Annotated in this window: 44 protein-coding genes and 11 pseudogenes (2 of these 55 only partly in view); 28 read left to right on the top strand and 27 right to left on the bottom strand. The window is 59.8% G+C overall.

What is annotated here, in order from left to right; genetic code table 11:
* Together METLW4_RS26000 and METLW4_RS26005 are read left to right on the top strand one after the other, a co-directional pair.
* Positions 1–584: the end of an efflux RND transporter permease subunit gene (locus METLW4_RS26000; RefSeq protein WP_043333342.1), read on the top strand. 2,536 nt of this gene lie to the left of the window's left edge; the window shows 584 of its 3,120 coding nt (coding positions 2,537–3,120); its start codon lies beyond the left edge, outside the window; the stop codon is at positions 582–584.
* A gap of 128 nt (positions 585–712) precedes the next feature.
* The gene (locus METLW4_RS26005) at positions 713–1,711 is read left to right on the top strand and encodes a YncE family protein (protein ID WP_018268618.1); all 999 of its coding nucleotides are present in this window, start codon (positions 713–715) and stop codon (positions 1,709–1,711) included.
* A 612-nt stretch (positions 1,712–2,323) separates the two neighbouring features.
* On the opposite strand, the gene METLW4_RS0123145 is transcribed toward METLW4_RS26005, so the two are convergent.
* The 6 genes from METLW4_RS0123145 to METLW4_RS0123165 form a co-directional block, all read right to left on the bottom strand.
* Positions 2,324–3,838, bottom strand: a complete 1,515-nt coding sequence (locus METLW4_RS0123145; protein ID WP_157235614.1) for a metallophosphoesterase — start codon at positions 3,836–3,838, stop codon at positions 2,324–2,326.
* Between the two features lie 512 nt (positions 3,839–4,350).
* On the bottom strand, positions 4,351–4,728 hold the full coding sequence (locus METLW4_RS27440) for a phosphatase PAP2 family protein (protein WP_018268622.1): 378 nt from the start codon (positions 4,726–4,728) through the stop codon (positions 4,351–4,353).
* A complete protein-coding gene (locus tag METLW4_RS27445) occupies positions 4,725–5,066 on the bottom strand; it encodes a hypothetical protein (protein ID WP_018268623.1) in 342 nt (113 codons plus the stop codon). Before METLW4_RS27445 ends, METLW4_RS27440 begins: the two co-directional genes overlap by 4 nt.
* 466 nt (positions 5,067–5,532) lie before the next feature.
* Positions 5,533–6,315, bottom strand: coding sequence for an IS21-like element helper ATPase IstB (istB, locus tag METLW4_RS0123155; RefSeq protein WP_018264842.1), 783 nt, complete (start codon positions 6,313–6,315; stop codon positions 5,533–5,535).
* On the bottom strand, positions 6,305–7,834 hold the full coding sequence (gene istA / locus METLW4_RS0123160; RefSeq protein ID WP_157234838.1) for an IS21 family transposase: 1,530 nt from the start codon (positions 7,832–7,834) through the stop codon (positions 6,305–6,307). Before istA (METLW4_RS0123160) ends, istB begins: the two co-directional genes overlap by 11 nt.
* 106 nt (positions 7,835–7,940) lie before the next feature.
* Complete coding sequence (locus tag METLW4_RS0123165) at positions 7,941–8,369, bottom strand: hypothetical protein (protein WP_157235615.1); 429 nt, start codon at positions 8,367–8,369, stop codon at positions 7,941–7,943.
* A 95-nt stretch (positions 8,370–8,464) separates the two neighbouring features.
* Between METLW4_RS0123165 and METLW4_RS28155 the strand changes: the two genes are divergently transcribed.
* Positions 8,465–9,172 (top strand): hypothetical protein, encoded by a 708-nt coding sequence (locus tag METLW4_RS28155; protein ID WP_157235616.1) that lies wholly within the window; start codon positions 8,465–8,467, stop codon positions 9,170–9,172.
* 87 nt (positions 9,173–9,259) lie between these two features.
* Entirely contained in the window at positions 9,260–9,493 is a 234-nt protein-coding gene (locus METLW4_RS28160; RefSeq protein WP_157235617.1) for a hypothetical protein, read from the top strand.
* Between the two features lie 27 nt (positions 9,494–9,520).
* Here the strand turns inward: METLW4_RS28160 and METLW4_RS0123180 are convergent, their stop codons facing one another.
* The gene (locus tag METLW4_RS0123180) at positions 9,521–10,573 is read right to left on the bottom strand and encodes a phosphoadenosine phosphosulfate reductase domain-containing protein (protein ID WP_083919402.1); all 1,053 of its coding nucleotides are present in this window, start codon (positions 10,571–10,573) and stop codon (positions 9,521–9,523) included.
* A gap of 5 nt (positions 10,574–10,578) precedes the next feature.
* Positions 10,579–11,556 (bottom strand): ArdC family protein, encoded by a 978-nt coding sequence (locus tag METLW4_RS0123185; RefSeq protein WP_043333662.1) that lies wholly within the window; start codon positions 11,554–11,556, stop codon positions 10,579–10,581.
* A 343-nt stretch (positions 11,557–11,899) separates the two neighbouring features.
* On the opposite strand from METLW4_RS0123185, the gene METLW4_RS0123190 reads away from it, so the two are divergent.
* Entirely contained in the window at positions 11,900–12,388 is a 489-nt protein-coding gene (locus METLW4_RS0123190; protein WP_018268630.1) for a MucR family transcriptional regulator, read from the top strand.
* Positions 12,389–12,790: 402 nt separating this feature from the next.
* On the opposite strand, the gene METLW4_RS26015 is transcribed toward METLW4_RS0123190, so the two are convergent.
* Together METLW4_RS26015 and METLW4_RS0123205 are read right to left on the bottom strand one after the other, a co-directional pair.
* Positions 12,791–14,242, bottom strand: a complete 1,452-nt coding sequence (locus tag METLW4_RS26015) for a sensor histidine kinase (RefSeq protein ID WP_018268632.1) — start codon at positions 14,240–14,242, stop codon at positions 12,791–12,793.
* Positions 14,239–14,916, bottom strand: coding sequence for a response regulator transcription factor (locus METLW4_RS0123205; protein ID WP_018268633.1), 678 nt, complete (start codon positions 14,914–14,916; stop codon positions 14,239–14,241). The genes METLW4_RS26015 and METLW4_RS0123205 overlap by 4 nt, the downstream gene beginning before the upstream one ends.
* A gap of 224 nt (positions 14,917–15,140) precedes the next feature.
* Between METLW4_RS0123205 and METLW4_RS0123210 the strand changes: the two genes are divergently transcribed.
* From METLW4_RS0123210 to METLW4_RS28975, 7 genes and pseudogenes are all read left to right on the top strand, one after another.
* Complete coding sequence (locus tag METLW4_RS0123210) at positions 15,141–15,530, top strand: hypothetical protein (protein WP_018268634.1); 390 nt, start codon at positions 15,141–15,143, stop codon at positions 15,528–15,530.
* A 78-nt stretch (positions 15,531–15,608) separates the two neighbouring features.
* Positions 15,609–17,879: a TonB-dependent siderophore receptor gene (locus METLW4_RS26020; protein WP_018268635.1), complete on the top strand. Its 2,271-nt coding sequence runs from the start codon at positions 15,609–15,611 to the stop codon at positions 17,877–17,879.
* Between the two features lie 3 nt (positions 17,880–17,882).
* Positions 17,883–19,085 (top strand): PepSY-associated TM helix domain-containing protein, encoded by a 1,203-nt coding sequence (locus METLW4_RS26025; protein ID WP_018268636.1) that lies wholly within the window; start codon positions 17,883–17,885, stop codon positions 19,083–19,085.
* Between the two features lie 43 nt (positions 19,086–19,128).
* Positions 19,129–20,325 carry an efflux RND transporter periplasmic adaptor subunit gene (locus METLW4_RS0123225; RefSeq protein WP_018268637.1) on the top strand — a complete coding sequence of 399 codons (1,197 nt, stop codon included), beginning with the start codon at positions 19,129–19,131 and terminating at the stop codon, positions 20,323–20,325.
* A 116-nt stretch (positions 20,326–20,441) separates the two neighbouring features.
* Positions 20,442–20,780 (top strand): annotated as a pseudogene (locus METLW4_RS28705) (ABC transporter ATP-binding protein); the annotation flags it as partial.
* 21 nt (positions 20,781–20,801) lie between these two features.
* Positions 20,802–22,304, top strand: coding sequence for an ABC transporter permease (locus tag METLW4_RS0123230; protein ID WP_245258551.1), 1,503 nt, complete (start codon positions 20,802–20,804; stop codon positions 22,302–22,304).
* 193 nt (positions 22,305–22,497) lie between these two features.
* Positions 22,498–23,153: pseudogene (locus METLW4_RS28975) on the top strand (IS6 family transposase).
* Between the two features lie 497 nt (positions 23,154–23,650).
* Here the strand turns inward: METLW4_RS28975 and METLW4_RS0123240 are convergent.
* Entirely contained in the window at positions 23,651–25,288 is a 1,638-nt protein-coding gene (locus METLW4_RS0123240; protein ID WP_157235618.1) for a thioesterase domain-containing protein, read from the bottom strand.
* A gap of 253 nt (positions 25,289–25,541) precedes the next feature.
* On the opposite strand from METLW4_RS0123240, the gene METLW4_RS0123245 reads away from it, so the two are divergent.
* Positions 25,542–26,927, top strand: a complete 1,386-nt coding sequence (locus METLW4_RS0123245) for a TAXI family TRAP transporter solute-binding subunit (protein WP_026191778.1) — start codon at positions 25,542–25,544, stop codon at positions 26,925–26,927.
* A gap of 496 nt (positions 26,928–27,423) precedes the next feature.
* On the opposite strand, the pseudogene METLW4_RS26030 reads toward METLW4_RS0123245, so the two are convergent.
* Positions 27,424–28,666: pseudogene (locus tag METLW4_RS26030) on the bottom strand (recombinase family protein); the annotation flags it as partial.
* On the bottom strand, positions 28,653–28,832 hold the full coding sequence (locus METLW4_RS0123255; RefSeq protein WP_018268642.1) for a hypothetical protein: 180 nt from the start codon (positions 28,830–28,832) through the stop codon (positions 28,653–28,655). The gene METLW4_RS0123255 and the pseudogene METLW4_RS26030, both read right to left, overlap by 14 nt.
* 306 nt (positions 28,833–29,138) lie before the next feature.
* On the opposite strand from METLW4_RS0123255, the pseudogene METLW4_RS27270 reads away from it, so the two are divergent.
* A pseudogene (locus METLW4_RS27270) lies at positions 29,139–29,353 on the top strand (transposase domain-containing protein); the annotation flags it as partial.
* 113 nt (positions 29,354–29,466) lie between these two features.
* Here METLW4_RS27270 and METLW4_RS28840 read toward each other — a convergent pair.
* Both METLW4_RS28840 and METLW4_RS28165 read right to left on the bottom strand, forming a co-directional pair.
* Positions 29,467–30,105, bottom strand: coding sequence for a CatB-related O-acetyltransferase (locus METLW4_RS28840; RefSeq protein WP_083919386.1), 639 nt, complete (start codon positions 30,103–30,105; stop codon positions 29,467–29,469).
* Positions 30,106–30,108: 3 nt separating this feature from the next.
* Positions 30,109–30,744 carry a glycosyltransferase family 2 protein gene (locus METLW4_RS28165; protein WP_157235619.1) on the bottom strand — a complete coding sequence of 212 codons (636 nt, stop codon included), beginning with the start codon at positions 30,742–30,744 and terminating at the stop codon, positions 30,109–30,111.
* Between the two features lie 593 nt (positions 30,745–31,337).
* Between METLW4_RS28165 and METLW4_RS0123260 the strand changes: the two genes are divergently transcribed.
* The 6 genes and pseudogenes from METLW4_RS0123260 (at position 31,338) to METLW4_RS28175 (ending at position 37,578) form a co-directional block, all read left to right on the top strand.
* Positions 31,338–32,555, top strand: a complete 1,218-nt coding sequence (locus METLW4_RS0123260; RefSeq protein WP_026191779.1) for an IS256 family transposase — start codon at positions 31,338–31,340, stop codon at positions 32,553–32,555.
* Between the two features lie 52 nt (positions 32,556–32,607).
* Positions 32,608–32,784: pseudogene (locus METLW4_RS0123265) on the top strand (phage integrase N-terminal SAM-like domain-containing protein); the annotation flags it as partial.
* Positions 32,785–33,393: 609 nt separating this feature from the next.
* Positions 33,394–33,585, top strand: a pseudogene (locus METLW4_RS28980) (helix-turn-helix domain-containing protein); the annotation flags it as partial.
* Between the two features lie 12 nt (positions 33,586–33,597).
* Positions 33,598–33,744 carry a winged helix-turn-helix domain-containing protein gene (locus METLW4_RS27285; RefSeq protein WP_256377850.1) on the top strand — a complete coding sequence of 49 codons (147 nt, stop codon included), beginning with the start codon at positions 33,598–33,600 and terminating at the stop codon, positions 33,742–33,744.
* 282 nt (positions 33,745–34,026) lie between these two features.
* Complete coding sequence (locus METLW4_RS28170; RefSeq protein WP_157235621.1) at positions 34,027–35,604, top strand: hypothetical protein; 1,578 nt, start codon at positions 34,027–34,029, stop codon at positions 35,602–35,604.
* A gap of 243 nt (positions 35,605–35,847) precedes the next feature.
* Positions 35,848–37,578, top strand: a complete 1,731-nt coding sequence (locus METLW4_RS28175; protein ID WP_157235622.1) for a hypothetical protein — start codon at positions 35,848–35,850, stop codon at positions 37,576–37,578.
* Positions 37,579–37,853: 275 nt separating this feature from the next.
* On the opposite strand, the gene METLW4_RS28715 is transcribed toward METLW4_RS28175, so the two are convergent.
* The 5 genes and pseudogenes from METLW4_RS28715 to METLW4_RS28985 form a co-directional block, all read right to left on the bottom strand.
* On the bottom strand, positions 37,854–38,006 hold the full coding sequence (locus METLW4_RS28715; RefSeq protein ID WP_245258554.1) for a hypothetical protein: 153 nt from the start codon (positions 38,004–38,006) through the stop codon (positions 37,854–37,856).
* A gap of 76 nt (positions 38,007–38,082) precedes the next feature.
* Positions 38,083–38,211: pseudogene (locus tag METLW4_RS28720) on the bottom strand (transposase); the annotation flags it as partial.
* 290 nt (positions 38,212–38,501) lie between these two features.
* Positions 38,502–39,773, bottom strand: coding sequence for a hypothetical protein (locus METLW4_RS28180; protein WP_157235623.1), 1,272 nt, complete (start codon positions 39,771–39,773; stop codon positions 38,502–38,504).
* 49 nt (positions 39,774–39,822) lie between these two features.
* A complete protein-coding gene (locus tag METLW4_RS27295) occupies positions 39,823–43,512 on the bottom strand; it encodes a glycosyltransferase (protein WP_198290255.1) in 3,690 nt (1,229 codons plus the stop codon).
* A 107-nt stretch (positions 43,513–43,619) separates the two neighbouring features.
* A complete protein-coding gene (locus METLW4_RS28985; protein ID WP_083919391.1) occupies positions 43,620–44,165 on the bottom strand; it encodes a transposase in 546 nt (181 codons plus the stop codon).
* Between the two features lie 72 nt (positions 44,166–44,237).
* On the opposite strand from METLW4_RS28985, the gene METLW4_RS29025 reads away from it, so the two are divergent.
* The 5 genes and pseudogenes from METLW4_RS29025 (at position 44,238) to METLW4_RS28990 (ending at position 45,947) form a co-directional block, all read left to right on the top strand.
* The gene (locus METLW4_RS29025; protein ID WP_444849024.1) at positions 44,238–44,681 is read left to right on the top strand and encodes a transposase; all 444 of its coding nucleotides are present in this window, start codon (positions 44,238–44,240) and stop codon (positions 44,679–44,681) included.
* Positions 44,609–45,058 (top strand): annotated as a pseudogene (locus tag METLW4_RS29030) (IS256 family transposase); the annotation flags it as partial. The gene METLW4_RS29025 and the pseudogene METLW4_RS29030, both read left to right, overlap by 73 nt.
* A 92-nt stretch (positions 45,059–45,150) precedes the next feature.
* Positions 45,151–45,246, top strand: a pseudogene (locus METLW4_RS29035) (transposase); the annotation flags it as partial.
* Between the two features lie 82 nt (positions 45,247–45,328).
* Entirely contained in the window at positions 45,329–45,622 is a 294-nt protein-coding gene (locus METLW4_RS29040; protein ID WP_444849025.1) for a transposase, read from the top strand.
* 46 nt (positions 45,623–45,668) lie between these two features.
* Positions 45,669–45,947 (top strand): transposase, encoded by a 279-nt coding sequence (locus tag METLW4_RS28990; protein ID WP_371212343.1) that lies wholly within the window; start codon positions 45,669–45,671, stop codon positions 45,945–45,947.
* Here the strand turns inward: METLW4_RS28990 and gmd are convergent.
* The 4 genes and pseudogenes from gmd to istA (METLW4_RS26060) form a co-directional block, all read right to left on the bottom strand.
* Positions 45,886–46,875: a GDP-mannose 4,6-dehydratase gene (gene gmd / locus METLW4_RS0123340; protein ID WP_018268660.1), complete on the bottom strand. Its 990-nt coding sequence runs from the start codon at positions 46,873–46,875 to the stop codon at positions 45,886–45,888. The genes METLW4_RS28990 and gmd overlap by 62 nt on opposite strands.
* A gap of 320 nt (positions 46,876–47,195) precedes the next feature.
* Positions 47,196–48,458 (bottom strand): discoidin domain-containing protein, encoded by a 1,263-nt coding sequence (locus METLW4_RS27305; RefSeq protein WP_157235624.1) that lies wholly within the window; start codon positions 48,456–48,458, stop codon positions 47,196–47,198.
* Between the two features lie 158 nt (positions 48,459–48,616).
* Positions 48,617–48,880 (bottom strand): annotated as a pseudogene (locus METLW4_RS26055) (ATP-binding protein); the annotation flags it as partial.
* Entirely contained in the window at positions 48,793–49,788 is a 996-nt protein-coding gene (istA, locus tag METLW4_RS26060) for an IS21 family transposase (RefSeq protein WP_245258538.1), read from the bottom strand. The pseudogene METLW4_RS26055 and the gene istA (METLW4_RS26060), both read right to left, overlap by 88 nt.
* Positions 49,789–50,506: 718 nt before the next feature.
* On the opposite strand from istA (METLW4_RS26060), the gene METLW4_RS27310 reads away from it, so the two are divergent.
* Positions 50,507–51,595 (top strand): Hint domain-containing protein, encoded by a 1,089-nt coding sequence (locus METLW4_RS27310; protein ID WP_157235625.1) that lies wholly within the window; start codon positions 50,507–50,509, stop codon positions 51,593–51,595.
* Between the two features lie 371 nt (positions 51,596–51,966).
* Here METLW4_RS27310 and METLW4_RS0123375 read toward each other — a convergent pair whose 3' ends face one another.
* The 3 genes from METLW4_RS0123375 to METLW4_RS0123385 are packed head-to-tail and all read right to left on the bottom strand — an operon-like array spanning position 51,967 to position 55,890.
* Positions 51,967–54,036: an ATP-dependent helicase gene (locus tag METLW4_RS0123375; RefSeq protein WP_245258539.1), complete on the bottom strand. Its 2,070-nt coding sequence runs from the start codon at positions 54,034–54,036 to the stop codon at positions 51,967–51,969.
* The gene (locus tag METLW4_RS28440; protein ID WP_198290256.1) at positions 54,020–54,949 is read right to left on the bottom strand and encodes a hypothetical protein; all 930 of its coding nucleotides are present in this window, start codon (positions 54,947–54,949) and stop codon (positions 54,020–54,022) included. Before METLW4_RS28440 ends, METLW4_RS0123375 begins: the two co-directional genes overlap by 17 nt.
* Positions 54,946–55,890, bottom strand: a complete 945-nt coding sequence (locus tag METLW4_RS0123385) for a DUF3991 and TOPRIM domain-containing protein (protein ID WP_043333683.1) — start codon at positions 55,888–55,890, stop codon at positions 54,946–54,948. The genes METLW4_RS28440 and METLW4_RS0123385 overlap by 4 nt, the downstream gene beginning before the upstream one ends.
* Positions 55,891–56,143: 253 nt before the next feature.
* Between METLW4_RS0123385 and METLW4_RS28190 the strand changes: the two genes are divergently transcribed.
* A complete protein-coding gene (locus METLW4_RS28190; RefSeq protein ID WP_018268669.1) occupies positions 56,144–56,500 on the top strand; it encodes a WGR domain-containing protein in 357 nt (118 codons plus the stop codon).
* Positions 56,490–57,671 (top strand): annotated as a pseudogene (recD2, locus tag METLW4_RS26075) (SF1B family DNA helicase RecD2) (it continues 983 nt past the right edge of the window). Before METLW4_RS28190 ends, recD2 begins: the two are co-directional and overlap by 11 nt.

A 57,671-nucleotide genomic window follows, 5' to 3' on the forward strand; every position in this document is an offset into this window, starting at 1 on the left:
TGTTCCAGTCGTCGCTCGCGAGCCAGCCCTATCTGATCGCAGCCGCGATCATTTGCGTTTATCTCATTCTCGGGATGCTCTACGAGAGCTTTGTTCATCCGATTACGATCATTTCCACTCTTCCCTCGGCGGGAGCCGGCGCATTGGCGGCGCTGCTCATGCTCGGCTACGACTTTTCCCTGATCGCGTTGATCGGGGTCATTCTGCTGGTCGGGATCGTCAAGAAAAATGCGATCATGATGATCGATTTCGCGCTTCACGCCCAACGCATCGAGCATATGGCGCCGCGCGAGGCGATTTATGAAGCGAGCGTGAGACGCTTTCGGCCGATCATGATGACCACGCTGGCGGCTCTGCTTGGCGCTCTGCCATTGGCGCTCGGCTCGGGCGCCGGTTCGGAACTGCGTCGTCCTCTCGGCATCGCCATCGTGGGCGGATTGCTCATCTCCCAATTCTTGACTCTATACACGACGCCGATCATCTACCTCTATCTCGGCAACCTCTCGGAGCGGCTGTCTCCGCTTGTTGCACGCCTCCGTAACGTCGCTCGAACAGCTGCAGCCGAAAGGCCGGCGGCGGAATAGGTCGGTCGCTCTATGTGTTTCATAATAGTGTTATTCTGTAGTCACGTTCGCGCTGTTAGAGATTTTCCGTCGAAGTTCGTAACGAGCCGTAATGAGGCGCGCATCGGGCTCTTCGCGGAGGACAGCACTTGCGTCGCCTTTATGCATTCGCTCTGATATCGCTTCTCGGCACGGGCGCCATCGCCGAGGAGTCGAAATTTTTCGTTTCGGCGCATATCCCTGCCGGCGATGGCGGGTGGGACTTTGCTTCGGTCGATCAGCAGACGAATCGACTTTTCGTTGCGCGCTCCAACGGAGTGACTGCGATCGACCTCGCTACGAGAAACGTCACGGACCATCTGGTGGACGGCGCACGCGTGCATGGCGTTTTGCCTCTCGAAAGCTCCTCCTTCGCAATCAGCACGAACGGCAATAGCGCCAATGCGTTTCTGTTCGACAAGGCGAGCGGGAAGATCGAGTCCGTCTTTGCTACGGGACAAAATCCTGACGCACTTCTCCTCGAACCAAAGACGGGCTTTGCCGTGATCTTCAACGGGAAGAGCCATGACGCGACACTCATCGACGTCGATAAGAAGGCGGTTGTCGGGACGATCGTGCTGGATGGCAAGCCTGAAGTGGCTGCGGCGGACGGAACAGGTCGCGTCTTTGTCAATCTCGAGGACAAGAGCGTGATCGAGGTCGTCGATATCGTCGAACGCAAAGTGGTGGCGAGCTATGCGTTGCCGAACTGCGAAGCGCCGACAGGACTGGCCTTCGACGCGCCGATGGGCGCACTGATTTCTGCCTGCGATAACAATGTCGCGAAAGTCCTCGACGCCAAAACTGGGCGGGATCTCGCAACATTGAAAATCGGCAAGGGACCGGACGGCGTTCTCCTCGACACCAAACGACGTCGCGCATTCATTCCGGCAGGCGACGGAACTCTGACTGTTCTCTCGCTCGCTCCAACGATAACAGTCGTCGAAACCGTCCTGACGGCGAAGGGTGCGAAGACAGGCGCCGTGGATCCGGCGACCGGCGATGTCTATCTGCCGACCGCAAGTTTCGCGCCGCCGGAGAAGGAAGGGGCGCGTCCGCAGCCCGTTCCAGGAACCTTCAACATAGTAGTCGTCTCTTCCAGAAACTGAGGATCGCTTTCATGAAGCGCTCGTGCGAGCGATCAAGACGAGGGTAGAAGCCGGGGGCGCTACGACGCTCGGCTCGCGCAGCCAGGGTCGATTGTCGCAGCCCAACGTGCTTTGCTTCCGCCATTCGAAGAAGCGGCGAGCCAAACGAAGAATGCACTCGCCGTTTTGCTTGGCCGGTTGCCCGAGAGTCTGTCTCTGAAAAGGACGACTCTGAATGAGTTGAAGCAATCCAAATCGAGGGCTTTCGTAGCTTCTCGCATACGGGGTGCGACGCGACAGGAACTATGTCTATAGGCTCGCGTGGGCATGCCTCCGCCGAGAGCCGCCTGGCATTGATCCCGGTTTATGAGATGGCTGTCTCGGGCGTGGCGCGATGATAGCGTCTTTTTCAGATGCAAGCGGACGCTATCGCTGATCGCTGGCAACAATGAATATCTGGCGGCTCTCCGCACGAGCGTCAATCATAGGCTCTGGAAGCGAAGCGCCGGATCATCGGCGAGAGCCTCGAAGAGGGGTTTCGACGGCCAGATTGAGGTCGTGCTCGTCGAGGGTGGCCGAGGCGGCCGCCAGCAAAGGCGGCCGCCCATGCGCGATTCAGGCGCCTGTCGGTGGTTATTTGGTGATCGTGAACGCGTCGAGTTCGCGGCCCTCGGCGGTAACCTGTTGCAAATGCAGCGACTGCGCCTTCACGTCCACGATGGTCAGCGAGTGGACGTTGGAGACAAAAGTCTTGGTGAAAGGCTGCCAGGAATCGGGCGCGTCGTTCTGGTCGACGTCGTAGAGTTCCTTGCCACCCGCGCCGGTGACGACGTAGATCACGCCCTGAGGCTTCGTCTGCGTCTCTCCGTCAAAGTTCTTGTCGAGCGTCCAGCGGCCGTTGACGACTCGGCCGCGCACGCGCGTGCCGTCCTTGCCGCCCATCAGCAGTGTGCCGGCGCCGTTCTTCTGCACCTTGAAGGTCATCGGGAAGGTGCGCTGGTAGTTGTGCAGGTGCCCGCTCAGGACTAGGTCGACCTTGCCGGCTTCGAAGATAGGCGCCAGCAGTCGCATGTGCTGCTGTTCCAGGTGCTCGTTGGACGAATTGAAGCCCGGGTGATGGAAGGTGACGATGCGCCACGTCGCCTGCGTGGCGCTGGCCAGGTCGTGCGCTACCCAGGCCTGAAGTTCCTTGTTCGTCCAGTCGACGTAAGGGTTGGAATCAAGCACCGTCCAGTGTGTGTTGCCGTAGTCGAACGAATAGTTCGCCATGCGCGGGTAGGCGTCACCCGCCGCGGCCAGGAACTGGCGGCGGTTGGTCTCGTTGGCTGTCAGTTTGGGCACGATGGGGCCGCCTTCGGTGCCCGTCGGACCGTTCAGCGGTTGGTCCCAGAAAAAGTAGTAGGCCAGGCCGTCGGGGAAACGGTCGAGGTCGCGGTTGTCGATGTCGTGGTTGCCGGGCACCGTGAACATCGGCACCCGGCGCATCAGCGGCACGCCGCTGCCGCTTGGCTCGTCGGCGTTGTAAGTGGGCCAGAAGTTCTTGTCGTATTCCGAGACTAGGCCGTATTCGTAGACTATGTCGCCCGGCACCACCACCAGGTCGGGCTTGGACAGCCAGGCGCGCAGCGCCATCGCCTTCTGCTCGGCCGTGCCCGCGCCAACGTCACCAAAGGCGACGAAACGGTAGGTCTGCTCGGCGGCCTTGGGCGCCAGCGCTTTTGCGCTGAACACGGGGTGATCATTGCGCAGCAGGCGGTATTCGAACTCGCCGCCGGCCGGCAGGCCCGTGAGCGCGGCATTCAGCACCCAGCGCGGCGTCACGCCAGCCACGGCCACGCGCGTGCGCTGCGGTGCGCCGGCTCGCGTCCAAGCGGCGCTGGACGTGGGGCGCGTCTCCACGGCCCAGTCGGCGCTTTCGTCCGGCGTGTGCCAAAGCAGGTGCAGGGTGGTGGGACTGAGGTTGCGGCCGATCTGCAGATACGGCTTCACGACGAAGGCACTGGGCGCGAGAGGCTCGGCCTGTGCCCCGAGCGGCGGGGCGACGGCGGCGGCCAGCAGCAGCGGTAGTGCACGCAAGGACAGGTGCGCTTGTGCCGTAGCCGCGCACAGAGAAAGCGCGGCTAAGCGGCCGCGGACGAAGGGGGACATGCAAGGGATCCTGGCCATGGGGGGACGGACATCGGCCCCCGGGAGGTGTGCGGCCTTAGCAGGCGCGGGCGAAACTCTAGGACTTGACCGTGAAACCCGCGTGAACTTCGCGTGACGAGTTCGGTGGCATCCTGCCGAACTCCCGGACTCGTTGGCGTCGCTCACAAGCTAAGCGGCGCTTCGTCCAACGGCCGAGGCCTGAGCGAAACCAGGATCACGCTACGCGGCTCCAAGGACAGCGAGTGCAACGTCACCTTCGGCTGCATCCTCCGGGCGACACCAACGGCCGCTCGCCCCACTTCGCCTCCTTCTTCCCCCGGCCATCATCGGCGGCGCGGTCTTCGAGCCGAATACCGGGTGCGGCGCGAAGCGGACCGCGGTCAAAGGCTCGTGTGGCTCGGCTCGGGCCGAAAGGGACAAGTGCCTAGAGGATCGTGGCGATTTGTTCGGGTTGAATTATGTGAAAAAGGACCGGAGCCGATGATGCCTCGCTCCGGTCCCCGCCACCGGACTTATTTCGGCAAGTTTGAAAGGCCGAGCAAAGTGCGCGTTTCGGTTTTGGCTGCGGAGAGCTCTTTCAAATATTCCGGGTTCTGCTTCATGATCGCATGGACAGTATAAGCAATGAGTTTGCTCGCTTGCAGGTCGCTTTTGTAATGAAGGCCACATACCATTCGACTATGTCCGTAATCTTCGGCGCGGGCAATGATTTCGTCGCGCTTCTCGGGAACCATTTCCACGAGAGTCAGCCCAAGAAGCCAGCCCAGCAGTGTATGCCCACTGGGATAGGAGTCGGCCTTCGTCTTGGTTTTACAAATGGTCTTCAGCGTTTTGTCGACGTTGTAAGGATGCTCGCGATGAAAGTGCGCCTTCGCTACGCTGCCGTTCACCGCTTCATCGTTTCATCGTTTTCGATTTTCTTGCTCAACGCAGCGGTCAGAGGGAGATTTTCTGCCGAAAAGTTCTCTCCCAGAACTGTTTTGAACAGAAAAATGTGTTCATTTTCGTCATCCCATTGGGCGTGCGCCGCTTCCGCGGCAGTACGTGCGGCTTCGATTTTGTGGAGTTCCGCAAGTTCCTTCTGCTGCTTTTCTGAACCGTCGGCCGCTGGTGTCGAGAGAACCTCGACCGGCCGGGACTGTTCCGGCGAAACGAAAATCGGATCTTTTGCGAACGCCGGAGTCATGTATAGCGTCGAGAGGAGAAAAGCGATGAGAGTTTTGTTCAACTGAAGACCCCTGTCGGTCGAGATGGATAGTGCGTTTTGAACGCCTCGAACCGTTGGCTCTTCGGTATGACGAGCTTATGAATTCGCTACTTAAAACTAGCGTTAGGCCGAGGCACTCGACGAGGGCGAGACGCCTTTCTGAGACGGCGATGCATGTAGTGATCGTCGACAGACGATCTTCAATGTCCATTCCCTCGAAGGCCTGATCGCAGGCGCACCCAGAGGGCGAATGTCCACTGACGGCGTAACCGGTCGTTGGCCAATCTGGAGGACCGGGTCTTCGTTGGGTCATAGTTCCTCCTTCGCCGTCCCGAAAAGCTAAGTAGCGCCGGAAAATGGAACTTCGGCGCACGGGACCGTAGGTCCGGTTCCTGGACGCGCGGGTGTCGATTTCCGTCGAGATTTGACCCAGGATTTCCATTGAGAATTGACCCGGGTTGAAGATGGCTTGCGGGTCAGTCGGTCGTCAAGTTTTGGTCTTCTCCTTTGCAGGTTTGTCCGCCGTCGCCGAGCTGTCCTTGAACCGGAAGCTGTCGTTCCCGGTTTCGAGGATGTGGCAGCGGTGAGTGAGGCGATCGAGCAGAGCCGTCGTCATCTTGGCGTCCCCGAAGACGGCGGCCCATTCGCCGAAGCTCAGATTCGTCGTGATGATGACGCTGGTCCGCTCGTAGAGCTTGCTCAGCAGATGGAACAGCAGCGCCCCGCCGGAGCCGCTGAACGGCAGGTAGCCGAGCTCATCGAGGATGACGAGATCGGAATGAACGAGCCGCGCCGCGACTTGGCCCGACTTGCCTTGGTGCTTTTCAGTTTCGAGCGCGTTGACGAGCTCGACGGTGGAGAAGAACCGCACGCGCTTTCTGTGATGCTGGATCGCCTGGACGCCGATTGCTGTCGCCAGATGCGTCTTGCCCGTGCCAGGTCCCCCGACCAGGACGGCGTTATGCGCATCTTCGAGGAACTCGCAGCGATGAAGCTGGCGCGCGAGCGCCTCGTTGACCTCACTGCTGGCGAAGTCGAAGCCGGCGAGATCGCGATAGTTCGGGAACCGCGCGGATTTGAGCTGGTAGGCGATCGATCTCACCTCCCGGTCGGCGGTTTCCGCCTTCAAGAGTTGCGACAGGATCGGCAGCGCCGCCTCGAAGGCCGGGGAGCCTTGCTCGGTCAGCTCGCTGACGGCTTGCGCCATGCCGTGCATTTTGAGACTGCGCAGCATGATGACGATGGCGCCGGCGGCAGGATTATGACGCATGGCGCGCCTCCCGACCTTTGCGCAGCGCGTCGTANCGCTCGACATTGGCCTGCGGCTCGGTGGTGAGCGTCAGCGCATTGGGCGGCTTCACGGGCGGCGCGTCGACCGGCTTGCCGTCCACCAGGCGATGCAACAGGTTCAAGATGTGCGTCTTGGTCGGCGCGCCGGCCGCCAACGCCAGTTCGACGGCGGTCAGCACGGCCTGCTCGTCGTGCTGTAGGACCAGAGCCAAAATCTCGACCATCTCACGGTCGCCGCCCGGCTTCTCGAGCATGCGCTGTTGCAGCGTCCGTAAGGCGACCGGCAGTTCGGCGAAGGGCGCGCCGTTGCGCAGCGCGCCCGGCTTGCGCTGGATGACGGAGAGATAATGCCGCCAGTCGTAGACCGTCACGCTCTTGTCGTTATGCGAACGGGCGAAGACGCGGGCGTGCTCGCACACGATCTGCCCCTCGGCGGCGACGACGACGCGCTCGGGGTAGACCCGCACGCTGACGGGGCGATTGGCGAACGAGGCCGGCACGCTGTAGCGATTGCGCTCCAGATGGATCAGGCACGTCGGCGTGACCCGCTTGGTGTGTTCGACGAAGCCGTCGAATGGCCGCGGAGGCTGCATCAGCTGCGGAACCTCCTCGCGCCAAGCGTCCGCGATCGTCCCCGGCTGCGCGCTGTGCGGAATCTCGGCCCACAGCTCGCGGCATCGCGCCTCCAGCCAGTCGTTGAGCGCCGCCAGCGACGGAAAGCTCGGGATCGGCTGCCAGAGGCGGTGACGAGCGTCCTGAACGTTCTTCTCGATTTGCCCCTTTTCCCAGCCGGAGGCCGGATTGCAGAATGCGGCCTCGAACAGGAAATGGCTGACCATGGCGGCGAAGCGGGCGTTGACCTGGCGCTCTTTGCCGCGCCCGACCTTGTCGATCGCCGTGCTCATATTGTCGTAAATGCCTCGCCGGGGCACGCCGCCCAGCACGCGGAAGGCGTGATTGTGAGCGTCGAACAGCATCTCATGCGTCTGTTGCGGGTAGGCGCGGAGGAAGAACGCGCGGCTGTAGGAGAGCTTGAACTGGGCGACCTGCAACTTCGTCCGCTCGCCCGCGATGATCGCCCAATCCTCCGACCAGTCGAACTGGAACGCCTCGCCGGGTAGAAACGTCAGCGGCACGAACGCGCCGCGCCCGCAGGTCTGCTGCTCCCGATGCCGCGCCGCCCTCCACTCCCGCGCGAAGGCCGCCACGCGATTGTAGGAGCCGTCGTAGCCGAGGGCGACCAGATCCGCGTGCAACTGTTTGACCGTCCGCTTCTGCTTGCGCGACTTTGCGGCCTCGTGACGCAGCATGTGCGCCAGCTTGTCGGCGAACGGGTCGAGCCGGCTCGGTCGATCGGGCGTGGCGAACCGCGGCTCGACGCTGTCCGAGCGCAGGTATTTGCGCACGGTATTGCGCGACAGCCCCGTGCGTCGCGCGATCTCTCGGATCGAGAACTCCTGCCGATATCGCCAGCGTCGGATGACGCTCAATAACTCCATGTCGATCACTCCCAGGTCCCCCGCGACGGTCGAGGGGGAAAGGTTCGAACATGGGTCAGTTCTCGGTGGAAAAACCCGTGCTGCCTGGGTCAGCTCTCAGTGGAAATCAACACTCTTCGCGCGAGACGAGCCGCTCCAGCTCCTCGCCGAGGTCCTCCCAGCCCTCGGAGAAAGTCTCGCCGGCGCGGCGAAACATCCTGTCGGCGAGGTCGCGCGCGCCGAAGCCGACGAAGCGGCTCAGAGCCTCCTGTTCGTCCGGCGTGGCGTTGCGCATATCGGCCTCGATTTCCAGGGCGAGCCGAATGGCGGCGATATTGTCGGCGGCGCGGGCCTTCCAGCCATGCGCGAGCGCGCGGTCTCCGCGCAGCACGAAATCCTGCGCGGGAATCGCCGGCGCCGCGGCGGCGACGGGCGCTTCGTCCTCTTCGGGGAGAACGGGCGGCGCGCTGAAACTTCCGCCGTCGAGCGTCAATCCGCCGGAGAGGCTGGTCGAGTCGAACAGAGAGAGCGTCAATTGATTGCTGTCCTTGGCCATGGAACGAATCCTTTCGGCGAGCATGAAAAAGCCCGGCGCGCGATGGGCGGCCGGGCGTGGGCGGTGGGAGGATTTCGAGGAGGCAGGTTCGGGACGTGGCGGCCGGTCGCTCACCAGGGTCCGAAGGCGGCTTCGATGGCGAAGCGTTCGCGTCGATCGATGAGGTCCAGGGCGCGGATGTGAAGGGCGGAGCCCGCACGCGCCCGCGCGACGACATGCGCCCAAGCCTCCCGGTCGTCGCGGAATATCGGGGGGGCGTCTTGCGGATTATCGAACTTCTGCAGCTCGATATGCGGCGCGCCGTCTTTATAGCTGCCGCGATGGGATATGACCCACCCATCACGGCGCGCGGCGTCGTGGTCGAAGGCGTCGAGGCCGAACGCCGCGCCGGTGGCGGCGTCGCGATTTTCGGATTCAGTCGTGCTGAACTGTTGCATCGGAGTCTCCTCTCGATCTTCTTCTCGAAGACCCCGATCCCGCACCGAGGACGAACGGCTGGGGCAAAGGCGGCGCCTCGTGCGCCGGGATCGATCCGGCCCAGCGAAGCGGCCGGAGCGTCCCACCCTTTGCGGCGGCCGTTCGTTCGCGGTAACGGCTTCCTTTTCTCGTTCCTCCTTTTCTTTTTTCTTCTTTTCGAGCCTATGATTTGCGCAGGCTCACGAATGGTGCCGGACGACGCGAGCCGCAGGCGTCATGTCGCGCGCGATACGATCCGAGAGCCAGCGTCGACAGTCGATTCTGTCGACGACGCGCTGCTCGCCGAGATCGAGCAGGCTGGCCGCGCCGCCGAATGCGTCGAATGAGGGGAACGCGCAGCCCTGACTCCAGTGGAAGCCCCATAGGCCCGTCAATCCAAACGTCCTCGCGCAGCGCTGAACGAAAGCGATCACTTGCTCGGGATCGCCGTCTTCTCCGGAGACGATGCGAAGACTTCCTCGATCGAGGTCGCAGGCTTTCACTGTGAAGCAGATGCGCTCGTATCTGGCATCGAGCTCCTCGGCATATCGCTCATAGAGAGCGAGAGCCGATGGCAGAAACTCGGTGCGGCCGAGTGGAAGAACGCAGGAAAAATGGGTGTAGGACCGGGACATGCGATGTCTCCTCTGGCAAGAAGCAATTTGTGAAAGAAGGGAAGTCGAGAACTGCGGAATTCAGCCGGGACCGGCGGCGTCACCGAAGGCGCCGGCGGGCAGACGCCAGCGCTCGGTGGATGTGCGTATCGGCGGCGACCAATGCTCGGACATGGCGAGCTGGACCAGGTCTGACCGAGCGAGCGCGGCAGGATAAGGTCTGCCGCGATCGGCGACGGCATGGATCGAAGTGTCGCGTTTGACGGTGCAGCCGAAGCGGCGTTCGTATTCGGCGATCGTCTCGAAGCGTTCCGGCGCCATCCATCTGATCGTCGCCAACTGATCGGGCGACGCGAAGATGCAATGCATGCAGGAGACGCGGCTGAAGCCGAGCTGATAGGCAACGTGCGGAATAACGCCGTGACGCCGGAACAGATCCCAGACTTGTCGTTCCTCCAAGCCATGGATCGGACGCCAATGGTCGACATGACGAGGCCGGCGCGGACCGCCGCGTGTGTCGGTGCGATGGGGCTCAAACGTCAGATAGCGAGCCCTCGCTGGGCTCTCCTCGGCGCGTTCCCCGGTGACGACGAGCGTGCGCTTGCCGAGAAAGCGGGGCGAATTGCAGATCATGCTTCGCATCACGTCGATTTTCGCGACGGGGCTACACCAGCGTAGCCGCAAGTCTCCCGTCACCTGCGGAAACCGCAGACGCATGCCGGGAACGCCGCGACCGCCGACCGTCGCGATCTTCCCTTCTGGCGTCTCGAACATCACCGACGCGGTGGGCTCGCGATCACGCAACATCTCGCGGCGCAGGCCACCGTCGCGCCATGAGAAGTAGAGCGGAACGTCGAAGGACTCGGCGATCGCTCGGCAATAGCCTGCGGTGATCGGCCAATCGAACGTCGGCGGCCCGCGACCGTCGACGTCGTGATGATGCAGCTCGATCCGGGTGGGATCGACGCTTTCATCGATGAGATGAAGGAGCGTTCCTACGGAATCTTTGCCTCCAGATAACGCAATCAATTTGTAGTCGTAGCTGCTGAGATCAGGAATAATGGAGGATTCGGGGCGAGAACGAGCATGCGGAGGCTCGCCGCCTGCGGGGCTCGTCGATATGGCGCGTGTCATGCCGATCACGCGGCCTCGACGAGGGGCGCGTCGCTAGCGGCGGCGTCCTGTCCATCCGAGTCGCTTTGGCTTTCAGCGAAGTCCGGGTGAAAGGCGAGGCAGAAATCTGCCGCCTTCTGCGCCGCGGCGGCCGCGCGAAAGATTTCACGCTTGTCACTCTTCAAGCGATCGACCCACGATGATAGATAGCTCGCATGGTTCTCGATGTCCGTGGGCAGTCCGAGCTCGGAATTGACGAGACAACTCGCTATGTCCGCCACGAGCTCTTCTCGTGAATAACTCGCGGAACCGAAGCGCCCACTGAGATCGCGGTTCAGACGGCTCGCGGCTCCTGTCCAGTGGGCGAGTTCATGATTCTGAACGGAAGCGAGCGCTTCTGGAGAAGTGAAGGCGCGTTCAGGCGGTAGCTGAATGTGGTCAGTGGACGGACTATAGAAGGCCCGGTCGCCGCCGATGCGAACGACGGCGCCGCTGTTGCGCAGGATGATGTCAGCGGCATCGAACCGTCGCCACGGCGCTTCCTCGATCGTCGGCGCCACGAACTCAGGGATGCCGTCGATCTGCGAACCATTGAAAACCGTGGAGGCGCGAAGCAGCGGAATGTTACGCACGTGCTCCTCGCCATCCGCAGGCGCGTCGCGATCTCCGACCTGGAGGCTTTTGTAGAAGTAAATGGTCGTTCCCTTCTCGCCACCCCGCACTTGCCAGCCTCGTTCCTTAGCCTGCTTATAGCTGCAAAAGCGAGGATCGCCGCTCGCGAAGGAAAATTGAGACATGCCTAGCAAGAGCACGTTGATCCCGCGATAGCGCCGTCCAGTCTTGGCGTTGATTGGCGAGAGCGGTCCGGCCGCCTTGTCGGGATTCCACGGGCGACGCCAGGGGGCGACGCCCTGCTCTAGCACCGCGACGATGCGATCGGTCACTTCCCGATAGTGATCGCGGCGCGCAGACGCGCGGGATCCGTTCTTCTCGAATCGGCTCATTTTGTTCGTCCTTTCCATTCTGGTCTCGGAACGAACTTCGACGCCCCGCATCACGGCCGCCGGGGCAAGGGCGGGCCTCGGCCCGGGCGCTCGCGCCGAACCCTTGCGGCGGCGGACGGGCATGCGGGAACGACGCTTCCCGCTATTCGGTCTCGCTTTCGCTTCGGCTGTCGGAATTATTTCGACGCGTCGATTATTGCGTGGGCGAGGAAGCTCGGCTGGGCGACGAGAAGTCCTTTCGGCGCGCATCCAAGGAAAAGTTGCTAAAAGCGCTTGCGCCGGTGTCGTGGAGCGGCCAATAGTTGCGAAATCTTATTCGTCATGAACTGCGAGGAAAATTCGAATGACAGCTCACGAGGCGGAACCCTCTCGCTCGACCACTCTCGCGGCCGAGGTCGTCGCCGCCTTCGTCGCCAATAATTCTCTGCCGATTGGTGACCTGCCGTCGCTGATCCATGCTGTGCGCGGGGCGCTGGAAAATCTCGGCAAAGCGCCCATCGATGCAACGACGCCGCTGGCGAAACGAGAGCCGGCTGTTTCGATCCGCAAGTCGATCACGCCGGATTTCATCATATGTCTCGAAGATGGAAAGAGCTTCAGATCGCTGCGGCGCCATTTGAGGCTGCTCGGAATGAGTCCGGAGGAGTATCGGGCAAAGTGGAATCTTCCGTCGGACTATCCGATGGTGGCGCCAAATTATGCGGCGCAGCGATCAGAAATGGCAAAGAAGATCGGGCTCGGTCAGCTTCGCGAGAAGGCCGCGCCGCGCCAGAAAGCCGTCGCCGTCGCGCCGGTAAAGCGTGGACGCCCAGCCAAGAAGACGGAGGTGTAATCAGCGACTACCCCGCCATCGGCGGCGCTCGTCGTGGAGGCGATAAGCTTCGCACGCCCACGGCGCGGACTCATTTAAGGCGCGAGCCGCCTCTGAATTCGGAAACGACGTGGCGGATGCACTTGGTCCGCCCGGGAAACCTTGAATACCAAGCCACCGTCAGGGTCAGGATCGACGATGATCCTGAGATCCTAATCGGCGGCCGGCGTGTCGAAGCGTCGATAGTGCGAACCCTTGAACGCTCTGATCGTCGGACGCACAGCTACCGTCGTTATCGGCCCGAAAAGTTCGCCTTCGCGGCCTTGAGCGCGCGCTCGTTCGCAGCACGCGTGAGCAGCTCGATCGCGTCGCGCGCATTGCAGCTTTCGATGGCCGACGCTTCGGCGCGCATGCCGGACCCGATCAAGTCGAGCAGGAAGCGTGCTCGCCATGTCGATCTCCGTCACCCGAGCCGAATATCCCATTCTGCGAAACGGAGATTTGTTCTAAGAATATTTTGAATGTCGCGCCGCCGCCGGGCGTTTCTGCGACTGTTATTTCGCCGAGATGAGCATCGAGCAACTCCTTGACGATCGCGAGACCGAGGCCCGTGCCTTCGGCCGTCTCCGTCTTTCGCCAAAACGGTTCGAATATGACCTCACGATCGCGCGCCTCGACGCCGTGACCATGATCCGCGACCTCTATAAGCGCGCCGGGCCGGACAGCGACGAGAATTGTTCCCCCGCGCGGCTCCATCCGCAAGGCGTTATCGATCAAATTCGCGATCACGGATTCGAGCGCCCGACGATCCCCTCGCACGAAGACGGGGCCGGTCGGACGATCGAACTCGATGCGCCGACCATTCTCGATCACCAGCGGCATGTAGTCGGCCACCATCGCGAGGGCGAGATGCACGACGTCGATAACCTCCATCTCGGCGTGGGCATTTTCATTCGATTTGGCGAGAACCAGAAGCTGTTCGACGATGGTTCGCATGCGGCGCAGATTTCGGCGCAGATCCTCACGAAAATCGAGCTCGGACGGATTGTCGACGCGCGCGCGCAAAATCGAGATCGGCGTGCGCAGCTCATGCGCGGCGTTCGCCGCGAAGCGGCGCTGCCTCGCGACTCCCGCATCGAGGCGCGCCAAGGCGCCATTGACGGATGTGACGAGGGGCAATATCTCCGCCGGGGTTCCGTCCTCGGGAATGCGTTGGGCGAGCGATCCGAGATCGATACGCGCCGCCGCCGACGCCGCTCGGCGTATCGGAGCCAATTCATGCCGCACGACGATCCATGCGATCAGAACCGACAGCGCCACGCCCGGCATGTCCACCAGGAGATTGGGGAACGACAGATACATGCGCAGCCAGTCGCGCACGACATAATAGATGTCGTGCCAGTGGAATGCGTAATTACATGCGATCGTCGCGACGGCGCCGGCCGGCGGCTTCTGCTTGCGAGAGATGCAATGACGTAGATCGCGCCCGCTGGTCTTGATACCGAATTGCGCCCAATCCAACCGAATATCGTCGTGACGCCGAAGAGTCGAGACGATGTCCTCCGACGAGCCCGGAACCGGCCGCCCGGTGACGACATCGAAAGCCGCGAACAGAAAGCCGGGATTATTCGCTGCATAGTCCACGAGCTCACTCGTCGGCCGCAGGACGAGATCGCCGTCGATCCGCTCGACCGAGTCGAACAAGAGCCGGTAGACGCGCTCCGCCGCCCAATCGTCCAGAGTGATCTCGCCGTCGCCGAGATTGAAGATCGCATAGAGCGGCATGATGAGAAGCGCCGTCCCGATGAAAGCGATGATCTGCGCGGCGATCAGATAGCCGATCAGTCGCAGCGACAGCGAGGGATGGCGAATCACGGCGTCGAAATCGTCATAAGATACCCGACTCCCCGCGCCGAATGGATATCGACGCCCGCGTCGAGCTCGGCGAGCCGCCGACGCAGGCGGGAGACGAGGACATTGAGCGTGTTCCAATGCACGTCTTCGGAAAAACCGAACACTTCCGTCATCAAGGTGTCGCGGAGCACGACCCGACCCGCCTGCCGCACCAGCGCCTCCAGCAGGGCGAGCTCGCGCTGATGCAAGAGCACCGGCATTCCGTGCACCGTGACCTCGAGACTTCCGAGATCGAAGGAGAGAAACCCGAGCGCCACAGGCGGCGCGCGCTCACAGCCGGGACGTCTGAGGCTCGCGCGGATGCGCGCGATCAACTCGTCCGGCTCGAAAGGCTTTGTGAGATAGTCGTCGGCTCCCGCCTCGAGACCTGAGACTTTCTCGCAGGTGGCGTCGAGAGCTGTCACCATCAATATGCGAATGCCCGGTCGGGCGTGACGGATCGCGGGGATCAACGAAATTCCTTCGCCGTCCGGAAGCTTGCGATCGAGCAGCATCAACGAGTAGTTCTGCGTCTCGACCGCCTCGACCGCTTCGCTCGCGCAGGCGACGCGATCGGCCACGAAACCGCATCGCCCGAGCTGCTCCGCGATCTCTCGGGCGAGCTCCGCATGATCCTCGACGATTAGAATACGCATGAAGACAAGCTCGGCCTCGCTCGAAGAGGGAACGCCGCCACAACGTCTCCATGTCTCCGAGAGCTGTGCCATTTTTACAACGCATCGGGACTTTGGCAACCCTGAAGCGTGAAAGCCCCCGAAAACTCGGTCGCGATTATGCCCATGTAAGGTTGCCCCATTAAGCACGGGAGCGACGGTGCCGCTCCAGTCGCGAGCGTCGCCGCTTCGAGACGGTCCCGCCTATGACGACGACGCCCTCGCCCCCGCTGCACAGGCCGAAGATACGATCGGCCGTCGCATTGCTGTGCGTGCTTCTATTGCAAGCGATCGTCTCGCTGTCGCATTCGATGATCGCCTGTCCGGCCGACGCTTCGCGGATCGAAATGCGATGCGGCCGGGATCGGATCGCCGCGGGCCATCCGACGAAGCAGGTCGGCGCCTTCGACTGCAAGACCTGCGTTCTCGTCGAATGCGGCTCGTGGTCTAGCGACGCGCCGCAGTGGAGCGTGACCCTCGACGCTTCACAGAGGTATGACTTTCGCGCGCCATGGCGCGCCGCCGACGAAGGGCTCACCACACGCGGCGTCCACAAGAAGGCCTGGTCCTCCAGAGCGCCTCCGCTTCTCTCCTGACCGAACGATGCGGCGTCCCGCCGCGCTCGAATCCCTTCGGATCGCGTCGGCTCACAGCCACGCCAGGAGAATTTCATAATGCTTCGCTTCATGCTGTTGCGCGGCGCGTCGGCCGGCGCGCTCACCCTAGGGCTCGCCTCTGCGGCCTTCGCTCAAGAGGCTCTGCCGACCATCGAGATCGGCCACGCCGCGCCGACCCGCGCCGACGCCCCATCGATCGTTTCGCTCACGCGTCCCGCGCCGGAGAACAATGACACCTACCATCCGGAGACCGCGACGACGGCGCTCAAGACCAACACGCCAATCATGGACACGCCGGCCTCGGTCCAAGTCGTCCCGCGCGCCGTGCTCAACGACCAGAAGATCGTCACGGTCGGCGATGCGGTCAACAACATCAGCGGCGTCATCGCCCCGGATGTGCGGCAGACCGGCGACCCGACCTTCTGGATCCGCGGATTTTTGACCTACGATTATTATCTCGACGGCATTCGCATCCACACGATCGACACCGGCTCGCGCCAAAATCTCGCCAATGTCGACCGCATCGAAGTCCTCAAAGGGCCGGCCTCCATTCTTTTCGGCCGCGCCGAGCCTGGGGGAGTCGTCAATGTCGTGACCAAACGTCCCTTGGAGACGCCCTATTACGCCATCGGCCAGGAGCTCGCATCCTATGGCGAGACGCGCACGACACTCGACGCCACTGGGCCCCTCACGCTAGACAAGAACCTGCTCTATCGATTCAATCTCGCCTATGAGAACACCCATGACTTCTGGAGGTTCTCCGACGGTCGAAATTTTTCGATCGCGCCGAAGCTCCTATGGAAGCCGGACCAGCAGACGGAAGTCGAGCTGTCATTGCAATATAGCCGCGCTGCGACAGCGACCGCGGCCTGGTCTCCGGCCTTCACCACGCTCGACGCCAATCCACTCGGCGCCATCGCATTCGGGGCGCGTCCGCTGTCGTTCCGCCCTGTGACGGAGAGCCTCAATCAACCCTGGCAGCGCGGCAAGCAGGATGAAATCCAGATCGGATTGACCTTTTCCCACGATCTCAACGAGAATTGGAACCTCAAGCAGCGATTTTTCGCTCAGGTCGTCAACCAATTCAACTTCAACGGAGGGTCTTTCGGCTGGGATCCGGTCACGCCGTTCCAGCTCGACAATTACGCCTATCTCCTCCCGGTCTTCGAGCAGCACAATTATTACGGCAATATCGACCTCACAGGTAAGGTCGATCTCGCAGGCGCGAGCCACACTCTGCTCATCGGCGCCGATTATCAGCGATTCGACTCGAGCGGCTTCAATTTCATCACCTTCGACGGCGTGCCGAACATCAATATTCTCGCGCCCACCTATCTCAAGATCTTGCCCACCGCCTTCGATCCGATGTCGCGCTCGGATTTCGCCACGCATCTCGACTGGTGGGGGATCTATGTTCAGGACCAGGTCGAGCTGCCTTTCGGCTTCCATTTGCTGGCGGGAATGCGGCACGATCACGCGATCGATTATGACGAAATCGGCAAGAAGGTCTCGAGCAACGCTCAACGGGTCACGCCGCGCTTCGGACTTTTGTGGCGGCCGATCCGGGAGGTCAGCCTCTATGGCAGCTATCTCACCAATTTCGGCGCCGCCAATGGCGATACGCGTCGGCCACTGCCGCCGGAGACCGCGCAACAATGGGAAGTCGGCGCCAAAGCCGAATTGTTGAGCGGGAAATTGACTGCGACCCTCGCCTATTACGACCTCGCAAAACAGCATCTGGCGACGCCCGACCCCGATCCGGCGCTGGCGGCACAAGGCTATTTCAAAGCGATCGGCGAAGTGCGCAATCGCGGCGTCGAGCTCGACGTCGCGGGCGAGGTGACGCCCGGCCTCAAGGTCATCGGCGGCTATTCCTATATCGCCTCGATGATCGTCAACGACGGCTATTGCGTCGACCCATTCAACAACCCGAACGGGTCTTGCGTGTACGACGGCTCAGGAAACCTGCTCAGCGTCACCGGCGCCAAGGGCAAGCGATTGGGCGGCGTGCCCCGCCACGCCGGCAGCCTGTGGGCCACTTATGAATTCCAAGACGCGACGTTCCGCGGCCTCAAGCTGGGGGCGGGCGCTATCGCGCGCAGCCTCGCTTCGGGCGACAACTTCAACGATTTCCAAATCCCCGGCTACGCCACCGTCGCGCTGATGGCCGGCTATGAGACGAAGATTCTCGACAAGCGCACGACGTTCCAGATCAATGTCAACAATCTCCTCGACACGCGCTACTACCAGCAAGGCTATGCGTCCAATTTCTCCGTCACCACAGGCGCGCCGCGCAGCTTCCGCGGCTCGATGAAAGTCGAGTTCTAACGCATGATTCGCCGCGCCTTCGTCGTCGTTCACCGGTGGGTCGGGCTGCTGCTCGCGGGCTTCCTCCTTCTGGAGGGGCTCACGGGCGCACTGCTTGCCTTCAATGACGACCTCGAGCGACTGATCAGCCCGCAGCTCTATGCCGAGCTGCGCCCGGATCAGCGGCTCGACCTCTCGACGATCGCCGAGCGCGTCGAAGCGGCCGCGCCCGACGCGCGACTGGCCTATATGTTCGCTTACGACCGCCAGATCGTCGCGCGCTGCATCCCTCGGAAAAGCGCCGAGACCGGCGTCCCACTCGCGATCGGCTTCACCCATATGTTCCTCGATCCATGGACCGGCGAGGAGCTCGGGCGACGCCGCAATGGCGATCTCTCCCAGGGTCCGATCAATCTCATGTCCTTCGTCTATGAGCTGCATATGCAGCTCGCTCTCGGCCCCTGGGGCGCATTCTGCCTCGGCGTCGTCGCGCTGGTGTGGACGCTCGACTGCTTCTACGCCCTTTATCTGACGTTGCCGCAGACGACGAGCACGTTCTGGCGACGGTGGAAGTCCTCCTGGCTCGTCAAATGGAGAGCCGGCGCATTTCGCCTCAATTTCGATCTGCATCGGGCGGGCGGCCTGTGGTTTTGGCCGCTGTTCGTCGTCTTCGCCTGGTCCGGGGTCATGTTCGATTGGCTGACGGCCTATGAGGCAGTCACGAGAGCCGTTCTTCCTTTTCGGGGATTCGAGGAGGAAATCCGGACCATCGACGCCCGTCCGAAGGAGGCGCCGCGGCTCGGATGGCGCGCCGCCTTGGTCGCGGCAGACCGTGGAATGAAGGATGTCGCGCAAGCGCGCGGCGCGACGCTCGGCGCGCCGTTCATGTTCGGTTATATCGAGGATTTCGGCGCCTACACCTACGGAGCCAAAAGCGATCTCGACATTCAGCGACGCAATGCAATCGCCGGCGTCTGGGTCGACGGCGATACGGGAGCCGTCGTCACCGTCTTTCCCCCGATCGACGAGCCGATCGGCAACACGCTGTCGAATTGGCTGCGCGCATTGCACTTCGGCGACCTCGGCGGCTCCCTCCTTTATCGGATCGTCGTCTGCCTCTGCGGCGTCGTGGTCGCGATCGTTTCGACGACCGGCGTCTACATCTGGTGGAGGAAGCGCCGGGCGCGGACGCGTCACGTCCAGGCAAAAGCCCTGCAGTCGACATGACCACGGCGATCGAGCGCGGCATTTTCGCGAGCCGATGCGAGCAATGACCTTTTTCGCGCGCATTCGCCGACGGCGCGGCTGGATCATTCTAGGGCTGACAATCCCGGCCCTGTTGATCTGGCGCCTTCTCGCGTCCGAGCCGCCCATTCGCTACGAAACGGCGCGGGCCATCCGGCAAGACATAGAGAATTTCGTTCTGGCGACCGGGACTTTGCAGGCCATCCGGCAGGTCGACGTCGGAACGCGCGTGACCGGTCAATTGAAATCGTTGAAGGTCGGGCTCGGCGAGCACGTCCACGAAGGCCAATTGCTCGCCGAGATCGACCCCGTCTTGCCGGCGAGCGAGCTGCGAGCCGCGCGGGCGAGCCTCGCCAATCTCGAAGCGCAACGGACCTCGGCAATCTCCAATGCGCGCCGCTCGGAGCTCGAATTGGCCCGGCAGCGCGGCATGATGGCGAAGTCGGCGACGTCGCGCCGAGATTTCGAAAACGCCGAAGCGCAGGCGCTTTCGGACAAGGCGAATGTTCTCGCTCTGGCGGCGCAGATCGATCAGGCGGAAAGTCAAGTCGATATTGCGAGCGCCAATCTCGCCTATACCAAAATCACGGCCCCGATCGACGGCGACGTCGTCGGCGTTCTCGCGCAGGAGGGCCAGACCGTCGTCGCCGCCCAGATCGTACCGGTTCTGTTGAAGCTAGCACGCCTCGACTCGATGACGGTCCGCACGCAAATTTCCGAAGCCGATGTGATCAATGTGAAAGTCGGCCAGCGCGTCTCTTTCGGGGTGATGGGCGATTCGGACAAACGATATTCGGCGATTCTCCGCGCCGTCGAGCCGGCGCCACAGAATTACAGCGATCCCACGACGACGCAGACGAACGCGCAAACGTCATCGACCGCTGGAAGCGGCGCGGCCGCCGTGTTCTACAATGCGCTTTTCGACACGCCCAATCCGGACCGTCGATTGCGAATCGGCATGACGGCGCAAGTGTCGATCACGCTCGATGTGACGAAGAATGCGCTGACGATCCCGGCGACCGTCCTGCGCGCACAGGAAGCCGACGGACGCTACCGCCTGCGCGTCATCGGTGCGGACGGCCGCATCGAAAATCGTCTGGTTCGTATCGGCGTCGACAATCGCATTCTGGCGGAGGTCGTGGACGGGCTGGCGGAAGGCGAGCGGATCGTCGCCTCGGATGCGCCGATCGCATCCGACCCTCACACGTCGGCGCGACAATGAAAGGGGCGCTGATCGAGCTGCGCGGGGCGGAGCGGCGCTACGCTGAAGCGGAGCAGGAGATCTATGCGTTGCGCGGCGTCGATCTCGATATCGCCGCTGGCGAAATGATCGCGCTCATGGGTGCCTCCGGCTCCGGAAAATCCACTCTGATGAATGTCTTGGGATGCCTCGACCGGCTCAGCGCCGGCAGCTATCGCCTCGCGGGAGGAGAGATCGGATCGCTCGATCGCGATGCGCTCGCGGCGCTGCGGCGCTCCCGCTTCGGCTTCGTGTTTCAGCGCTATCACTTGCTCCCACAGCTCTCCGCGCTCGCCAATGTCGAGATCCCGGCGATCTATGCCGGCCTCGACGCGCAAGAGCGTCGCGCGCGGAGCCGGCGGCTCCTGGAACGGCTAGGGCTCAGCGAACGCCTCGGTCATCGCCCGAGCCAATTGTCCGGCGGCCAGCAGCAGAGGGTCTCGATCGCTCGCGCTCTGATGAATGGCGGCGAGATCATTCTCGCCGACGAACCCACTGGCGCGCTCGACAGCCGCAACGGCCGGGAGGTCATGGACCTCCTGATCGAGCTCAACCGGCGGGGTCATACGTTGATCATCGCGACCCATGACCCGAGCGTTGCGGAGCACGCTCGGCGCATCGTCGAGCTCGCCGACGGACGCATCGTGTCCGACCGGCCGACGGAGCGAGACCTGCGTCGTCGCGATCCGAATGCCGTTTTGGCCGACGTCCAGGATGCGGAGGACGGGCATCCGGCCGACAAAGGCGGGGCCGCGCTCTGGACGCGATTGGCCGAAGCCGCCCTAATGGCCGTGACAGCGCTCGTGTCGCATCGGCTTCGTACAGCGCTGACCTTGCTCGGCGTCGTCATCGGCATCGTGTCTGTCGTCACCATGGTGGCGGTGGGCGAGGCCGCGCAGCGGTTTCTCGCGGAAGAGCTTCGGGGCTTCATGACCAATACACTCGAAATCTACCCCGGGAGGGATTGGGGGGACCCGGATCAAAAGCGCATCCAGACCTTGAATGGGGGAGATGTGGCGGCTCTCCGTCGACAAGAATATGTCATGGCGGTCAGTCCGCTGATAGAGCAAACCGCTTTGTTGCGCCTCGGCTCCGTCAGAGGCTCCGCGACGGTAAGCGGCGTTGGCGCCGGCTATTTCGAGATGATGCGGCTGCCGATCGAGCGCGGCGCGGCGTTCCGCGCGTCCGACATCGAGAGACAATCTCAGGTCGTCGTTATCGACGCCAATGTGAGGCAGCGCTTTTTTGCCGGCGTGGATCCGATCGGTTCGATACTCTTCGTCGGCCGATTACCCTGCATAGTCATCGGCGTGGCGGGACGCAATTATCGACAGGAGGCCCGCGGCGGTGGCGCGCGGCTGAACATATGGATTCCTCAGACGACGATGACGGCGCGCTTCGTCGGCCGGGACTACTTCGACAGCATCGTCGTCGCTCTGCGCGAGGGGGCGACGCCGAAGCCGGCGGAGGAGCGGTTGACGCCCTTTTTGACGGAGCGACACAAAACCAAGGACTTCATGGTGTTCAATCTCGCCGACGAGATCAAGTCGAACGTCGCCCTCTATGAGGCGATGTCGTTGCTGCTCGCGGTGATCGGAGGCGTTTCGCTCACGATCGGCGGCGTCGGCGTGATGAACATCATGCTCGTGTCGGTCGCCGAGCGTGCGCGCGAGATCGGCGTCCGCATGGCCGTTGGCGCATCGCAGGCGGATATCCGGCGGCAATTCCTGATCGAGGCCGTTCTCATCTGTCTCATCGGCGGCGCGCTCGGCATCGTCCTGTCTAATGTCGTCTGCGAGATCGCCGCATTCTTTCTCCCGCCACGATGGGAGATTCGACTTTCCCTTTCGGCCATGGCGGCAGCTCTCGTGAGCGCCACGCTGACTGGCGTGATCTTCGGCTACGCGCCGGCGCGCAACGCGGCCCGCCTCGATCCCGTAGAAGCGCTTGCTCGGGACTGACCCGATGTTCGAAATCGAAAGACGAGAAAAACGGGTCGGTCGCGCGAAGCGAAGCAGCGGCGAGCAATTTTCGGAACGGGCTGCTCGACAGCGGCTGTGACGAGCTTGTCTCGCAGTCGAAGGCTCTGGTGCGAATGGCGTGAGCGGGACATAGTCCCTCCGTAGGCGCAACCGGACGCTGGGGCAACGGGCGATGCTGAGTGTGGACGATCTTTTCAAAGGCCGCCATCACGAAATCATCGTTCTCGGCGTGCGCTGGTATCTGCGATACAAGCCAGCTTCCGAGATCTCGTAGAAATGATGGCGGAACGTGGCTTGTCTTTGGCCTATACGACCATCATGCGCTGGGTTCAGCGCTACGTTCCGGAGTTCGAAAAGCGGTGGCGGATCGTGGCGCGTCGACGAGACCTACGTCAAGATCAATGGTCGTTGGATCTATCTCTACCGCGCCGTCGCCAAGGCGGGGAAGTCGGTGGACTTTTTGCTACCCGCAAAGCGAGATGCCGCCGCCCCCGAAGCGTTTTTCCGTAGTGCTTTCACGAGCCACAAACGACCGCCGCGCAAAATCACGCTCGACGGATATCAGGCGTCACATCGTGCGGCGCACGAACTTCTCGCGCGGCATAGAGGCGGCGCACGGACTCAAATTCGATCTTCGAAATACCTGAATTCCTCATTGAACAGGATCACCGATCAATCAAGCTTCGTTTGGGACCTATGGTCGGGTTCAAGCGGTTCCGCCATGCGGCGATCACGATCGCCGAAAGAAAGGGCCAATTCGCACTGAGCAAATTTGGAGCTGCCGGGACAACGGCACCCGAAATCTGGAACGCAGCGCTGGCTGCCTGATCCTCATGAAGGTCCGACCCCTTTTGCCTCGCCATCCCCAAAATTTGTACCGCAACCATCTTCACCGGCTTGCGGTTCGGATTGCGCCATTTCGCCAAAAAGCGTTCGTGGTTGGAAAAGCTCCCTCTGTAGCCGCGTGCTTTGATTTCTTGGAAAAGGCGCGGCCGCGCGCCACCGGCCCAGGCGCAACTCGAGAACGACAGGAACACCTTGGATTGGAAGGTCCTGCAGACGCCGGGCCAGCCGTGACGCGCTGTCGATACTCCTCCACACTCGGGGCATGACCGTACCCCGGCTCCGTCCGCCGATACGTGCCAGCGATTCTCCCGAAATACAACGCTGGCACGACGACTCCCGGCCCAAAGGCCAAATTCAATTTCTTTGTCATACCCTATTGAGACGCCCAAGCTACGCCCTTGGCAAGGCAAAGCAAATAGAGTGACGCAGACCTTCTTTAATTGCCAATCGACAGGAGTCGAGATCGACGACGGCGCCCGTTACGACGCAGCCTCGCGATCCGCCTTCTCCGCGGCCTGCGCTTTCACCTCCGCAGCTGCGATGCGGCGCGCGCGCAACGCGCCAGTCGGGTCGGTCACCTCGACGAGTCGGAAATTGGACAAGGCGACACGGCCGGTCGTGTTGTTCGCCGCCGCGAGGAAATAGACGTAGAAGTTCAAACCATCGCCGCCCGCCTTGCTCGACGTCGCGACCGGGGTCACGCCGAGCGGCGCCGAGGCGCCGTCGATCACCAAGATCACTTCCTGATCGCCGAGAACCGGCGATTCGGCGGTGACAACCAGATAATCGCCGGGCTGCGGCGCGATCCATTGAAGATCGAAGGCGAGCCCATATCCGTCGCCGAAATCCGAATTGTCGTAGCTGCCTTGGAAGTAGGAGAACGCCGGATATCGGCTGGGCGCGGGCCAGAGGTAGATTCGGCCGCCGCCGTTCGGGTCGAAACGGACATTACCGCCGAAATCGACGAGAGTGATCGGCAGCGCCTGCGTCGAATAGGCGTACGTGGTCCCGATCGACGGTCCGACCTGCAGATTCCATTGCGAATACGCATTGGCGCCGCCAGGCCAGTTCTGATTGAGCGAGGGCAGGAACGACTTGGGGGCTGGCGGCCAAGCGAGACCGAGCGGCGGCTCGTTGTTCTGCGAGGCCCCGATCGCCGCGCCGCCATACCAGGTTGCGGCATAAGCGTGCTCATCGCCGGGGTCGCTGAAATAGAGCTCGGATGGTTGCAGCGCCACTTCGACGATATTTCCGATGTCGCCGCCGCCCTGATAAGCGACGCCGAAATAGGAGGCGTAATTGTCGACGAAGGCGCCGGCGGCGCAGGAATAGGACGGATTTTCGATCTGCAGCTGATCGAGATGGAAGCCGAGCAGATTCGCGCCGTTCGCCTCTAGCGGCGTGGTGCTCTCGGGCGAGTCGAGAATAGTGAGATGCGCGACCCGCCGTCCGCGCTGCTGCAGCGTCAGCGCGGCAACGGTCGCGACCTTGGAGCCGTGGCTATGGCCGATGAGACGCAGCAGGCCGGTGTGCGCGTTCCAGAAGCTCGGGGCGATCGCCTGCTCGAGCGCGTCGGCGAGACGCAGCCCGTTCACATGGGTATAGGCTTCCGACTGATAAACGTCCTGATATCCGTCGAAGCCCTTCTCGGTCGCCGAATCGTCGATCCAGGAATAAGCGAGGACGACGGCGTTTGGGTCCCGCTGGACGATGGATTGCAGCACGCCGAGGGAATTGATCGGCGCCGACGGAGCGGAGGACGGCAACCAAGCCCAGTCTGATGTCCATACGCCGCCGAGGGCGGCGTTGGCGCCCCACCAAAGCACAGCGCCATTATATTTGTCGACGATGGAGCGATAAGTCGGCGCCCAGCCGTGGATGAGGACATAAATGGTCGGTGGCGTCGTTCCGGCACCCAGGCTGCCTGGGGCGACCGATGCGAAGGAGGAGGAAGGATCGTTATAGGATGGCAGCATGGTCCCGCCGACCCATTGGCCGAGACGTTCGATGTTGGAGAAGGCGTTGCCGCGAACCGCGGTCGACCAGTCGGACGGGCCGTTCGGCGGAGCGGGAGGCGCGGGAATGGCGGTAGCAGCGACGAGAGTGGACGAAGACATGTACTCCTCCAATCAACATGAATAACGGAAGGAGTATTGCACGGTCGATCGGCATTGTCCGCTGTGGTGAGCGCGATGCTTTGGGCCGATTCAGGGATCAATGCAGATCGAGCACCGCCCCCGTCGTCTCGAATCCGCGTCTGACGCTTGCACTTACGAGTTTTTGCAAATCTGAAGCTCGAGCTTTTATACAAGCTGCATGCTGGAGCCGCTTTTCCCAGCCGGGCGAAGTTCACCGAGATGCGAGGTCCTGATGTTACGTCGCCGAATAGCGTTCTCGCATCTGATGCACGTGTCGGGCCTGTTCGGCCTGACCGCGGCGTTCGCGATCGTGGCAATCGCGATCTCGGCGTTCCGGCTTTCCGAGGGCTCCAAACGGCTGCGGGTCGCGGTCGGTCCAGCCGGCGGCGTCGATGCCAGCTTCGTAGAGGCGCTATCCGACGCTCTCCAACACGACCGATCGGCGCCGCGACTTTCGGTCGTCACGACGGACGGCTCGGCGGCAAGCGCGGCGGCGCTGGAAAGCCGACGCGTCGATCTCGCCGTTATTCGTTCAGATGGGACTGTTCCGACCAATGGAGCCCCGATCGCCGTTTTGCACAACGACGTCGCAATCCTCGTTGCGTTGTCTGGCTCGAAGGGACTCGAAGTCGGACGGCTGGCGGGCAAGCGGGTAGGGATCGTCCCAGCCTCTGCAGCCAACGACGCGCTCCTAGATGCGATTCTTTCAGAATATGGTGTCGCGCTGGCTTCCGTCGAACATGTGTCGATGTCCGAAGCCGACATGCCGACGGCCGTCGCACAGAGACGGGTCGATGCGCTTTTCGCAGTCGCGCCTCTGCGGGGCGGGTTTTTCGAACGTTTCGCGGCGGCCCTGTCGAGCCATTCCCAAGGCTCGGTAGTTCTCCCGTTCGACAGCGCTGAAGGAATTGCCGCTCGAAATCCAGCGCTTCGGAAAGTCGACGTCCCAGCGGGCCTGATTTCCGGCGCGCCGCCACGCCCAAAAGACGGTTCCGCCACCATTGCGGTTTCGACCCGATTGGAAGCCTCGAGGGCTCTTTCTGATGAGGTCGTCACCCGCCTGACCAAGCGGCTTTTCGCAGTGCGGCGCTCGATCGAAGCGCGCGCGCCGATCGCGGCGGCGATGGAAAAAGCCGATAGCGACAAGGATTCGCCGGCAGCGGCTCATCCTGGCGCGGCCGCCTATTACGACAATACAGAGAAAAGCTTCATGGACGTCTACGGCGATTGGATATACGTCGGCGCCATGGCGTTCAGCGGCGTCGCCTCGGGCGCCGCCGCGTTGTTGGGCGTGGCGCGTGCTCGTGCGCGCAAGGCCGCGTTGGCGCTCATCGACGATCTCATAGACCTCAAAACGGAGGCGCATGCGACCATGGAGCTGCCTCGCCTCGGCGAACTGGAAAAAACGAGCGAGGACCTGTCGACGAAGGGCCTGCGCTTTGCGCGTGACCATAATTTCGATTCGGCCGGACTCGCGGCGCTGCGTCTCGCGATCGACGAGGCCCGGCGCGCGATCGACGACCAGCGGCAGGAACTAGAGCAGCAACCACAGAGGCTCGCTCGCGCGACCATGGCGGGATCCAACTCGTTTGAAGCGATCGGGGGCGGGCAGGAATAGAACCGAGGCCCACTTCGATCGTAGAGCGCTGTTGATCAATTGTGTGAGCCTGATTGTAAAATGGGGTCGTCTAATCGGAGTTTCCGCGTCAAGTGGTTTTGCGCGGCTTCGAAAGGCGTATGCCGGGTGCAGGTGCAACCGATGAGTCCGAGCGCTGCGATGCCCGATCGCCGAATGAAGCCTATCCAATTGATTAGACGGGTGAACTTACGATTCGGGTAATCTCGATTATGGAACCTATAGCCTGGCCGGACGATGCGCGCGCGCTTGCGCCGCGATCGCCTTCGACAATAACCCTCTCTGATCCGCCTCATAGAAGCGAAACTACGATCTCCCCGCTGCGCCTTTGTCGCAGTCCTCGACGATATGATGGGCCTCGACGCAGCTCCGACAAACGCAATTCAGAGATGCTCGCCAAAAAAGCCCAGGATTCTCTCGCGATACTCGGCGTTGGTGCGGAAATAAATGTCCTCGTGGCCAACCCCTTCGGCTCTGGACTCGCCTCGTAACGAGCCTGCTGCATTTCCATGTCCACGATTCGTTGCTGGCCTTCCTGTTGTTCCCGGTGCATCCGCTCCGCCTCGAAAGCCGCGTCGATCGCCATTGGCTCCACCGCCCGCAACAACTCTCGGGAGACCGCGGCGTCGACCCGGGGGCCGCCGAAGGTCATGCACCGTGACAGCCCCATCATAAGGTTTGGCTTGTCGCAGCGATACACCGGCCGCATCGACGGCAAGTCATGACGCCCGACAAAAGCGCCTTGCCGCCCCGGCCGGACTTCACGCCTCCGGCATGACCGTAAGTTTTGAGGGCGAGCTGCTTCTGGTTGCGCTCATATTCCGCCCAGCAAATATAGCTGCGTGATGATCCTTGATCATCACCTCCCATGTTCCGATCGGCTTGCCATGGCCGTAGCTTCGCCACGCCCTTCCGTCGACAATGGAGGTGCGTTTCTCACTTTTCCCGTAAACGTAAACTCCCGCGTAGAAGGGATTCTTGAGAACGGCGATCACGTTGCGGTAGCGGATCGGCTTCCAGTCGAAACTCGTCATGCGGCCCTCGTCAGAGGGACGTGGGAAGTGGATTTGATCGGCTTTCATCGAGAGCAGCACCTGGCGCGCGCTGCCGAGTTCATGGAAGCGGACGAAGATGAGCCGAATGACCTCCTGGAGGCGCTGATCGGGATCAAGGCCGAGCCCCGCTTCCCGGTGCCAGATGTAGCCGAAGGGAACCGACAAGCGCAGCTCGCCCCGGCCGGCCTTGGATCGGGCGGCATCCAACATCCGGGTGCGTAGCACGCCGAGTTCGAACTCGCTGATGCTGCCTTTCATGCCAAGAAGCAGCCGATCATTGGGGCGACACGGGTTATAGACCCCCTCGCCATCAATGACGCGGGCTTCGACGAGCCCACACAATTCAAGCAGGTGATGCCAATCGCGGCCGTTTCGCGCGAGCCTGGACGCATCGAAGCACAAAACGGCGCCGACCTTCCCGGCGCACAGCCATGCCACCAAGCGGTCGAAGCCGGGACGCGCCACCGTTCCGCTCGCCGAACGACCGAGATCGTCGTCGATGACTTCAACATCCACGAAACCGTGTCGGCGGGCGACATCGACCAGATCATATTGACGCCGCTTGCCCTCCAGGTTGGTCATCACCTGGGATTGCGTCGACTGGCGCACGTAGACGACGGCCTTCCTCTTCAAGATGGCCGCCGGAATCGTTTCAGCGCTTGTCATCGTCAAGCTCCTCTACGCTGATGCCGGCCGCCAACATGAGGATCTGAGCCAACGCCGAAATGATCTTGTCCCGCTCCGCAGAGCCCAGCCCTTCCAGCCTGGTGTTGTCGAATATCAGGGTCAATTGCCGAGTCGGCTCCACAGCCGACGCTTTGGGAGACTGCATTGCTTTCCTCCAGAACGATCGCAATATCGCTCCGGCACCGTGTGGGATTGATCGCACCAATCAACAGTCGCTCCCGCTCGACGAGTGCGGCGAGGTCGACACGTGGGATGCCAAGAGTCATGCTGGAGCAGACGACGGGATCGAGCATCCACCCTGCCATCGAGACCACAACGCCGGCGGGCCCCAGGACTTTGAAAAACTGCCCAGTTGCTCGATGTTCCACCCCACGCACAACGATCTTGCCGCCAAAATACGGATGCCACCGGAAATGGACTTCCAACTCTTGCCCGACATGGGCAGAATGAACGGGTGATGGCCATCACGCGCAAGAACTCACTATTCGCCGGGTCCGCTGGCGGTGGGCGGACGTGGGCTTCCATCGCCACCATGCTTCAGACCTGCAAATTAAACGGCGTCGACCCCTACGCCTGGGCCCAAAGACCCTCGAACGAATCGCCAACCGATGGCCCAACAAAAACATCGAGGCCCTCATGCCCTGGAATTTCAAGCCCGCCGAGTGAACGGCGTCGGGTGTACGCTTACGCTGATCGAGCCAAACCCCGAGATTGTCTTATTGCCTGTCGAGTTGCGCGGCGAGCGTTCATCGCAGGGCGAAACTTCAGGAACCAGGTTATCAGAGACAACTGTATTCGTTAAACTTCATCGGTCGCCGCATTGAATCTAGATCAAAAGCTCCATCGATTAAATCAAGACATTTTTCGACGTCTTCGAATGGCAATGTTATTAAAAACTCTTCGTCGATCTCCCACCATCGTGTGGCGCATAGACGGCTCACGGTTAGGTCGTCGAACCGTCGTCGAATTTCCCGCGCAGGAACTCCAGCAACCACTGCATAACTTGGAACGTCGTGCGTGACTACAGCACCCGCGCCGATGACGGCGCCATCCCCTATCGTAACTCCGGCAGTGATCACCGCATTTTCACAAATCCAGACATCCGAACCGATTGTGGTGGGACTAACGAGGAATTCACGCCCTGACTCGCTAAACCGACCTTCCTTCTGAAAAGGATGTGTTGAGAGCCACGACAAAGGATGCCGCTGCGCACCAATAGTCACCCGCCGCGCAATTGAGCAATATCGTCCGATTCGAGTTCCTTCTCGGATAACCGCGTCATTTACGTAGCTCCTTCGGCCAAACCAGGCAGGCGGAAATACGGTGCCACTTACGAGACGAACATACGATTCAACATAGATGGGATTGCCGACGGTCATCGTAACTACGATGCCCAAAGCTTCATCATAATCATTCATCGTTCATTCGCCCGCAACTCGACCGAAGGTTGATAAGGGTTCGCCGTAATAATTAATGATATTTCGAAGTTGCCGGTCATTCCCACCATCTTGATTTGAGAGCGCCAACGCGACCTTTTGGCTGTCAGGGAGGTTTATGGCAGCGTACCAATTCCCTGTCTTTCGAAACTTATTGCCCGCCCTGCGCAACATGCAGTAGAGCCAAACATCGTCAGCGTAAGGGGATAGGACTGTGAAAAGGTCCTGGCGTAACACATCCGGATGCAATGCTTGAGGCGTGAACAACACACCTCCGCAGCCTGTTGCAAACACGTCCGGCGAACAATCCGGTTCGTCGAGTTCGAACTCCCACCGCATGTAGGGTAGCGGCTGACCGTCGTGTTCATATCGAACTCGGTGCGCGCGATGGCAGATAGCGGCGCTTTTTGATTGATTCCATTCTCTGACCAAGGCCGCAAGCCAATGTTCGCCGTAAAAGACATCGTCATCTGCCGTTACAACAAAGGCATTTGGATAGGCCACTAAAGCTGGAATAATCTTCTTGTAAGGACCTACGTCGTCCGTGGGTTTTATTTCAAGTCCGTATTTAGTAAGAGCTCGAACTGCACATGGCAAATCCGATATGTCATCGTGGGCCAACCATAAAATTATACGGTCTGGCCTAATTGATTGGCTCAATAGGCACTTAATCGCCGTATCAACACAATGATAGCGTGGCGGATACGAGGTGATCGAAATAACTAGTTCTCCGGGCAGTGAATGTCTCGGACGAAAGTCTCCAGTTATTAACCTTCGCCAACGCGTAGTGAGCAATTCCTCACAAATGTCAACCTGCGCAGCATACTCAAGGTTGAATAGCACCGCGTCACACCATGAAGATGCCACCATCGATCGTGCCTCGTTAGTTCGAGAATGCTGCTATTGCCTTAGTTCAAGTTCGATCGCCGGAATCTTCACTACAATGGTTCAGCGCCTACTGACAAGTCACGGACCGCCCCCTCCGCTTAGCGGGTCCGTCATTTTCCGATTAAAAAGAGGATTGAACGAGGCCGCTATCGCGGCCAGGAGCGGCGAGGTCGTGGGATTGGCCTCCTGTCTTAGAGGATTTGGGTGTTACAGCCCACTCTCAGACAGGAGGTTCCAGATGGCCGAGATCAGCCCTCTGCGGCGTCGCAGGGAGTGTCAGGAATTTCGTGTGTGGGCGGGCATGATGGAGAAGAAGGAGATCTCCCATGGCCCGACGCAAAGAGCCCCGCATCCCTGACGCGCTTCTGGACCAGTTGCTGGCCGGCGCCGATCCCAAGACGGCCTTCGACCCGAACGGCCTGCTCGACGATCTGAAGAAGGCGTTGGCCGAGCGCGTCCTCAACGCCGAGATGGATCACCACCTTGCGACCGGCGAGGCGGCGAACAGCCGGAACGGCTACGGTCGGAAGTCGGTTGTGACCGACACCGGCAAGATCGATCTGGATATACCTCGGGATCGGCAGGCGACCTTCGATCCGCAGTTGATCGCCAAATACCAGAGGCGGTTCCCCGGCTTCGACGACAAGATCATCTCGATGTATGCGCGCGGCATGAGCACGCGGGAGATCGTCGGCCATTTGCGCGAACTCTACGGCGTCGACGTCTCGCCCGATCTGATCAGCGCTGTGACCGACGCCGTTCTCGACGAGGTCGCCGCCTGGCAGGCGCGACCGCTGGAGACGACCTATCCGCTGGTCTTCTTCGACGCGATCCGGGTGAAGATCCGCGACGAGGGCCTGGTCCGCAACAAGGCGGTCCACGTCGCCCTCGGCGTGTGGGCCGACGGCGTCAAGGAGATCCTCGGGCTGTGGCTGGAGCAGAACGAGGGCGCCAAATTCTGGCTGCGGGTCATGAACGAACTGCGCAATCGCGGCGTCGAGGACATTCTGATCGCCGTCGTCGACGGTTTGAAGGGCTTTCCCGATGCGATCCAGGCGGTCTTTCCCGAGACGATGGTCCAGACCTGTATTGTCCACCTGTTGCGGCTCAGCCTCGATTTCGTATCCTGGAAGGATCGCAAGGCCGTGGTCGCCGAGTTGAAGCCGATCTACCAGGCGCTCGACGACGAGGCCGGCGCTGCGGCCCTCGGCGCCTTCGAAGCGAGCGAATGGGGACGGAAATATCCGGCGATCGCCCAGAGTTGGCGCCGCGCCTGGGGCGAGGTCGTCCCGTTCTTCGCCTTCCCGAAGGAGGTTCGCCGGCTCATCTACACCACGAATGCCATCGAGGCGCTGAATTCGAAGCTGCGGCGCGCCGTCCGCGCCCGGGGACACTTCCCCACCGACGAGGCCGCGCTGAAGCTGCTGTTCCTGGTCTTGAACCGGACCGAGAATGAGTGGACGATGCCGGCACGTGAGTGGAGCCTGACCAAGGCGCAATTCGCCATCCTCTTCGGCGAGCGCTTCACAAGAGCGATGGTCTGACGATGTTCAACCCGCCCGCCCACACACGAAATTCCTGACACTCCCGCGTCGCATGATCGAGGACATCACGGTCTGCAATCTTTCACCGGCGACCCAACAATCCTACATACACGCCGTCGCGAAGTTCAGCCAACATTTCGGGCGTTCGCCCGATCGCCTGGGACTGGAGGACGTCCGCGCCTACCAAGTGCATCTGGTCTCGAAGGGCATATCCTGGGCGTCGCTCGATCCGAGCCCGTTTGGAAATTCACGGATGAGCGTTTCGGTGCAGTAGGACGCCGGCCATTGCGACGTGAATCATGGCTGTCGAGACGTCGACCGTCGAGATTAGATAGGGCAAGACCCCCAGCCCGTAGAGTCAAGCAAATGGCGCTGAATTTCGCGCACCGTCATGCCGCGCGCCTACATCGGTGGGCATGGGCGAACCCTCCGCTCGGTCGCCGACCGCATGCTCGCCGCGGCCTGAACTACGCTCCAGACCCGGACTCTCTAGATTGAAATCTCCCCGCAAAGATCAGCAATCCCCGCCTATGATCGTAATTTGCAAACGGTGAGGAGGCCCTGCGCTCCTTCCTTTTTCGAGAACGGATGACGTGAGGCAACAACTTATGCCAGCCCTCTGAGAGGCCGACTCACGTTGTGGGATTTCCGAATCGGCTGAAATGTGATTCGACATGGCGAACTCTGGGAGGTTCGCCGTGTCGACAGCGATTGCGGTTCGGGACGACTCTGATGCGCGCTCGTTGCGGGCGACAGCGAAGCGTTCGAAGAACGGGGCGCAAGCGCGCCGTCTCCTCGTCCTGGCGTCGATCTATGACGTCGGCGCGCGCAGGAGGCGGCGAAGATCGGCGGCGTCACTTCCCAGGTCATTCGTGACTGGGTGCTGCGTTTCAACGCCCCGGGGCCCGAAGGGCTCGTCGACCGCAAGGCGCCCGGAAAACCCTCGCGGCTCGACGACGCGCATCGCGCCGCGCTGGCGGCGCTCATCGAGAAGGGGCCGACGCCCGCTATCCTTGGCATTGTGCGCTGACGGATCGTCGATCTGTGCCAGTCGACATTCGAGGAGCTTCCCATCGTCGTGTCGGAACAGACCATGAGCCGCGAGCTGCGCAAAATGGGCTATCGCAATGTGTCGGCGCGGCCGCGTCATTACGCGCAAGCCGAAGGCACATGGGTTTTGATCGGTTAGAATTGGTATTAGCATTCAGCACCATTCCTCAGAAAAGCAATACGCCGCATATATCGCCTTGATCTCTTCAAGATCGTCGTAATATGGCTTCTACGACTACAAAAAGTGAGCCAAAGCGACGATATCTCATTGAAATCAAGTGTTGTGCTGGCAACCAAGCGCGTCGCACCTCGGCCCCAACGCAGTGGTCGGAGCCCCCAATTGTAAGCCCCTTAAGCTGCTCGACAAAAAATGCTTTTTTTGCTATCTTTCCTTCCTTCGGCAAATGAGGAGACCTCGCAAGTGACCGGTACCAAAAGAGGGGCGATCTACTGCGCAGTTGGAACAAAATACATTGATCAGTGCGCAGTTTCCGCCATTAGCTTGCGACAACATAATCAAAGCATGGGCGCCGCTATTTTTACCGATCAAACAAGCTACGCTCGGGAGAACTTTTCCCACGCTTTCACAGAGATTCTGGAGATCGCGCCGGATGCCGAGGCTTTAGCTCTTTTGGAGTGGATGAAAGAGACTAGAAAGCTTCCATCTTTGAAGGTTCTCATTTGCGACAGGTCCCCTTTTGAGCAAACTCTTTCTATTGACGGAGATACACTTGTCTTAGGAAGTCTAGATGAGGCGTTTGATCGCCTAAAATATTTTAAATTACTTGCATGTGAGGAGTGTCTTAACGCAATTGGCACGGTCGACGGACATTGGGCCGCAGTGGGACTCGTTGACACCGAGCGGAGGGGATACGCTAACGCTGGTGTTCTATTTTATGATAGCGCCGACCCGGCGGTGCAAAGGTTTATGGAAAACTGGAAGCTCAATCTGCTTTCATCAGACAGCCCCGTTCCAGTTGAAATGAGATCAAATGATCAAGATGTTCTTAATTATATGATGTGGAATCCGTCCCAATTTTGTGCCGACATAACATTTTCAATAGATGAGCTGAAGGCGGCAAATTACAATTGCTATTGCCGCATGTGGATGGAAATTTGGGAGGCTAGTAAGTGGAACGAAGTACGAATTATCCATACATGGATGAGCACGACAATCGCATCGATGAGCGCTGAGCCTGATTTTTCCTGGTCGACGATATTTTCGGCATCCTTTGGACAATTCGCTTATATTAATCAATTTCTAATTGGTGGCTACGAGATTGCTAGGGGTCTTAGAAGGCTGCTGCATTCCGGCGGGCGCTACGGGCTCACGCCTTTTCAGCGACTCCTGCACGAGGCCGAGATGCGACTGATGTTGCCCAATGCAACTCAAATCGACGAGATTTCTATATCCTTACATGCAGGTTATTCTCGTTTCGAGAATAAGCCCTGTGCAGATGTGCTCGAAGAGTGGATTTTGGAACGAGGTGGACGACCAGTTTCATTGTTGAAAATCGGTGTTGATCATTCCTTTTGTGGTATGGGGACCAGAAACCAGGGTGCCAGATTTCGTAGAGGAAATGATTTGTTGTTTTTCAGAAATGCTCTACCCTGTCGCGACATTTTGGCCCTAATTCGTTACAGGTTCTTGAAGGTTGTCCATGACGGGATCGCCACACGATACGTCGAATATAATCGTCGAGGCGAGATGGCGCGCCTCTGTCTCCCGTTCGTTCCAAACCTTTTGGTAGACGATGACATCGACGTATCTACACAGATACGAATAGAGAATTTTTGTGATGTCATGCAGAGATACGTCTATGAAGGAATCGGCTTGTTTTTTGTTTCAGAAGATCTAAAAGGGTCGACTGATCGAATAGCTCAGCGCCTATGCGAGGAATCTGATCGTTTTCAGATACTCTCGCATCCACACGCCAGGATTATGGGAGCTAACCAGGGCTGGTCGCTCATCTCTGTCAGAGCAAATGAAAGTCTTTGATCTAGAGCGGCACCTATGAACATCCCAAAAACGTCGCTTCAAACTGATAAATTGCTGCGCGAGCTTTCGGAGGAAAGAGTATGGCAGGCCACGAAACATTGCCAAATGAGTACCTAGCCTATCTTCGAAAATCTCACCTAATTCGGGCGACATATGGTGAATAGAGATAACGTAAATATCTCAAATAGCTATATCTCACTCCAATGACCGTAGCCGTCACGATGATCAGACAGGAGCAAATTGGTGGTCTCCGAGGAAAAAATGGCAATTATGGGCGAGATAACAACACAAGCAGAGTCAGCATATATTACTGAACTACGTAATATACTGCTGCAGTTCGCACCGAACGCGTCTCGTTTTCTTCAATGGGGTCCCGGGTCAGTGGTACGCGAACTATGTGATATAGCAAGACAAAAGCCATTCCCCTTAGTTTTAAGTATCGATTGTAGCATAGAGCGCCTTCGCAACGTATCTGGAAGTCTACCCTTCTACAGTTTCCTCCACTTCCGCTATTTTGAATGGCGCGATCCTTTTTGTGGAGAGGACCGATACCCGAGTTATTTTGAATATCCCGCTTATATACAAATGCAATTTGATGTCGCTTTGCTTGACGGGGCCGCAAAAGCCTTATGCGCGGTCGCCGCTACCCTGGCGGTTGATCATGAAGGTATCGTAATAATTACGGATTGGCAGGGTTCACGCCATAACCCGCTGCGTGCACTTTTCGAAACGCTCTATGAAGGCGAGCGATTGACTGTGTTGCGCCCAAAACCGGTCCGACAAACAAGAAGCCGTCCACCTGAAAGGCGGGTCGTAATTGTGCCTGTCAACGGTAAGCGTGCCGAACAAGAACACTATGTCACGCGGCCCTTTGCCGAATCCTACGCCCGGTCGATTGGAGCCGATTTCGAGGTGGTAGGGGCATCATCACAAATATCAGCGCATCGACTAAAGTCTGAGGCTTTAAACGTTGCCGAAATGTACGATCGAGCCTTGCTAATAGATGCCGACGTGTTAATCAGGCCCGGCTCTCCAGATATATTTAATATCGTACCCGAGGAAGCCCTCGGCGCTTTTGAGGAAGGACGCTTCTCTTCACGTGAAGACTGGTGTAATTTTCTGAACGACGTCTACGGGCTTGGTGAAGCTTTAAGCACAGATAATTACTTTAACAGTGGCGTAATGGTGTTTTCTAGACGCAATCTAGATCTTCTTCGCGCTCTCCGCGATGAGATTATATGGGGGCACCCTCAGTTTGAGCAAGGTTTCCTGAATGCAAAAAGAATACTTTTGAATATCCCTTTATTTTCACTCCCAATTGATTTCAATTATATCCCCGATGTGGCTGCAACGAAAGGCGACTGGAGATTTTCATTTTTCTTTCATCTGGCCGGGTCAGGAAAAAAAATAACATTATATAACGAGCTTTGGGTAGATAAGTCGCGCGATTTGACCGCATTTTCTCTCCAGCCGTTTATGTCCGCTTATATCAGATTGGGTCAGTTAAAACAGGTATCAGAACAAATGTCGGGAAACATCGTACAATATCTTGACCCTACCGATTTTTATTATGATGCAAATTATGCTAGGCCAATATTAAACCGCGATCAACAAGTGGTTTTTTTCTTCCACTCAGACGCGGCGGAGATTGATCGCCCATTGGCAGTTTGGGGGCCGTATGTCACTTTGCAAGCTGGGCTATGGCGTTTACAATTCGTGAACCACGAAGGTAGTAGCTTCGTCTATGAAGGAGCCGCTTTTGACATCGTGAAGGGAGAGGCCCATAGCTTTGTGGTCGAGTTCTGCGAATGGCCGAAAGACGGAGCTATAGATTTCTTTCTCAGCGAAATCACAGAGGGGATAGAGTTTAGGATCTATGCAGCAAAAAGGAGTGCAGAACTAGCGTATTTGCGACTTGAGCTTGTGGAGACGATACAAGAGCATTGTATAGATCGGTGTTCCACTGCGTCCTAGCCGCTCTCATTCGACGATGCGTTGTCGGGCCGTGCGGATCGCGGGCCGCACGGGGCCTCTCGGCTTTTTCACCGCTTCGAGGACCGCGCTTTTGGGACGCGTTGGGGGGATATGGGAGACCAGCTGGGCATGACGCCCCTATCGTTCATGGCCCGCGTGGCATGAGCACGGCCGCCGGCAAGGAACAGAGAAGGTCGGCCAGTCCCTGCATGCCGAGCCGCATGTCGGAATGGCCGGTCGCAATCCCGACCCCCGACAGCCCGCCGGCAGCGGGATCATCGCCGCAGCGCCTTCACGACCCGCGACAGCGCGGCTGTCTCGACATCGGACCACACGAGGATTCGGTCCCCCTCGGCGAGCACGATCTCCATCTGGCCGGTCGGCCCTGGAGGGGAACATTCTGTCGTCGTGTCCGGAGTGATCGTCACGGGCAGAGTCGGCGCGAGGTCCTGCGGCGCGGTTGCCTCGACGCCAAGTGAAGAGTTGGTTGGTGTTGAGATCGTGCCGCCGTGCGACCTCGGCGATCGAAGCTCCATCCGCGAGGCTCTCGTCGACGATCTGGCGCTTCGCTTCGAGAGACCATGATCGGCGCCGGCGCCGGAGCGCCGGAGGATCGTCATCGTTGCGCGACATCGGCGATAGTGTCCACTTGTAATAGAAGCGGACACGATCATCGCCCCACCCGTCAGGCAGCTATCTCAAAAACCGCAATCAACGCCAGGCGGCCGCCGCCGACGCGATACCAGCTAAGCTGCGTCTTGTGAAACTTGATGAGGTTCTTCGCCCAGTCCTCGCGCGCAGTAGAGACTGTCATACAGCCCCGGCGAAGGGCGTGTGAACTTTGGCCCACTATAACTCTCCACGCTGGAGCCGCTACGAAGCGCTCGCTTCGCGGCTCAAATATTGTTTCATAGGCACGTCACTTATTTGAGCTTTATGAGTAACACGCCACGAAAATTTAAATTGCCGCGCTCTCCCAGAACATGAATCACGAATTCGAAACCATCGGTCTGATGAGCGACATTGAATTTCAATTCCCCCAAAATTCCGTCATTGGCCCCAGGTATCAAAGTCGCCCTTGAACTCGCTAATCTATATTGACCGGCGTTAAATGTGACAGCCAACTCGAACTCTAAGGCCTCGTCGCCATCGCCCAGAAATCGAGCTGCATAGAATCCTTCGGCAAGCGATATATAGGGACCGAATATAAAGGGTGCAGTAGCCGGATGTCTCCTAGAGTAAATTATTCCATTTCTGCGGCCCGCGTAATCGCTCGAAAATCTATGAGCCGGAATATTTAGAGACCCTTGCCTTTCAAGGACAATAATAGACCACGGCGTTGGATCTGACGTTATCATCTTGGGATGCATGCATGGAATTGACTTGGAATGATGCTTCCTTAGGTGAGATCCAATAATGGCTTCCAAACGACGAATTCGATTTGAATCAATTGCGGGCTGCTCGTTCACTAGGCCGCTTTTGCCTACGCGGTTAATCGGTCGCCGAAATCGCTCGACGATCTTTGAGAGAGAAACCATGTTCGCGGCAAACGCCGTCGACTTGGTAATGTCATCCTCTCTCGGCAGAAGGAAGCGAGCTCGTGCGTGAGCAACTCGGAGTGCGCCGAGTGAGCGCGTATTGCTCAATCTAAGACTTAAGTCCTCAAGCGCGACCGCAGCGCCATGTGGGTCATTGCCACCCATCTCGAAAACGATTTTGGCGATCGAAATGTCAATATCTTCGCCAGGCTTGTAGTTGGAGAGCAGATTGCGCAGGTCGTCCCAGTCTCCGGCTTGCGAAAGTGCAATGAGATACTGCTCGCAGATTGATTCGTCTTCTGGTGCCAAAATCCGAGCGATCTTTAGCGCACGCAAAGGTGGCGTAACATCGCTTATAACACTTGCGGCTAGATCCGATCGGCGATAATCAAACTCTAACTCAGGGAACGCGCTTAAGACCTCGTCGATCCGCTGAGCAATGACCTCAATGTCTGCGGCCCGCCTCCAGTCAGTGGTTTTGATTAGATTCTCAAGAGCGCAGCGATTGTCTTCGAGCGTTGATTCGTCGTGGGTCTTACCTCCGAATAAGAGATCCACGCTTACGACTGGCTCGACAACCACTAGTTCTTCCTTGTCACTCACTTTGGGGGACAGTTTTTCTATATCCACGAGCGCCTCGACTTCAACCTTGTCCACGTAAGATAATGTTCGGCTTCACCTAGAACCAGTGTGACCAAACGCTTGTTTACTCACAAGAGCTGTAATCTTCGGCTTGAGACGAAACGACAATGGGCTTGTTCCGCGTCAAAAACTCGCTGGATCTGAGAAATGCTTGTAGAATTTCAGATCTTGATAGTCTGTGCGATGTTAGGTCATGCAACCAACCAGCTGCTCCGGCCTCTTCTGGCTCCCTTTCTAACAATTCAACGTAGAGTGCGCGGATAAACTCTTCATCCGATTTCTCGTCCAGTTCTTTATATGATACGTTTTTATACCAAAGCGAATTGTCGACCTCGACATTATCCTTAAGACGAGATTCATTCACCGAAACATTCAGGTCGTGATTGCCGGACGCAACCACGGATGTACGAATATCGTCTGATGTAGACTTTGAGGAGGGAGTCTCTTCCGCTTTATTCCGAGTTTTAATCACGCGCACGCTATGTCTATCCTCAAATAGTCCAATTGCCATATTGCTGAATCTCTCGGCAACATTGCTCCAGTCATGCTCGTCAAGCCATGCTCTTTGGCGATCAAGAAGCCGTTCCCGTAGTTCGGCATTTTCGAGTACCTCTGAGATCGCATCCGCTATATCGCTGGCTCCACAGCCACGCGCTTGGTGCGAAAAATCGACTACATCCTGAAAGATTGATTGCGGAGTGGTGACCACAGGGCGCAGCGCTGACAAACCGTAACGAATTGCTCCACTTGCGGATTCACCGGTCTGCTGATAGCCGAAAACTGAGACGTCAGCGGCTTGCAGCAAGGTCATTGAATCAGAATCATCTAAAAAATCAGGAATGATGATGACTTTGTCCTCGATATGGAGCCCCGCAACGAGGTTCTTGCACAGTGCTAGCTCCTGTTGAGAGACGGCATTTTTTCCGTACAGTGAATTGACCATAATCAGAATCGCGGCTGGATATTTCCCCAGGAGCTGAGCAAAGGCCAAAATGATTTCAGGCAGTCCTTTTCCCGGGAGCAGAAAACCATAAGTAGCGATTACCGGGTTAAATGTACTGAGGCCAAGCATTGCGCGAATCGACGCACGATCGACAGGCTGCGGCCTAAAGGCACCATGAGGGAGTTTGACCACATTATTTACCAAACCAAATGACTTAAGTCTTTCCACATCATCGACGCTGTGAACAACCAGCCGTGTAGCGTAACGAAGTTGTGAGGTCACATGAGAAATAGATTCTATTCTTCCATCTATCAAAGCGTCCTGGGTTTTATGGAAGAACACATGGACAGATATGCCGGCGTCTTCAAGTTGGGCAACTGCATTAGCGAGATCAACGAGTTTGTGGAAGCCATAATTGTATTGAAATACGACGATATCTAGATTGCGCTCGATAGCCGCAGCCACTACTCGATCTAGCGTCTCTTCTCGATGGGTCCATAACCGATGTACATTGGCACCATCGATCCCGATTGTGTGCTCATGATTGGCAAATATCGTGACGTCGAACCAGCCCGGCGGAAGATGGTCAATCAGAAAATTTGAATACGTGTAGATACCGCATTCGACATTCCATGTGGACACCCAGCCAACCCGCATTTTGCGCTGCAGCAACTTCCGCTGAGTTAGTTTATCAACAAACGCCTCGACATTTTCCGCCGACCTCGCCCACGTCAGAGGAGCAACTGTCTTGCTTGCCGCGTCGATCTTTTTCGACATCGTTGAGTCCCCTTTGCTATCGAACAGAAGCCGCATTTTCTTTGCGAGGTCCGCGACGTCGGCGCGGACCCACATCGCTCCTGCTTCGTTAACGTGGCTACTTGAACTTTCCACGTGGAAGTCAACCAAATATGCGTTTTCACTGTCGCAGAAGTCGATATGGCCAGAGTATGCTGTCACAATAACGGGCACACCGCTTGCCATTGCCTCGGCGGCTGGAAGATTGTATCCTTCCCCTCGTGTGGGCAGTACAATGGCATCGATCATACTGTAAAACTGGCCGATATCCTCGTCATTAAGGTCATCATAAATGACACGGACGTAGGGTGCATTAACACGGCCTACGATTACACGTTGAATTATGTCCTGGATGATATTACTCACATTGTGGTGAGTTTTGATTATTAATTCGACATTATCTGTCGCCTTAAATGCTATCGCGTAGGCCGTTATCAGCTCATCGATTCCCTTTCGCGCCATTCCAGAGGAAATATGGCCAAACCAAAATGGGCTCCCTTCGGCACGGGAGTTACAAATCACACCCGTGCGATGATCAAGACCTACGCCGCAAACCTGGATCGGGATACGTACTCCGCTATTACGACAGAGATTCAAAACGAAGTGTGTAGGTGCGATAATCCCGTCGAGGTAACGGTTTATCAATGCTGCCAACGCGGACGGAATTTCGCTCTCTTCCCAGAAGAAATAGGAGAGACGAAAGTCGCCTAGCATCCCAGCCGCACGCAGAGGATACATGTTGCGCACGGAAATCTCGGTCGAATTTACGCAAAACGGAGGCGTTTTAAGAAGCGGTTCTATTTGTGGAAAGGCTTCCACCGCATCCGACTTAAGCGTGTAGCCAGGCAACCCTTCAGCAGGCACGAGGCGAGCTGCGACATGCTCTCTTGCGTTGAGCGCCAATGCGAGGTTGCGATTGACGAGTGCTAGGCTATAGGTTGTTTCGCACGGACCTTCGAACACGAACACTCGCTCAGCGCCGTGTTCTTCCGGTTCATTCTGTGGTTGATAGGGATCGACTCCGCGAGGCAAATGGGGTTCAATAAAATTCATAAATTTTTTTGCGACCGTGGGCCGGCTGAAATTTTTCAGCCATGCTCGCTGGCCTCGGATTAATAGCCGCCGTTCCTCAGGGTTCTCAAACAATCGGTGCAAAGCGCTTGCTAACTCTTCAGGATCGGTAGACCGAAGGAGTACGCCTGAATTGCCGAGCGTGCTGCTTATCGCCGATGTATTATATGCGAGTACCGGCGTGTCGAACGCCATTGCTTCGAGTAAAGGAACTCCGAAGCCTTCATGCTCACTATAAGACACGTAGGCGTCGGCTGCTCTGTAATAACCATAGAGAGCTTCCTCGGGGACATGACCTACGATATGGATCCGACTCTTCAGCCCCAGCTCGTCGACCTCGCGCTCAAGACGACTCGCATAATCCTCCCCATGGTCGGAATGGCCGACCAGGGTCAAATGCAGTGGGTAATCAAAGGAGTCGCGGTAGGCGCTCATAAAGCGAATAAGGTGCATCTGCCCCTTATTGGGACAAATGCGCCCGACAAATAAAAGCTGATATCTGGGGCTTTCAAAATAATAAGGTCGCGGATCATGGTCACGCCAACGTATATCCGTGAAGTCTCGTAGCAATGGTATAACATCTACCCCACTAAAGTTTCGCTTTTGCAGCTCGGCGGCATTGTAGTCGGAATCGGCAAACGCGGCATCGACTATCTTCCGATATTCCGACAGCATCGATAAGCCGAGCTTCGCGTAGTATCTAAACGGAGATTGCCGAGCAAAAAATATTGGCGGCGTGATGTTGTGATATTGAAGTATTTTCCTGCACTGCAAATCACGTATAAATGGAAAAATATCATGCCCCATGGAATGATGCACAATGAGAAGATCATCGTGATCGGGTCGTAATTCGAAAATAGACTTAATTTTATCTGTAAGACGCTCGTCTACATGTTCAGCGTAGATGTCTGACGCTACGCCAGACTGAGCAAGAATCTCTTGCACGTAGAACATCGACGCTGTAACGGCATCTCCTACAGCCGATCCAGAATGAAACTGATGCACCCGGCATTTCTGCATTGTCTTATCACGCGATGGTTGAGCCGACCGATCTAAGTTTCTCGCACATTAGAGCTGTCGCGTCTAGGCAAAGAACGGACTAGCCAGGGCATATTGACCTCGGTCGTAATCGCGCAGATTTGCTTTGATAGGGTTAAACGCGGTAGTTCTCGGAAAACCCTCCCGGCGATCCAAGCCGCGATTATGCATCGATTGACCGCTTCGAGGGAGAACCCGGCGCGTTTTTCGGGGGCGGAGATGTAGCGCGCGCAACGACCAGCAGTTCCGGCGGCCGGCTGGAGTTTCGAAGGCGAAGGTTCGCGGGTGGACGGAAAAGGGTTGAGATTTCGGAGGAGCTCGCCCCTCGCTTCATGTCGCAAGGCGTAGAATGGGAGCAAGCGCGATGCGGAGGAATTGCGGTCGGGACAGTTCGTCGGCAGATGGATTTTGATGTCGGTCGTCATCTCGGCGACGCGCGCGGCGATTTTCACGGGGCGCAGGCGCAGAGTGTCGAAGTGAGCCGTCTGCAAGGCCGAACGCTCTGGCGGCTCCATGCCGAGGCACCACAGGATCCAATAAGCGCCGACGTATAGAAACAAGTATTTCGATGAAGCGGATGTGTCAGGGATTTCTTGTGTGGGCGGGCATGATGGAGAAGAAGGAGATCTCCCATGGCCCGACGCAAAGAGCCCCGCATCCCTGACGCCCTTCTGGACCAGTTGCTGGCCAGCGCCGATCCCAAGACGGCCTTCGACCCGAACGGCCTGCTCGAGGGAGTGTCAGGAATTTCGTGTGTGGGCGGGCATGATGGAGAAGAAGGAGATCTCCCATGGCCCGACGCAAAGAGACCCGCCATCCCTGACGCGCTTCTGGACCAGTTGCTGGCCGGCGCCGATCCCAAGACGGCCTTCGACCCGAACGGCCTGCTCGACGATCTGAAGAAGGCGTTGGCCGAGCGCGTCCTCAACGCCGAGATGGATCACCACCTTGCGACCGGCGAGGCGGCGAACAGCCCGGAACGGCTACGGGTCGGAAGTCGGGTTGTGACCGACACCGGCAAGATCGATCTGGATATACCTCGGGATCGGCAGGCGCGACCTTCGATCCGCAGTTGATCGCCAAATACCAGAGGCGGTTCCCCGGCTTCGACGACAAGATCATCTCGATGTATGCGCGCGGCATGAGCACGCGGGAGATCGTCGGCCATTTGCGCGAACTCTACGGCGTCGACGTCTCGCCCGATCTGATCAGCGCTGTGACCGACGCCGTTCTCGACGAGGTCGCCGCCTGGCAGGCGCGACCGCTGGAGACGACCTATCCGCTGGTCTTCTTCGACGCGATCCGGGTGAAGATCCGCGACGAGGGCCTGGTCCGCAACAAGGCGGTCCACGTCGCCCTCGGCGTGCGGGCCGACGGCGTCAAGGAGATCCTCGGGCTGTGGCTGGAGCAGAACGAGGGCGCCAAATTCTGGCTGCGGGTCATGAACGAACTGCGCAATCGCGGCGTCGAGGACATTCTGATCGCCCGTCGTCGACGGTTTGAAGGGCTTTCCCGATGCGATCCAGGCGGTCTTTCCCCGAGACGATGGTCCAGACCTGTATTGTCCACCTGTTGCGGCTCAGCCTCGATTTCGTATCCTGGAAGGATCGCAAGGCCGTGGTCGCCGAGTTGAAGCCGATCTACCAGGCGCTCGACGACGAGGCCGGCGCTGCGGCCCTCGGCGCCTTCGAAGCGAGCGAATGGGGGACGGAAATATCCGGCGATCGCCCAGAGTTGGCGCCGCGCCTGGGGCGAGGTCGTCCCGTTCTTCGCCTTCCCGAAGGAGGTTCGCCGGCTCATCTACACCACGAATGCCATCGAGGCGCTGAATTCGAAGCTGCGGCGCGCCGTCCGCGCCCGGGGACACTTCCCCACCGACGAGGCCGCGCTGAAGCTGCTGTTCCTGGTCTTGAACCGGACCGAGAATGAGTGGACGATGCCGGCACGTGAGTGGAGCCTGACCAAGGCGCAATTCGCCATCCTCTTCGGCGAGCGCTTCACAAGAGCGATGGTCTGACGATGTTCAACCCGCCCGCCCACACACGAAATTCCTGACACTCCCCCTGCTCGACGATCTGAAGAAGGCGTTGGCCGAGCGCGCCCTCAACGCGGAGATGGATCACTACCTTGCGACCGGCGAGGCGGCGAAAAGCCGGAACGGCTACGGTCGGAAGTCGGTGGTGACCGACACCGGCGAGATCGATCTGGGGATCAGCAGGCGACCTTCGCCTGGCAGGCGCGACCGCTGTAGACAACCTATCCGCTGGTCTGGGTCCACCCTCATCGAGTCGCCGAGTCCCGGCTCAGCCGCTCGAGATCGGCGTCGACCATCTCGCGAATGAGCGCATCGAGCGAGGTCTCGGGCGCCCAGCCCAGCGCCTTGCGCGCCTTGCTGGAATCGCCGAGCAGAACGTCCACTTCCGCCGGGCGGTAGAATTTCGGATCGATCACCACATGCGCATCCATGTCGAGGCCGGCATGGGCGAAGGCGATGCGGCACATGTCGCGCACAGTGGTGGTGACGCCCGTCGCCACCACATAATCGTCCGGCGTCTCCTGCTGCAGCATCAGCCACATGGCGCGCACATAATCGCGCGCATGGCCCCAGTCGCGCTTGGCGTCTATGTTGCCGAGGCGAAGCTCCTTGGCGAGGCCGAGCTTTATGCGCGCCACGCTATCCGTCACCTTGCGGGTGACGAATTCTATGCCGCGCAGCGGGCTCTCATGATTGAAGAGAATGCCCGAGGAGGCGTGCATGCCGAAGCTCTCGCGATAATTGACCGTGATCCAATGGCCATAGAGCTTGGCGACGGCGTAAGGCGAGCGCGGATAGAAGGGCGTCTTCTCGCTCTGCATCGGCTCCTGAATGAGGCCGTACATCTCGGAGGAGGAGGCCTGATAGAAGCGCGCGCCGGGGGCGCCGAGCCGCAGCGCCTCGAGCATATTGGCGACGGCGACGGCGGTGATGTTGGCGGTGAGAATGGGCTGGCGCCAGGAGGAGGCGACGAAGGATTGCGCGGCGAGATTGTAGACCTCGTCCGGCTTCACCTCCTGCGCGATGCGCAGCAGGCTGGAGAGATCGCCGAGATCGCCGTCGAGCAGCTGCACGTCATTGGCGACGCCGAGCCAGCGCAGGCGATGGTCCTCGACGCCGCGGTGCGAGGAGCGGCGGATCACGCCAGAGACTTCATACCCCTTGCCGAGCAGAAGCTGTGCGAGATAGGCCCCATCCTGTCCGGTAATGCCCGTCAGCAGCGCGCGTTTCGTCATAGTAACCTCGTTAGAAGTGTGCTTAGTTGGCACGGTCAAGACACAAATTCTTATTCTGCTTACACTGGTTCGCGCTCAAGCGTATTCCAAGTATAGCGACATGACCAGCGGCGCGACTGCCCCTCGAAATCCGGACCCCTTTTCTTCCAAGCGCAAGCCTTCACCCTGCGAAACTCCAGCCCACAGCCGGAGACGTTCGCGCTGTCCGCACTTAAAAAACCCGAGTCCCCAAAAATGCGCTCATTCTCCGCTCAAAGCGGACCGGTAATGCATCATCGCGATGGCGCGTGACGATCGCCGAGATCCCAGAGCATAAAAAGCTATGGCCGTCGCCCAAATATCTCCACTTGATCGAGATGGAGAAAATTGCGGCCAAGCAGGGCTATGCGAACGCAACGCCCATGCAGCGGCTCTGGCGGAGACCATGAAAAAGGAACGCCAGCAAGTGAAGGAAGGCTCTGGTCATTCCGGACAAAAACAGTTGTGAATGTGTCATTCGTTTGCGGCGACACCGCGATAGCGAAACGCGAGAAACGTTCTGCAACGTGATCATTGTCTGTGCGATTGTAGATCCGAACTTCTACAATTTCACAAGATTCGCCCAAATCAACGGCCCACCAAGCACCGTCGTCGTCGGAAGTGTGAAAGCTGTAAGCTCCCGTCAGAACGCCACTGACAGCACCCGAGGCATCTGCCTCAAGGGTCGCGCCTATGGAATACGCCGACAGCGAGCTTTGAGTAGCCGGGCGCCGCAGCGCCAAGTTCACTACGCCTATCGGCGCAGGAACAGGTGTGACGTTAGATCTTTGCCGCGTGACCGTTTCGGCAAAGGGCTCTGCCGAGCCTATTAACAAGTTATCTGTGACTAGATCACCGAGAACCTTCTTAATCGTCATATCATCAAAATTGTTGCTAAATGAACAGAATGCCTCAAGAAGGCTTGCCAATTTATTCTCGCCAACACCCCACTTTAAGTGACGGGCTACGTCATGTGGGCATCCATTAACAGTCGTAATCCGGAACCCATGAGATCGAAACATGGCTGCGTGCAGATAATCCTCCCATACTAAATTTCCGTAAAGTATATCAACGCGATCCTTGCTTTTCAGGCAATTATAGGCATCGAAATAGTATTTACTTATCTGGTGCTTCATGTCTCGATAACGAGCATCGAACTCGATGAAAGGGCTTGCAATTGAATATTGAGGACCAAAAGCCAAAACTCGCCCAACGTCCGGATAGTACGACGTATACGCGATGGCCCCACTTCCGCCCATAGAGTCACCAATGACGCCAACATTCCGGTAATTTTTACAAATTGCAGCAATATGCTGGAAGATCCAGCCTGTATCATGATGATTCCACCAAAGCGCATGGCGATCGGTGACGAATATAGCAGATACACCAAGTTTTGCGAGGGTTCCAGCGAACTCCTCGATTGGCTCTCCAGCACCCGCGAAACCTCTACTAGCAAACGAAACGATTACTCGATCGCAGTTTTGATGATAATGCTTTACGAAATAGTTATCAGTCACGATATCTAAAGATGACGTAATCATACCATCGTTGTCTCGCTTGTTCATTTCGTCGACTCTTGGAAACATATTCACTGTGGAGGGCATGAATGACATCTTCGTGCTAGTTCTGCTAGGTACCGAGAAAAAGAAAGATCGTCAAGCGCATCAGGCGGGGTGACCAGGCGATCGGGCTCCGAGCAGCCGATCCACATGGTCTCCGCTTTCGCCTCGTTGACCTCACTGCTGGCGAAGTCGAAGCCGGCGAGATCACGATAGTTCGGGAAGCGCGCAGACTTGAGCTGGTAGGCGATCGATCTCACCTCCCGGTCGGCGGTTTCCGCCTTCAAGAGTTGCGACAGGATCGGCAGCGCGGCCTCGAAGGCCGGGGAGCCTTCCTCGGTCAGCTCGCTGACGGCTTGCGCCATGCCGTGCATTTTGAGACTGCGCAGCATGATGACGATGGCGCCGGCGGCGGGATTATGACGCATGGCGCGCCTCCCGACCTTTGCGCAGCGCGTCGTAGCGCTCGACATTGGCCTGCGGCTCGGTGGTGAGCATCAGCGCATTGGGCGGCTTCACCGGCGGCGCGTCGACCGGCTTGCCGTCCACCAGGCGGGCTCGGGATCGGCTGCCAGAGGCGGTGACGCGCGTCCTGAACGTTCTTCTCGATTTGCCCCTTTTCCCAGCCGGAGGCCGGATTGCAGAATGCGGCCTCGAACAGGAAATGGCTGACCATGGCGGCGAAGCGGGCGTTGACCTGGCGCTCTTTGCCGCGCCCGACCTTGTCGATCGCCGTGCTCATATTGTCGTAAATGCCTCGCCGGGGCACGCCGCCCAGCACGCGGAAAGCGTGATTGTGAGCGTCGAAGAGCATCTCATGCGTCTGCTGCGGGTAGGCGCGGAGGAAGAACGCGCGGCTGTAGGAGAGCTTGAACTGGGCGACCTGCAACTTCGTCCGCTCGCCCGCAATGATCGCCCAATCCTCCGACCAGTCGAACTGGAACGCCTCGCCGGGCAGAAACGTCAGCGGCACGAACGCGCCGCGCCCGCAGGTCTGCTGCTCCCGATGCCGCGCCGCCTTCCACTCCCGCGCAAACGCCGCCACGCGATTGTAGGAGCCGTCGTAGCCGAGGGCGACCAGATCCGCGTGCAACGGTTTGACCGTCCGCTTCTGCTTGCGCGATTTTGTGGCCTCATGACGCAGCATATGCGCCAGCTTGTCGGCGAACGGGTCGAGGCGGCTCGGTCGATCGGGCGTGGCGAACCGCGGCTCGACGCTGTCCGAGCGCAGATACTTGCGCACCGTATTGCGCGACAGCCCCGTGCGTCGCGCAATCTCGCGGATCGAGAACTCCTGCCGATATCGCCAGCGTCGGATGACGCTCAATAACTCCATGTCGATCACTCCCAGGTCCCCCGCGACGGTCGAGGGGGAAAGGTTCGAACATGGGTCAGTTCTCGGTGGAAAAACTCGGGCTGCCTGGGTCAGCTCTCAGTGGAAATCAACACACGGGGGGCACGACCCGGAAACCGCCCTGGCAAATTTCACTACGCTCAAGCGTAAGACCGTATGTCCGCTACTGCGGTGGGGGGACTCCCCACCGTTTGTAAAGCCCAATCATGGGCGGGGATTGACGATTTTCTCGGGGAGACGTCGATTGAACAGGGTCTGGAGCATGGCGCAGGATCGGCTCGGCACTTTGCCGCCTGGGTCTGTGAGTCGGGCCTGTGCCTAGATCTCGGCCCCGCAGCGGTCGACCACTTCGCCAGCCACTACGGTCGGTGCGCTGGCACACCGCGATGGGACGGAGTGTCCCGGAATTACGCCTGCGGACTTATTCGGTTACAGAGGCCACCTTCAATCGGAATTGCCAATCGGGCAACCCACAACGCGGTTGACGCCCGTTGCTTTTGATGGTACATTTATTACGTATTATTACTTATATTCTCCGACAACAAGCATGGTTTATGCTTTCTTTCAACGCGAGATCCTCCCGTTATCTTGCGCCGTATTCCAAGCTAAAGATCGGTTTGGTTTAGCCGTGGATTCCTCGAACACGACGACATCTAGATTCCAACCAATTCATTCTATAGCGTTAGAGCGGGTACATACGATGGATAACAATATTCCTTTTTATTGCTACGGAACAAAAATACTTACTGTTTGCGGCGATGTTGCGGTTCAAGACCTTAACGTTGGCGATTCTGTCGTCACTATTATAGGCAAGCACAAACCTATACGTCGGGTCAGCCATCGCGAGGTCGATTGCTACCGTCACTCTGACCCAACGAGTGTCTGGCCGATTCGTATCTCTGCCCACGCGTTTCGGGAGAACGCACCAGTCCGTAATATCTATGTGTCGCCTTCGCAGGCACTTTGTTTCGACCTAGTTGGAGAAATTCTTATTCCTGCCCGCGCCCTCGTCAATGGCGCAACGATCGCCCAAGTCGAAGTGTCGAGCGTGATCTATTGGTACGTTGAGTTGGAGGGACATGATCGTCTACCTACGGAGAACCAGCCTAGCGAAAGCACTCCCGGCATGGGCAATCAGGCATTCTTTGAAGAACGCGGCGCTGTTCTTGCCCGACTCCCGGAGCTCGATGACTCTTCGATAGCCGCGCCAGAATTGTCGCGCCCTTTCTATACCGAAGGACCGATCGTCGCCGCCGTGCACGAGCAGCTACTCTCTAGGGCCAAAAGCTTGGGCTGGACGTTAGACCAAACACCTCCGCTCGATCTGCATCTGCTCGTGGACGGAACGCGGATCGAGCCGGTCGTCCGCGGATGGTTCTTTCGCTTTGCGATTCCACCGCAGGCGCAACAGGCTTGGCTGATATCTTCCATGTCGCGGCCGTCTGACGTAAGCAACAGTGATGACGGTCGCAATCTCGGGGTGTGTATTGTGGGGCTAACTCTCTGCGATGGCTTCGGATCGGAGCGATCGATCGATCTCGGCGATCCGCAGTTCGACCAACACGGCTTCCATCACTTCGAAGAGGGTCAACGTCGCTGGACCTCTGGGCTCAGCCGAATACCTCCGGCCTATTTAAAAGAATGTACGGATGGAGTGTTCCTACGCATCGAGCTAGGCGGACCGATGGTGGCGAGGTGGACTGAACCGCAGCAGAACGCGATCTCTATTTCCTCGGCCGGGGATGGTGTAAGTTTAGCCCTAGGCCCAGGACTTATTAATTCCGAGTGAGGCGTGATTCAATGTCTCCGAGATGGAGGCTTCGATGGGTGCCCCCGCGCGGGTCGAACACGGCCTTCAACTCTTCCGCGACGAATACGACGTCGCCGCCGCGGCGGAACACCGCGCCGATCGGACGCGGTGAGGTCAGGGATATCATTTTCATGATCTGCTCCTCCAATCGTTGATGTTTTTCTCCAATACGATTCCCGAAGGCCGCCTCGGGGCCGGCGGGGCAAGGGCGCGAGGAACGCGCGGGAGCCTCAGCGACAACCCCTTGCCGCGGCGGCCGTGCAGGCGGCACAGGCGCTTTCGATGATGGTCTTGCCTCGCGACCTCTGCTCACGGCCTGCGCAAATGATTGGGAAGTCTTCGCCAATCGACTAGCGGGCGCGTCGCGCGCCGCGTCGCTCTGCATCCCGCAGGCGTCCCCGGATGCAATGTTCGTCAGGGATGTCGTCCACGAATGGAGACGGCGATCCGAAGCCGCGACGGAAGCCGCAGTAGGAAATGCTGACCCGCCTCATGCCACGCGTCAGCGCGACGTACGCGAGCCGGCGCTCCTCCTCGCCGTCACCGTAGTCCGAGGGAAATACGCCCGCCTCCCAGGCGGCCAGGAACACATGGGGGAATTCGAGGCCCTTCGCCTTGTGGAGCGTCATCAGCCGCACGCGGTCGGTTTCGTCCTCGCCGGGGCGGCTGGTCGCCAGCGCCGCGTGGTCCAAGAGCTCCCGCGCCGTGTGGAACTCGCCGGCGAGCGCGATGAGCTCCTGCAGGTTTTCGAGCCGATCTTCCGAACTCTCCGCCTTGCTGTCGCGCAGCATGGCCCGATAGCCGGTGGCGTCGAGCAGCAGCGAGATCTGATCGGCGAGCGTGTGCGAGCGATCCTCGGCGATGCGACGGACCTGCTCGGCGAACAGAAGTCCGGCCGCGCGGCATTTCGTCGGCAGCTCGGCGGTGTCGAGCGCGCGCAGCAAGGAGACGTTTCGAAACGAAGCCTCCGCCTCGACCGCCTCCATGGCCTTGGCGCCGAAGCCGCGACGCGGCTCATTGATGACGCGCCGGAAGGCTTCATCCGACTGGCGATCGTCGGGCGTCGCGGCGAGCCGCAGGAGGGCGAGCGCATCCTTGATCTCGGCGCGCTGATAGAAGCCGACGTCGCCGACGATCACATGCGGGATGCGGGCGCGCATCAAGGCTTCTTCGAAGCCGCGTGACAGGAAGGAGGCGCGATAGAGGATAGCGATGTCCTGCCAGGACGCTCCCTCGGCGCGGCGGGCGAGGATCTCGTCGACGACGCCGGCGGCTTCGGCCTGGGCGTCGCGGTAGGCGACGATCTCTAGTCGGTCCCCTTGCTCTTTTTTCGTGTAGAGTGTCTTTCCGAGACGTTTCTTGTCCCGAGCGATGACCGCATTGGCGGCAGCGAGTATGTGGCCCGTCGAACGGAAATTTTCTTCGAGCCGGATCTGCACGGCGCTCGGGAAATCTTGGCGAAAGCGCCGGATATATTCGATGTCCGAACCACGCCAGCCGTAGATCGCCTGATCATCGTCGCCAACGCAGAAGATGCGCCCGTGCTGGGAGGCGAAGGACTTCAGCCAGCTATATTGCGCGAAATTGACGTCCTGATATTCGTCGGCGGCGAGCCAATCGAAGCGCGACGCCCAGCGCGCGCGATAGGCGTCGTCCTTGCGCATTGCGAGGGTCGGCCACAAGAGCAAGTCGCCGAAATCGGTGGCGTTGGCCTCGCGCAGGGCGCGCTGATAATCGGCATAGACGCGCGCCGCGGCGCGAAGGCCATAGACGTCGAGGGGCTCGCGGGAGTGAGCCGCTTTTGCGATTTTTGCTTCCACCCAAGCGGCGGCGCCGGACGGCGTGATCAGATTGTCTTTGAATTTCGCGATGCGGTTGCACATGATCTTCAAAGGATCACGTGCATTGGCGTCGCCACCCTCCTCGCCGCCGAGGTCTTGCGCCTTCATGACGCGCTTGACGAAGCGGCGGCTGTCGTCGGCGTCCACGATATCGAAATTCGGCCGAAGCTCGGCGATCTCCGGCGCGTCGCGGAGCTGGCGCGCGGCGAGGCCGTGATAGGTGCCGAGCCAGGAGGGCGCGGCGTGACCGTCGAGCACGGCGCGTATGCGAGCCGCCATTTCGGCGGCGGCCTTGTTGGTGAAGGTGACGGCGAGAATGCGCGACGCCGGGATGCGATCGACGGCGATGCGATGCACGACCGCCGCCGTGAGCGTCGACGTCTTTCCGGTTCCCGCGCCGGCGAGGACGAGGATCGGCCCCGTGTGAGACGCCGCCCGCGCCTGCTCGGGGGTCAGGGTTCGAGCCACCGTCTCGAAGGCGTCGGCGGGCGGTTGCGGCTCCGACGGCTCGTCGAAGCAGGGCTCGAAACGGTCCCACTCCTCCATGCCGGCGAGCGGGTCGTCAGAGAATCTCGACATGGCAGTTCGCTCCATTACAGCGGATGAGTTCTCCGCCTTCGGTGGCCTCGGTGGAGAAGACGAGGAAATGGTCGTCGAAGTAGAAGGCGCCGCTCTCGTTGCGTTCGCCGTCGACGACGACGCCCTCGACGCATTGCGAGCCGTCGTCGGCTTCGACCTGGACGAGCGTATCCAGGCCCCGTTTGCCGGTCGGGAGATGTCGGCAGCGGCGGCGCATCGCCTCCGGCAGGCGCGAGAAAGCTTCGGCCAGTCGCGCAAGCGTGTCCTCGATGAAGATTTCGTCGAGGGTCTCGGTGACGTCGATCGTGTCGCCGAGCTCCCCGAGCCGCTCGAGGAACAGGTCTTTCGCGAGATTCGGCGGCCAAGGCTCCCAGGGGCTCATGCCGGGCGGCAGCGGCAGGGGATCGTGATCTAGCGGCTCGAGCGTGATCTGCAGGCTCGATCTTATGTCGTCGCGGCTCCAGCCGACGACATGATAGGCTTCGTTCGCCGCGGCCTGACGATCGGCGCGCTTGTGGAGGGCGTAGCTCTCGTCTGTCCACGGCGGCAGGCCATAGCGTCGGTCGACAGCGTCCTGCAGACGCCGATCGAGCTGCGCGAAGCCTTCGCCGAGATGCGGCTTCAACGGCATGATGGGATCTATGCCGCCGACCAAGGCCTCGGTCGCGTCGTGCAATAGCTCCCGCAGTGCGTCCCGCGGCGCGAGCTTTCCTTCGCGCTTGCGCAAGGCCAGGACAGCGAGGCTGTGCTGGGCGACGCTGAGCGGCAGGTCCCAGGCGGAATATCCGCCCCAGCGGTAGGTGCGCGACAGGCCGATCGCCAGATCCTCGTCGGTCCAGGCGTCCGGCTTCGGATCGAGCAGGTCGAGCCGACCGCCCGATTGGAGCAGCATCCAGGCGCGTTGTGGTTTCATTTTGCGGCTTCCTCTCTTTGTCGGAGCATGTCGTTCCAGTCGTCGTCTTCGATCGGCGGTCTCAGCCGTTCGAAGGCGACGCCGGCGGCGTCGGCGATTTCCCGATGACGCGCGGCGTAGCGATCGCCGGCGCGATCGGCGTCGGCGGCGCTGCAGAAGACGGATCCCGGGGTTCTCGCGAGGCGGGCGGCGATCGTCTCGATCGCTGCGATCGTCTTCGGCCCCATGCCGCCGCCGGTCGCGGCGTAGAGCGTGTCGTCGCGGACGTCTTCGAATGCGGCGACGCTCAGCACATTGATCGGCGCTTCCGCGAGCACGAAGCGCGTCGGCGGCGCGGAACCGCCGGGAAGGCGGAACAGGACCTTGTCGCCGCCCTTCACCGATCCTTTGAAATCGGGACCACGGATTTCGATATGGGTCACGGCGCCGTGATCGTCGCGATGCGCGAACCAGGCGCTGCCATAGGGGCCTTCTCTCACCGCGTCGGCGGCGCGCGCCCGTTCGAGGACGCGTCGCGGCAGCACGCGCGCGCCGGCGAGATAGCGCCACACGAGCGAACCCGGCTGCAGCCGGGGGCGTCGCTCCCAGCGCTTCGAAAGCGCGAGCGCGGGCCTCGACTCTCCTCGGGAACGCTGGAAGTTGGGAAATCGCGGGGCGACGCCGGTGAAGCGGCGCAGCACTTTACGGACCTCGCCGAAATTCAGGCGCGGCTCAAGATGCTGAACGAGATCGAAGACGTCGCCCTTCGCCTCGCTCTGCGGATCCCACCAGCCCTTGCCCTCGTGATTGACGATCAGGATTTCTCCCTCTCCGCGTCGATATTTGAGGCAACTCTTCGTGCTCTCTCGGCGGTCGAGCCGCCAGGGCGGCGTCGCGCGCTCGAGAAACGCCGCGCAATGGGTCTTCGCCCGCAGCTGTTCGATTTCCGGGTCATGGCTCATGGCGTTCCGTCCCTTTCTCGGGTCGGGCGGAGCGGAGAGCTCGATTTCCTCTCGCTCCTTTCCCAAAACGCCATCGGCCGACCGCGAGACGGCCGCGCTGCAAGGGCGCGCGGAACGCGCGGGAGCAAAGCGACGCACCCTTGTCGGCGTGGACGGCGCTAGCGGTAGCCATGTCCTCCCTCTCCCTTTGCTCCGGATTCCCATTCGTGATTCACTCGTGCGCGAATGCGAAGCGGCGGCGCGGAGGGCCGGCATGGCGGCGATGGACGAGATCGCGATTGCGTTGCAGGGCCGAAATCCGGAGGCGAACCGCCATCGTTCCTGGCGCGTCGAGGCCGGGCGCGATCTGTTCGGAGCCTGGATCGTGCGCGTCTCCTTCGGCCGGATCGGCTGCGGGGGCCGCACATTCGCCCGCGAATTCGGATCGGAGGACGAGGCGCACGCCTATGTGCGCGACGGGTTACGTCGCCGGAAAGGCGCGGTTCGGCGCTGCGGGGTCGAATATCGCGTCGTCGACGCCTCGCCCGCGGCGCGGCCTCTCTTGGCGACGGTCAGATTATCGAGCGGCCAAAAGCCCTCGGAAGCGGCCGAGCCCCGCCATGAAGAGTGAGCAGCCGTCGCAAAGCGGCGCTTCGCGGGAAACGCTCGTCGGCTCGGTCGAGCGCGTGACGTTCCACAATGAGGAGAATGGGTTCGCGGTCCTGAAGGTCAAAGCCCGCGGCCGGTCGTCGGACACGCCGCGTCGATTTCCGCGGGCGAATATATTCACGCCGTCGGCGTCTGGATCAACGACCGCACCCATGGTTTTCAATTCAAAGCGGATTTTCTCAAGACCACCCCGCCGACGACCGCGGCGGGCATCGAAAAATATCTCGGCTCCGGCATGGTCCGGGGCATAGGCCCCAAGCTCGCCGCGAGAATTGTCGCCGCTTTCGGCGTGGCGACCTTCGAAACCATCGAAGCGACCCCGGAAAGACTGAAGGAGGTCTCGGGCATCGGAGAGTTCCGCGCCAAAAGAATCGCCGCCGGCTGGGCCGAGCAGAAGGCCGTGCGCGACATTATGGTGTTCCTGCACGCGCATGGCGTCGGAACCTCGCGCGCGGTGCGCATCTTCAAGACCTATGGCTTCGACGCCATCCAGGTGATGACCGAAGATCCCTATCGGCTCGCCCGCGACATTCGCGGGATCGGCTTTCGCACGGCCGACGCCATGGCCATGAAGATGGGCGTCGGGAAAGAGGCGCCGCTGCGCGCCGGCGTGTCCTTCGCGCTGCAGGAGGCGACCGACGACGGTCACTGCGGGCTTCCGGTCGAGAGCCTGCTCACCCTGGCGGTCAAGCTGCTCGATGTCGACAAGGCGATCGTGCGGACGGCGCTCGATCACGAGCTCGCCGGCGCGGAAGTCGTCGGCGACACGATCGGCGGCGCGCCCTGCGTCTTCCTGCGCGGGCTACACACGGCGGAGCGCGGCGTCGCCGAGCGGCTACGAGCCTTGGCCTCCGGCGCGCCGCCCTGGCCGCGGATCGATGTGGAAAGAGCCGCCCCCTGGGTCGAGAAGCGGACGGGCAAGACCCTCGCGCCCTCGCAGCGCGCCGCGATCGAGATGGCGCTCCGCTCCAAAGTCGCCGTGATCACCGGCGGTCCTGGCGTCGGCAAGACGACCTTGCTCGATGCGATTCTGCGCATCCTCATCGCCAAGGGAACGAAAATTCTGCTCGCCGCCCCGACCGGCCGCGCGGCCAAGCGCATGGCCGAACAGACCCGCATCGAGGCGAAGACCA

Source organism: Methylosinus sp. LW4 (assembly GCF_000379125.1).
Classification (GTDB): domain Bacteria; phylum Pseudomonadota; class Alphaproteobacteria; order Rhizobiales; family Beijerinckiaceae; genus Methylosinus.

What these genes read in the sequence shown, in the direction of transcription:
- METLW4_RS28190 (WP_018268669.1), top strand. Translation starts at nt 56,144, where the DNA reads ATGGCGGCGATGGACGAGATCGCGATTGCGTTGCAGGGCCGAAATCCG.
- METLW4_RS0123225 (WP_018268637.1), top strand. Translation starts at nt 19,129, where the DNA reads ATGACCTTTTTCGCGCGCATTCGCCGACGGCGCGGCTGGATCATTCTA.
- METLW4_RS0123185 (WP_043333662.1), bottom strand. Translation starts at nt 11,556, where the DNA reads ATGAGCCGATTCGAGAAGAACGGATCCCGCGCGTCTGCGCGCCGCGAT.
- istA (WP_245258538.1), bottom strand. Translation starts at nt 49,788, where the DNA reads ATGGAGTTATTGAGCGTCATCCGACGCTGGCGATATCGGCAGGAGTTC.
- METLW4_RS27310 (WP_157235625.1), top strand. Translation starts at nt 50,507, where the DNA reads ATGGATAACAATATTCCTTTTTATTGCTACGGAACAAAAATACTTACT.
- METLW4_RS0123245 (WP_026191778.1), top strand. Translation starts at nt 25,542, where the DNA reads ATGTTACGTCGCCGAATAGCGTTCTCGCATCTGATGCACGTGTCGGGC.
- METLW4_RS0123210 (WP_018268634.1), top strand. Translation starts at nt 15,141, where the DNA reads ATGACGACGACGCCCTCGCCCCCGCTGCACAGGCCGAAGATACGATCG.
- METLW4_RS0123260 (WP_026191779.1), top strand. Translation starts at nt 31,338, where the DNA reads ATGGCCCGACGCAAAGAGCCCCGCATCCCTGACGCGCTTCTGGACCAG.
- gmd (WP_018268660.1), bottom strand. Translation starts at nt 46,875, where the DNA reads ATGACGAAACGCGCGCTGCTGACGGGCATTACCGGACAGGATGGGGCC.
- METLW4_RS0123230 (WP_245258551.1), top strand. Translation starts at nt 20,802, where the DNA reads ATGAATGGCGGCGAGATCATTCTCGCCGACGAACCCACTGGCGCGCTC.
- METLW4_RS0123190 (WP_018268630.1), top strand. Translation starts at nt 11,900, where the DNA reads ATGACAGCTCACGAGGCGGAACCCTCTCGCTCGACCACTCTCGCGGCC.
- METLW4_RS26020 (WP_018268635.1), top strand. Translation starts at nt 15,609, where the DNA reads ATGCTTCGCTTCATGCTGTTGCGCGGCGCGTCGGCCGGCGCGCTCACC.
- METLW4_RS0123255 (WP_018268642.1), bottom strand. Translation starts at nt 28,832, where the DNA reads ATGCAGTCTCCCAAAGCGTCGGCTGTGGAGCCGACTCGGCAATTGACC.
- METLW4_RS29025 (WP_444849024.1), top strand. Translation starts at nt 44,238, where the DNA reads ATGGCCCGACGCAAAGAGCCCCGCATCCCTGACGCCCTTCTGGACCAG.
- istB (WP_018264842.1), bottom strand. Translation starts at nt 6,315, where the DNA reads ATGCGTCATAATCCTGCCGCCGGCGCCATCGTCATCATGCTGCGCAGT.
- METLW4_RS0123180 (WP_083919402.1), bottom strand. Translation starts at nt 10,573, where the DNA reads ATGACACGCGCCATATCGACGAGCCCCGCAGGCGGCGAGCCTCCGCAT.
- METLW4_RS0123165 (WP_157235615.1), bottom strand. Translation starts at nt 8,369, where the DNA reads ATGGCCAAGGACAGCAATCAATTGACGCTCTCTCTGTTCGACTCGACC.
- METLW4_RS27305 (WP_157235624.1), bottom strand. Translation starts at nt 48,458, where the DNA reads ATGAACAAGCGAGACAACGATGGTATGATTACGTCATCTTTAGATATC.
- METLW4_RS26025 (WP_018268636.1), top strand. Translation starts at nt 17,883, where the DNA reads ATGATTCGCCGCGCCTTCGTCGTCGTTCACCGGTGGGTCGGGCTGCTG.
- METLW4_RS28440 (WP_198290256.1), bottom strand. Translation starts at nt 54,949, where the DNA reads ATGAAACCACAACGCGCCTGGATGCTGCTCCAATCGGGCGGTCGGCTC.
- METLW4_RS0123240 (WP_157235618.1), bottom strand. Translation starts at nt 25,288, where the DNA reads ATGTCTTCGTCCACTCTCGTCGCTGCTACCGCCATTCCCGCGCCTCCC.
- METLW4_RS0123375 (WP_245258539.1), bottom strand. Translation starts at nt 54,036, where the DNA reads ATGTCGAGATTCTCTGACGACCCGCTCGCCGGCATGGAGGAGTGGGAC.
- METLW4_RS28840 (WP_083919386.1), bottom strand. Translation starts at nt 30,105, where the DNA reads ATGAATGATTATGATGAAGCTTTGGGCATCGTAGTTACGATGACCGTC.
- METLW4_RS0123205 (WP_018268633.1), bottom strand. Translation starts at nt 14,916, where the DNA reads ATGCGTATTCTAATCGTCGAGGATCATGCGGAGCTCGCCCGAGAGATC.
- METLW4_RS0123145 (WP_157235614.1), bottom strand. Translation starts at nt 3,838, where the DNA reads ATGTCCCCCTTCGTCCGCGGCCGCTTAGCCGCGCTTTCTCTGTGCGCG.
- METLW4_RS0123385 (WP_043333683.1), bottom strand. Translation starts at nt 55,890, where the DNA reads ATGAGCCATGACCCGGAAATCGAACAGCTGCGGGCGAAGACCCATTGC.